At 64.7% G+C, this 51,637-nt stretch carries 42 protein-coding genes and 2 pseudogenes; 26 read left to right on the top strand and 18 right to left on the bottom strand.

Features of this window, described 5'->3' with window-relative positions; genetic code table 11:
* Positions 1–41: 41 nt before the first annotated feature.
* Positions 42–1,544, bottom strand: a complete 1,503-nt coding sequence (gene glpK, locus AC1D34_RS02365) for a glycerol kinase GlpK (RefSeq protein WP_441505943.1) — start codon at positions 1,542–1,544, stop codon at positions 42–44.
* Between the two features lie 206 nt (positions 1,545–1,750).
* Between glpK and AC1D34_RS02360 the strand changes: the two genes are divergently transcribed.
* On the top strand, positions 1,751–2,875 hold the full coding sequence (locus AC1D34_RS02360) for a Ppx/GppA phosphatase family protein (RefSeq protein WP_476823400.1): 1,125 nt from the start codon (positions 1,751–1,753) through the stop codon (positions 2,873–2,875).
* Between the two features lie 65 nt (positions 2,876–2,940).
* A complete protein-coding gene (locus tag AC1D34_RS02355) occupies positions 2,941–3,657 on the top strand; it encodes an RlmE family RNA methyltransferase (RefSeq protein WP_476823399.1) in 717 nt (238 codons plus the stop codon).
* Positions 3,658–3,744: 87 nt separating this feature from the next.
* Here the strand turns inward: AC1D34_RS02355 and AC1D34_RS02350 are convergent, their stop codons facing one another.
* Entirely contained in the window at positions 3,745–5,184 is a 1,440-nt protein-coding gene (locus AC1D34_RS02350; protein ID WP_441505945.1) for an MFS transporter, read from the bottom strand.
* A 275-nt stretch (positions 5,185–5,459) separates the two neighbouring features.
* Here AC1D34_RS02350 and guaB point away from each other — a divergent pair, with 275 nt between their 5' ends.
* The 10 genes from guaB (at position 5,460) to AC1D34_RS02300 (ending at position 19,882) form a co-directional block, all read left to right on the top strand.
* A complete protein-coding gene (guaB, locus tag AC1D34_RS02345) occupies positions 5,460–6,953 on the top strand; it encodes an IMP dehydrogenase (protein WP_441489739.1) in 1,494 nt (497 codons plus the stop codon).
* Positions 6,954–7,187: 234 nt separating this feature from the next.
* The gene (locus tag AC1D34_RS02340; protein ID WP_441505946.1) at positions 7,188–7,598 is read left to right on the top strand and encodes an MAPEG family protein; all 411 of its coding nucleotides are present in this window, start codon (positions 7,188–7,190) and stop codon (positions 7,596–7,598) included.
* 204 nt (positions 7,599–7,802) lie between these two features.
* Complete coding sequence (locus tag AC1D34_RS02335) at positions 7,803–9,056, top strand: efflux RND transporter periplasmic adaptor subunit (protein ID WP_441489737.1); 1,254 nt, start codon at positions 7,803–7,805, stop codon at positions 9,054–9,056.
* Positions 9,056–12,196 carry an efflux RND transporter permease subunit gene (locus tag AC1D34_RS02330; RefSeq protein ID WP_441505947.1) on the top strand — a complete coding sequence of 1,047 codons (3,141 nt, stop codon included), beginning with the start codon at positions 9,056–9,058 and terminating at the stop codon, positions 12,194–12,196. Before AC1D34_RS02335 ends, AC1D34_RS02330 begins: the two co-directional genes overlap by 1 nt.
* 271 nt (positions 12,197–12,467) lie before the next feature.
* Positions 12,468–13,394, top strand: coding sequence for a DUF2865 domain-containing protein (locus tag AC1D34_RS02325; protein ID WP_476823398.1), 927 nt, complete (start codon positions 12,468–12,470; stop codon positions 13,392–13,394).
* 152 nt (positions 13,395–13,546) lie between these two features.
* On the top strand, positions 13,547–14,644 hold the full coding sequence (locus tag AC1D34_RS02320; protein WP_441505949.1) for a DUF2865 domain-containing protein: 1,098 nt from the start codon (positions 13,547–13,549) through the stop codon (positions 14,642–14,644).
* A 218-nt stretch (positions 14,645–14,862) separates the two neighbouring features.
* A complete protein-coding gene (locus AC1D34_RS02315) occupies positions 14,863–15,876 on the top strand; it encodes an extracellular solute-binding protein (protein WP_476823397.1) in 1,014 nt (337 codons plus the stop codon).
* A 23-nt stretch (positions 15,877–15,899) separates the two neighbouring features.
* Positions 15,900–17,552: an ABC transporter permease gene (locus tag AC1D34_RS02310; protein WP_476823396.1), complete on the top strand. Its 1,653-nt coding sequence runs from the start codon at positions 15,900–15,902 to the stop codon at positions 17,550–17,552.
* A 147-nt stretch (positions 17,553–17,699) separates the two neighbouring features.
* Complete coding sequence (locus AC1D34_RS02305; protein WP_476823395.1) at positions 17,700–19,457, top strand: AsmA family protein; 1,758 nt, start codon at positions 17,700–17,702, stop codon at positions 19,455–19,457.
* Between the two features lie 125 nt (positions 19,458–19,582).
* Positions 19,583–19,882 (top strand): hypothetical protein, encoded by a 300-nt coding sequence (locus tag AC1D34_RS02300; RefSeq protein WP_441505953.1) that lies wholly within the window; start codon positions 19,583–19,585, stop codon positions 19,880–19,882.
* An 80-nt stretch (positions 19,883–19,962) separates the two neighbouring features.
* On the opposite strand, the gene gyrA is transcribed toward AC1D34_RS02300, so the two are convergent.
* Positions 19,963–22,677, bottom strand: a complete 2,715-nt coding sequence (gene gyrA, locus AC1D34_RS02295) for a DNA gyrase subunit A (protein ID WP_441506012.1) — start codon at positions 22,675–22,677, stop codon at positions 19,963–19,965.
* A 356-nt stretch (positions 22,678–23,033) separates the two neighbouring features.
* Here gyrA and AC1D34_RS02290 point away from each other — a divergent pair, with 356 nt between their 5' ends.
* A complete protein-coding gene (locus AC1D34_RS02290) occupies positions 23,034–23,666 on the top strand; it encodes a MarC family protein (RefSeq protein ID WP_441505954.1) in 633 nt (210 codons plus the stop codon).
* Between the two features lie 132 nt (positions 23,667–23,798).
* On the opposite strand, the gene AC1D34_RS02285 is transcribed toward AC1D34_RS02290, so the two are convergent.
* On the bottom strand, positions 23,799–24,977 hold the full coding sequence (locus AC1D34_RS02285; protein ID WP_441505955.1) for an E22 family MetX-like putative esterase: 1,179 nt from the start codon (positions 24,975–24,977) through the stop codon (positions 23,799–23,801).
* A gap of 90 nt (positions 24,978–25,067) precedes the next feature.
* On the bottom strand, positions 25,068–26,183 hold the full coding sequence (locus AC1D34_RS02280) for a M20 family metallopeptidase (protein ID WP_476823394.1): 1,116 nt from the start codon (positions 26,181–26,183) through the stop codon (positions 25,068–25,070).
* A gap of 175 nt (positions 26,184–26,358) precedes the next feature.
* Between AC1D34_RS02280 and AC1D34_RS02275 the strand changes: the two genes are divergently transcribed.
* From AC1D34_RS02275 to AC1D34_RS02265, 3 genes are all read left to right on the top strand, one after another.
* A complete protein-coding gene (locus AC1D34_RS02275) occupies positions 26,359–26,712 on the top strand; it encodes an ArsR/SmtB family transcription factor (protein ID WP_441505957.1) in 354 nt (117 codons plus the stop codon).
* A gap of 2 nt (positions 26,713–26,714) precedes the next feature.
* Positions 26,715–27,209: an SRPBCC family protein gene (locus AC1D34_RS02270; RefSeq protein ID WP_441505958.1), complete on the top strand. Its 495-nt coding sequence runs from the start codon at positions 26,715–26,717 to the stop codon at positions 27,207–27,209.
* A 102-nt stretch (positions 27,210–27,311) separates the two neighbouring features.
* Positions 27,312–27,746, top strand: a complete 435-nt coding sequence (locus tag AC1D34_RS02265; protein WP_441505959.1) for a VOC family protein — start codon at positions 27,312–27,314, stop codon at positions 27,744–27,746.
* Positions 27,747–28,228: 482 nt separating this feature from the next.
* On the opposite strand, the gene AC1D34_RS02260 is transcribed toward AC1D34_RS02265, so the two are convergent.
* Positions 28,229–28,765 (bottom strand): single-stranded DNA-binding protein, encoded by a 537-nt coding sequence (locus AC1D34_RS02260; protein WP_441505960.1) that lies wholly within the window; start codon positions 28,763–28,765, stop codon positions 28,229–28,231.
* A 396-nt stretch (positions 28,766–29,161) separates the two neighbouring features.
* Between AC1D34_RS02260 and uvrA the strand changes: the two genes are divergently transcribed.
* Together uvrA and AC1D34_RS02250 are read left to right on the top strand one after the other, a co-directional pair.
* Positions 29,162–32,083, top strand: coding sequence for an excinuclease ABC subunit UvrA (gene uvrA / locus AC1D34_RS02255; protein WP_476823402.1), 2,922 nt, complete (start codon positions 29,162–29,164; stop codon positions 32,081–32,083).
* Positions 32,084–32,523: 440 nt separating this feature from the next.
* Complete coding sequence (locus AC1D34_RS02250) at positions 32,524–33,018, top strand: invasion associated locus B family protein (RefSeq protein ID WP_476823393.1); 495 nt, start codon at positions 32,524–32,526, stop codon at positions 33,016–33,018.
* 33 nt (positions 33,019–33,051) lie between these two features.
* On the opposite strand, the gene AC1D34_RS02245 is transcribed toward AC1D34_RS02250, so the two are convergent.
* Complete coding sequence (locus AC1D34_RS02245; RefSeq protein ID WP_476769770.1) at positions 33,052–34,131, bottom strand: citrate synthase/methylcitrate synthase; 1,080 nt, start codon at positions 34,129–34,131, stop codon at positions 33,052–33,054.
* Positions 34,132–34,245: 114 nt separating this feature from the next.
* On the opposite strand from AC1D34_RS02245, the gene AC1D34_RS02240 reads away from it, so the two are divergent.
* Complete coding sequence (locus AC1D34_RS02240) at positions 34,246–35,361, top strand: citrate synthase (protein ID WP_476823392.1); 1,116 nt, start codon at positions 34,246–34,248, stop codon at positions 35,359–35,361.
* Between the two features lie 19 nt (positions 35,362–35,380).
* Here AC1D34_RS02240 and AC1D34_RS02235 read toward each other — a convergent pair whose 3' ends face one another.
* Positions 35,381–36,055: an RraA family protein gene (locus AC1D34_RS02235; protein ID WP_441505962.1), complete on the bottom strand. Its 675-nt coding sequence runs from the start codon at positions 36,053–36,055 to the stop codon at positions 35,381–35,383.
* A gap of 116 nt (positions 36,056–36,171) precedes the next feature.
* Positions 36,172–37,725, bottom strand: a complete 1,554-nt coding sequence (locus AC1D34_RS02230) for a phospholipase D family protein (RefSeq protein WP_476823401.1) — start codon at positions 37,723–37,725, stop codon at positions 36,172–36,174.
* Between the two features lie 284 nt (positions 37,726–38,009).
* Here AC1D34_RS02230 and AC1D34_RS02225 point away from each other — a divergent pair, with 284 nt between their 5' ends.
* From AC1D34_RS02225 to AC1D34_RS02215, 3 genes and pseudogenes are all read left to right on the top strand, one after another.
* Complete coding sequence (locus AC1D34_RS02225; protein WP_441505963.1) at positions 38,010–38,867, top strand: endonuclease/exonuclease/phosphatase family protein; 858 nt, start codon at positions 38,010–38,012, stop codon at positions 38,865–38,867.
* A 215-nt stretch (positions 38,868–39,082) separates the two neighbouring features.
* Positions 39,083–39,718 carry a pyridoxamine 5'-phosphate oxidase family protein gene (locus AC1D34_RS02220; RefSeq protein WP_441505964.1) on the top strand — a complete coding sequence of 212 codons (636 nt, stop codon included), beginning with the start codon at positions 39,083–39,085 and terminating at the stop codon, positions 39,716–39,718.
* Positions 39,719–39,733: 15 nt separating this feature from the next.
* Positions 39,734–40,084: pseudogene (locus AC1D34_RS02215) on the top strand (SH3 domain-containing protein); the annotation flags it as partial.
* A gap of 205 nt (positions 40,085–40,289) precedes the next feature.
* On the opposite strand, the gene AC1D34_RS02210 reads toward AC1D34_RS02215, so the two are convergent.
* The 3 genes from AC1D34_RS02210 to AC1D34_RS02200 form a co-directional block, all read right to left on the bottom strand.
* Positions 40,290–40,979: an isochorismatase family protein gene (locus AC1D34_RS02210; RefSeq protein WP_476823391.1), complete on the bottom strand. Its 690-nt coding sequence runs from the start codon at positions 40,977–40,979 to the stop codon at positions 40,290–40,292.
* Between the two features lie 43 nt (positions 40,980–41,022).
* Positions 41,023–41,649: an isochorismate family cysteine hydrolase YcaC gene (gene ycaC / locus AC1D34_RS02205; RefSeq protein WP_476823390.1), complete on the bottom strand. Its 627-nt coding sequence runs from the start codon at positions 41,647–41,649 to the stop codon at positions 41,023–41,025.
* Positions 41,650–41,748: 99 nt separating this feature from the next.
* Positions 41,749–42,630, bottom strand: a complete 882-nt coding sequence (locus AC1D34_RS02200; protein WP_476823389.1) for a pirin family protein — start codon at positions 42,628–42,630, stop codon at positions 41,749–41,751.
* A 125-nt stretch (positions 42,631–42,755) separates the two neighbouring features.
* On the opposite strand from AC1D34_RS02200, the gene AC1D34_RS02195 reads away from it, so the two are divergent.
* Positions 42,756–43,694: a LysR family transcriptional regulator gene (locus AC1D34_RS02195; RefSeq protein ID WP_476823388.1), complete on the top strand. Its 939-nt coding sequence runs from the start codon at positions 42,756–42,758 to the stop codon at positions 43,692–43,694.
* 21 nt (positions 43,695–43,715) lie between these two features.
* Here AC1D34_RS02195 and AC1D34_RS02190 read toward each other — a convergent pair whose 3' ends face one another.
* On the bottom strand, positions 43,716–44,450 hold the full coding sequence (locus AC1D34_RS02190; protein ID WP_476823387.1) for a ceramidase domain-containing protein: 735 nt from the start codon (positions 44,448–44,450) through the stop codon (positions 43,716–43,718).
* A gap of 382 nt (positions 44,451–44,832) precedes the next feature.
* On the opposite strand from AC1D34_RS02190, the gene AC1D34_RS02185 reads away from it, so the two are divergent.
* Both AC1D34_RS02185 and trmFO read left to right on the top strand, forming a co-directional pair.
* Complete coding sequence (locus AC1D34_RS02185; RefSeq protein ID WP_113515780.1) at positions 44,833–44,985, top strand: DUF1127 domain-containing protein; 153 nt, start codon at positions 44,833–44,835, stop codon at positions 44,983–44,985.
* A gap of 170 nt (positions 44,986–45,155) precedes the next feature.
* Entirely contained in the window at positions 45,156–46,568 is a 1,413-nt protein-coding gene (gene trmFO / locus AC1D34_RS02180; RefSeq protein ID WP_476823386.1) for a methylenetetrahydrofolate--tRNA-(uracil(54)-C(5))-methyltransferase (FADH(2)-oxidizing) TrmFO, read from the top strand.
* A 146-nt stretch (positions 46,569–46,714) separates the two neighbouring features.
* On the opposite strand, the gene AC1D34_RS02175 is transcribed toward trmFO, so the two are convergent.
* The 5 genes from AC1D34_RS02175 to yajC all read right to left on the bottom strand — a co-directional run bounded on the left by AC1D34_RS02175 (position 46,715) and on the right by yajC (position 51,045).
* Entirely contained in the window at positions 46,715–47,608 is an 894-nt protein-coding gene (locus AC1D34_RS02175; RefSeq protein ID WP_476823385.1) for a phytoene/squalene synthase family protein, read from the bottom strand.
* Between the two features lie 116 nt (positions 47,609–47,724).
* A complete protein-coding gene (locus tag AC1D34_RS02170) occupies positions 47,725–48,102 on the bottom strand; it encodes an Mth938-like domain-containing protein (protein ID WP_476823384.1) in 378 nt (125 codons plus the stop codon).
* 20 nt (positions 48,103–48,122) lie between these two features.
* Positions 48,123–49,076, bottom strand: a complete 954-nt coding sequence (gene secF / locus AC1D34_RS02165; RefSeq protein WP_441489709.1) for a protein translocase subunit SecF — start codon at positions 49,074–49,076, stop codon at positions 48,123–48,125.
* A 28-nt stretch (positions 49,077–49,104) separates the two neighbouring features.
* A complete protein-coding gene (gene secD / locus AC1D34_RS02160; RefSeq protein ID WP_441505973.1) occupies positions 49,105–50,715 on the bottom strand; it encodes a protein translocase subunit SecD in 1,611 nt (536 codons plus the stop codon).
* A gap of 54 nt (positions 50,716–50,769) precedes the next feature.
* A complete protein-coding gene (gene yajC / locus AC1D34_RS02155) occupies positions 50,770–51,045 on the bottom strand; it encodes a preprotein translocase subunit YajC (protein WP_441490031.1) in 276 nt (91 codons plus the stop codon).
* Positions 51,046–51,428: 383 nt separating this feature from the next.
* Between yajC and AC1D34_RS02150 the strand changes: the two are divergent.
* Positions 51,429–51,637, top strand: a pseudogene (locus AC1D34_RS02150) (AAA family ATPase); the annotation flags it as partial.

Here is a 51,637-nt window from a genome sequence, read left to right as displayed (position 1 = left end):
ATTGTGAGCAATCTTGTGCATGAAGGCGACGGGGCCACCTGTCAGCCTGTACTCAGCGTCCTCCGCACGCTGTCGCGCCAGCCCATGACCAGCTTTTCGCGCTGGCTTTTCGCCATTCCGGGGACAAAGCGCCGTTCAAGCCGCCAGAGATCCGCAAACCGATCCGGCTCCGGCAACAGCCCTGCATCGAGGCCGGCGAGATAGGCGGCTCCCAAAGCCGTCGTCTCCAGCACCTCCGGCCTGTCGACAGGTAATGCKAGAATGTCGGCGAGCCGCTGCATGGTCCAGTCGGACGCGACCATGCCGCCATCGACGCGCAGCACCGCGGCGCCCTGCCCGGCGTCCGGCCAGTCGGCACGCATCGCGTCGAGCAGATCGAGCGTCTGGTAACAGACGCTTTCCAGCGTCGCCCGCGCCAACTCGCGCGGGCCGCTGTTGCGGGTGAGCCCGAAAATAGCGCCACGCGCCTCGGCGTCCCAATGCGGCGCACCGAGCCCGACGAAAGCCGGCACCAGGTAGACCGCCTGGGTCGGATCGGCCGCTTCGGCAAGCGGCCCGGTCTCGCTTGCCGTCTCGATGATTCCGAGCCCGTCGCGGAGCCATTGCACAGCCGCCCCCGCGACGAAGATCGAACCCTCCAGCGCATAGGTGCGCTCGCCGCCGAGCTGATAGGCGATGGTGCTGAGCAGCCGGTTCTGGGATGCCACCGGCGTCGAACCGGTGTTCAGCAGGGCAAAACAGCCGGTGCCATAGGTCGACTTCACCATACCGGGCGTGAAACAGGCCTGGCCGATCGTCGCCGCCTGCTGGTCGCCGGCCATGCCACGTACGGGGATCGCCGCGCCGAAATGGTCGGGCAGCGTCTCGCCGAACAGGCAGGCGCAATCGCGAACCTCCGGCAGCAACGAGCGGGGAATGTCGAACAGCGCGAGCAGGTCCTCGTCCCAGATTCCGCGCCCGATATCGAACAGCATGGTGCGCGCCGCATTGGTCGCGTCGGTTGCGTGGACGGCTCCGCCTGTCAGGCGCCACAGCAGGAAGCAATCGACCGTGCCGAAGGCGAGTTCGCCGGCTTCCGCCCGCCGGCGCGCGCCCGGCACATTGTCGAGCAGCCAGGCGATCTTGGTCGCCGAGAAATAGGGATCGATTCGCAGGCCCGTCCGGCTCGAAACCAGCGAATCATGGCCTCGCTCGCTGAGCTCGGCGCAACGCGGCGCCGTCCGCCGGTCCTGCCAGACGATGGCGCGGTGGATCGCCTGCCCGGTCCTGCGGTCCCAGATCAGCGTCGTCTCGCGCTGGTTGGTGATGCCGATCGCGGCAATGTCCGCGGCTGAGAGCCCGCCCTTGCTGACGGCCTCGCGGCAGGTCGCCAGAACGCTTTCCCACAGATCCTCGGGCTCATGCTCGACCCAGCCCGAGGCCGGAAAATGCTGTGGGAACTCGCGCTGCGCCGATGCCACAGCCCTGAGCGCACCATCGAACAAAATCGCGCGCGACGAGGTCGTCCCCTGATCGATCGCGAGAATATAGCGTGCTCCGGCCATGGCAGCAGTGGTCCTTCCCAGTGGCAGCCCGTCCGATCCGGGCTTGCCCCGAACTTGGCCGAAGCGTGTCGCCGCAGGCAAGCACTCCACCGACAAATGAACAGCGCACAGGTTCCGCTTGGCATCTTCATCAGGCTCTTGTTACGCTTCACCCGAAGCAAGCGGCCGGAGCGTGCAAACCGCGGCCGACGAGGGGTCAAAACACGGTGACGGTCGAGGACCGCCAGGATCGGGATATCGCGCTCGCGGTATCCCCAGGGGTTGATGGCGCCGATCCGCGCCCGATCGGCTCGTCTCCCCTCGGCCCTGCCCCCGTCACGCAAACCTATTACGCGCCCTCGCGCCATCCGGTCGCGACCTATGCCGCGCTCGATCTCGGCACCAATAATTGCCGGCTGCTGATCGCCCGCCCGGCCCAACATGGCTTTCGCGTCGTCGATGCCTTTTCCCGCATCGTTCGCCTGGGCGAAGGGCTTACAGCGAGCGGGCGGCTTGCCGATGCGGCGATGGACCGGGCGGTCGAAGCCCTGAAGATCTGCAAGAGCAAAATGACCCATCGCGGCGTCAGCCGCGCGCGCCTGGTCACGACCGAGGCCTGCCGGGCCGCCACCAACGGGCTCAACTTCGTCCGCCGGGTCGCTGCGGAAGCCGATCTCGAGCTTGAGATCGTCGACCAGCGGACCGAGGCGTCCCTGGCCGTCACCGGTTGCGCTGCGCTGGCCCATCCCACGGCGGAAGGCGTGATCGTCTTCGATATCGGCGGCGGCTCGACCGAGATCGTCTGGATGGGCGGGCGCTCGCAGGCGCGCGACCCGGCGGGTCGCATCCGCGAATGGGCCTCGCTGCCGATGGGCGTCGTCTCTGTCGCCGAGCGCTATGGCGGCGTCGATGTCGGGCGTGAAAAATTCGAGCGCATGGTCGATGATTGCAGCGCTGCCTTGAAGCCATTCGCGACGCGCGCTGCGGCGGCAAAGGACGCCGCCGGTTTCCATCTGCTTGGCACGTCGGGCACCGTCACCACCGTCGCCGGCATCCATCTCGGCCTGCCGCGCTATGACCGGCGTCTGGTCGACGGGCTGTGGATGGACGAGACGGATATCCTCGCCGTCATCGACCGGCTGGTCGATATGGACTATGCCGCCCGCTCGGCCAATGCCTGCATCGGCCGCGAGCGGGCCGATCTCGTGCTTGCCGGCTGTGCGATCTTCGAGGCGATCAGGCGCGCCTTCCCGAGCCGGAAAGTGCGCATCGCCGACCGCGGCCTGCGCGAGGGCATCCTGCTCCGGATGATGCATGAAGATCGCGCCTGGTGGCGCCGCAGGCAGGCATGACGTAAGTCCACGGGAAGGAAGCCCCGTAGCCATGAGCACCACCAAGAGATGAGCACCACCCAGCAATGAGCACCACCAAAGGCGGCACCGGCGCCCGCGATATGCGGGTCAAGGTGAAGAAGGCCGGCAAGCTCAAGCATTCCTCGCAGCTCTGGCTCGAACGCCAGCTCAACGACCCCTATGTCAAGCGGGCGAAGGAGCGCGGTTTTCGTTCGCGCGCGGCGTTCAAGCTCGAGGAGATGGACGACCGCTACAAGTTCCTGAAGACCGGCCAGAAGCTGATCGACCTCGGCTGCGCGCCAGGCGGCTGGTGCCAGGTCGCGGCGCAGCGCATCGGGCTCGAGCGGGGCAAGGGCGCGATCGTCGGCATCGACCTGCTGCACGTCGATCCGATCCCCAGCGTCGATCTCATCGAGATGGATTTCATGGCCGACGAGGCCCCTGCCCTGCTGACCGAGCGGCTCGGCGGCCGGGCCGATGGCGTGATGTCGGACATGGCGGCCAACACCACCGGCCACAAGAAGACCGACCATCTCAAGATCATCGCGCTGGCCGAGGCCGCGCTGGAATTCGCCTATTCGATTCTGGCTCCCGGCGGCTTCTTCCTGGCAAAGCTGTTCCAGGGCGGCGAAAGCGCCGAGCTGCTCGCCATGCTCAAGCGCGACTTCACCACCGTGCGCAACGTCAAGCCGGCAGCGAGCCGGGCGGATTCCTCGGAACTCTACGTGCTGGCGACCGGCTATCGTCGCAAGGAACAGCCGGCAGCGGACACAGAGGGCTGATCTGCCTTCCGAACGCGCCAGGGGGAGGTCTAGACGGCGCCCCCTGCTTACCCCCTCGCCTGCGCGCTGGAGTTGCCGGCCAGCCCTTCAGTCCAGCGGCTTCTGATCCTCGATTGCCTGGGCCGTTGCCTTGCGCGCGCTGAGCGGTGCGTGACCGGAAACCTCGGCGCCGGCATCGGGGGCAAGCCGCGTCATCCAGAGGGCCGACGAGGCCGAAATCAGCCCGACCAGCACGAAGGCCGGCCAGAAATCATGCGCACCCAGCGCCTTGCCGCCGTTCAGCATGTTCGCCGCCTCCAGTGCGAATGCGCCGATCGTGATCCCGAGGCTGAGCGACAATTGCTGCGCCACGCTGGAGAGGCTGGTCGCGCTCGACATGTCCCGGTTCGAGACATCGGCATAGCTCAGCGCATTGATGCCGGTGAATTGCAGCGAGCGGAAGCACCCACCGATCAGCAGCACGCTGAGCATCAGCCATTGCGGTGTCGTCGGCGTGAACAGCCCGGATGCTGACAGGAAGGCCGATCCGATCAGCGCATTGAAGATCAGGACATGGCGGAAGCCGAACCGCGCCAGGATCGTCTTGGCCAGCGTCTTCATGATCATGGCGCCGGCGGCGGACGCAAACGTGATCAGGCCGGAATGCAGCGCGTCATAGCCAAAGCCGAGCTGAAGCATCAGCGGCAGCAGGAAGGGGATCGCCCCGATGCCGACCCGGAAGATCGAGCCGCCGAGCACGCCGATCCGGTAGGTCGGGATCTTGAAGAGCGAGAGATTCAGGACCGGATAGGCCGTTCGGCGCGCATGCCAGAGATAGGTCATCAGCGAGGCCAGGCCCGCGATCACGAAGCCGATCGAGGCTTCGATCGGCACCAGATGCCGGCCGCCGGTCGCAAGCCCCAGCATCAGCGCCGCGAAGCCGAAGGCCGACAGCATGAAGCCCCGGAGATCGAGCGGCGCAACGTCCTCCTCGCGGACATCCTCGAAGAAGCGGCTCGCCAGAACGATGCCGATCAGCCCGATCGGGATATTGATGAAGAAGATCCAGCGCCAGTCGAAATAGGTGGTGATGAAGCCACCCAGCGGCGGCCCGACCACCGGCCCGACCAGGGCCGGCACGGTCAGATAGGCCAGCGCACTGACGAGCTGCGATTTCTCGACGCTGCGCAGGATCACCAGCCGACCGACGGGCACCATCATGGCACCGCCCATGCCCTGAACGAAGCGCGCGCCGACGAAAGCCCCGAGCGAATTCGAGATCGCACACAGGATCGAGCCAAGCATGAAGACGCCGAGCGCCGTGCGGAAAATCGTGCGGGCGCCGTAGCGATCGGCCATCCAGCCCGAGATCGGGATGAAAACCGCGAGGCTGACGAGATAGGAGGTCAGCGCCAGCTTGAGCGCGATCGGGTCCTCGCCCARCGATTGCGCGATCACCGGCAGCGAGGTCGCAATCACGGTGGAGTCGGTGTTCTCCATGAACAGCGCGCAGGCGACGATCAGGGGCAGGAGTTTGGCGCGTTGCACGGATAAGGAACCTTGCGGCCCGGAGCCGGGATCGGAGAGTTTTGTTCTTTGCCACGCCGGWTGTGGCATGAACACGGCCATTTTGCCTGGATCGCGAAGAGACGCTCTGCGCCTGTCGCATGAGTCGCGTTATCGCAGCGCAGCATAATCCGCCTCAATTTCGGCTGAGGCCACTAGCGGCGATGCCGCACGCATGATATCGGGCCTCGTCAACTCGGTAGCGGGCGCATGTTGTCGCCCACCCTGAAATGCCCCGCATGGGCTTGGAGTTGGCGATGGCAAGCATCAGTGACACCCTCATCCGCGACGGCCTGACCTTCGACGACGTCCTGCTCGAGCCGGGGCCGTCCGAAGTGATGCCGGCCGACGTCAATATCTCGACCAAGCTCACCAAGACGATCTCGCTCAACCTGCCGATCATCGCCTCGGCGATGGACACGGTGACCGAGGCCAGGATGGCGATTGCCATGGCGCAGGCCGGCGGCCTCGGCGTCGTCCACCGCAATCTGGAGGCCGACCAGCAGGCCGCGCAGGTGCGGCTCGTCAAGAAATTCGAATCGGGCATGGTCGCCAACCCGATCACGATCTTCCCGGACGAGACACTGGGCGACGCGCTTGCTCTGATGCGGCACCATTCGATCTCGGGCATCCCCGTGGTCGAGCGCGGCCCGCAGGGACACAAGGGCAAGCTCGTCGGCATCCTGACCAACCGCGATGTCCGCTTCGCCGACCGCCCCGAGCAGCCCGTCGCCGAGATCATGACCAAGGATCGCCTGATCACGGTGCGCGAAGGCGTGACCCAGGAGGAGGCACGCCGCCTGCTCCACCAGTTCCGCATCGAGAAGCTGCTGGTCGTCGATGATCATTTCCGCTGCATCGGCCTGATCACCGTCAAGGACATGGAGAAGCAGGTCGCCCACCCGCATGCCGCCAAGGACGCGCAGGGTCGTCTCCTGGTTGCAGCGGCGACTACGACCGGCGATCTCGGCTTCGAGCGCTCCGAGCTGCTGATCGACGCCGGTGTCGACATCATCGTCGTCGACACCGCCCATGGCCATTCCGCCAAGGTGCTGGAAGCGGTCACCCGGGTGAAGAAACTCTCCAATACCGTTCAGATCATTGCCGGCAACGTTGCCACCGCGTCCGGTGCGCAGGCTCTCATCGATGCCGGCGCCGACGCGATCAAGGTCGGCATCGGGCCGGGCTCGATCTGCACCACCCGCATCGTCGCGGGCGTCGGCGTGCCGCAGCTCACCGCGGTGATGGACGCAGCCTCGGCGGCGAGCAAGGCGGGCATTCCGGTCATCGCCGATGGCGGCATCAAATATTCCGGCGACCTCGCCAAGGCGCTGGCCGCCGGCGCCTCCTGCGCCATGGTCGGCTCGCTGCTTGCCGGCACAGACGAAACGCCGGGCGAAACCTTCCTCTACCAGGGGCGCTCCTACAAATCCTATCGCGGCATGGGCTCGGTCGGCGCGATGGCGCGCGGCTCGGCCGACCGCTACTTCCAGCAGGACATCAAGGATGCCCTGAAGCTGGTGCCGGAAGGCATCGAGGGTCAGGTCGCCTATAAGGGGCCGGTCTCCGGCGTGCTGCACCAGCTCGCGGGCGGCTTGCGGGCTGCGATGGGCTATGTCGGCGGGCGCGATCTTGCCGACTACCAGTCCAAGGCCCGGTTTATCCGCATCACCAGTGCCGGCCTGCGCGAGAGCCATGTCCACGATGTCACCATCGTGCGCGAAAGCCCGAACTACCCGACGCGATCCTGAGGCCCAGGCCTCGCCGATACCATCGTGACGCCGATTGGCCCTCATACCGCGAAATTGCCCCAAGAGCATGCTGCGAAAAAGTGGCAACGGTTTTCGCACTGAGCATGCTCTAAACTATGAGAATCGATCACGTTTTCTGCGTTTGGACGATTTCGTCCAAACGCAGCGTGATCTGCCGGCAACCTCCCGGGGTGAGGGTTTTCCTTTGCATGAACAGCGAGAGGCGAGCCGCCCATGACGATCCAATTGGTCTACCCCGCCCTGGCTCAGATCCTGTGGACCTTCGTCGTGCTCGGCATCCTGTTCCAGCGCCGTCGTGTCGCCTTCCGGAACAAGGAGGTCGGGATGGCCGATATCGCGGTCTCGACCGAGCGCTATCCGGAGCGTGCCCGCCTCGCCGCTGCGAACTATGCCAATCAGTTCGAGACGCCGGTCATTTTCTTCGCGCTGATCATGCTCGCCATGGAGGTCGGCGCGACCGGCACGGTGATTGTTGCCCTTGCCTGGGCCTTCGTGCTGACGCGCATCGTGCACACCTTGATCCATACCGGGTCCAACCGGGTCCCAGTGCGCGCGGCTGTGTTTGCTCTGGGCGTCGCCTGCCTGTTCTGCATGACGGTCGGCATTGTCGTTACGGTACTTTGACATGCTCGTGCGGCGTGCAATGTTCGCAGACGCACGTCCGCAAGATATACTCTGTCACATCCTCGCTACATCGTGAGACAAACGCTGTTTCGCGCTTGCGCCCAAAACCACCTGCCGGCATGCTAAATGCTTGCGGCTAGGACGGTTTAGGGACGACCGTTCCAAATGGTACAGAGTCTGTCCCGCTCTGGCGCAAGGTTTCGCATGGCTGTCTTGTCTTTCGGGCGCGTTGTTGTCGTGGCCGCCGTCGGCGCGGTCGCAGCTGGCGCGGGTCTCCATTATTCCGGCCGATCAGTCCCTCCTCCGCTCGATCGCATTCCCTACGGAAAGATCATCCCGCCCTATGCCCAGCCGGCCCAGCAGGCCGCGGCCCCATCATCACGCGCTTCGGGACAACAACGCCCACCCGTGACGATCGTCACGGCCAAGGCTGAACGCCGGCCGATGCCGGTCAGGCTCGACGCGATCGGCACCGTGCAGGCACTCTCGAGCGTTGCGGTGCGCTCGCGCGTCGATACGCAGATCATAGAGGTCGGCTTCCCCGATGGCGGCTATGTGAAGAAGGGCGACATGCTCTTCCGCCTCGACTCCCGCCTCGCGGAAGCGCTGCTGAAACAGGCCGAAGCGGGTGTTGCCCGCGACAAGGCCTCGCTCGCCTCCGCCGAAGCCGATCTGCGCCGGGCGGAAGAACTCGCCAAGCGCGATTTCGCCACCGACCAGCGTCTCGACACCGCCCGCACCCAGGTCGCGACGCTCAAGGCCAGCGTCCGTGGCGGTGAGGCAGCGGTCGACGCCCTCAAGGTCCAGCTGACCTATTACACCATCACCGCCCCGGTTTCGGGCCGGATTGGCGTAGCCGGCCTCAAGGAAGGCAATATCGCCAAGACCGGCGACAATTCGACCACGCTGGTGACGATCAACCAGATCGATCCGATCTATGTCAGCTTCGCCCTGCCGCAGCGCCAGCTGTCCAGCATCCGCGAAGCGATGAATGCCGGCACGGCCGTGGCGGTTGCCACGCAGCAGGGTGCGAGCCGCGGCGTCGAGGGCAAGATCGCGGTCATCGACAATCTCGTCGATGCGACGACCGGCACGATCCAGATGCGCGCGATCTTCAACAATCCTGACGAGACCCTGTGGCCCGGCGCCCTCTGCCAGGTCCGCCTGACCCTGCGTGTCGAGCCCGATGCGCTGACCGTGCCCCGCGAAGCCGTCCAGAACGGCCAGAACGGCACCTTCGTCTTCGTGATCGAGGACGGCGTCGCCCGCGCCCGCCCGGTCACCGTCGACCGCACCATCGATGACCGCGTCGTACTTGCGTCGGGCCTGAAGGGCGACGAGACGGTCGTCATCGACGGCCAGCTCCTGCTGACCGATGGCGCCCGCGCGGTCGAGCGCAACCGGGGCGGCCAGAGGCCGCCGCCCAACCAGACCTCGCAGCGCGGGAGTGCTGGCTGATGAACCTCCCGGAGGCCTGCATCCGTCGTCCGGTGATGACGACACTCCTGATGGCAACCTTTCTGATCTTCGGGTTGTTCGCCTTCAAACAGCTTCCGGTCGCGGCATTGCCGCGGGTCGATTTCCCGACGATCAATGTCAGCGCCCGCCTGCCGGGCGCGAGCCCCGAATCGATGGCCTCCTCGGTCGCCGCACCGCTGGAGCGCGAATTCGCCTCGATCTCGGGCATCACCTCGATGTCCTCGGTCTCGCAGCTCGGCGCGACCTCGATCACGCTGCAATTCGACCTCAACCGCAATATCGACGGCGCAGCGCTCGACGTGCAGGCCGCGCTGAGTGCCACCGCTCGTCGGCTGCCGCCGGAGCTGCCCTCGCCACCCAGCTTCAGGAAGGTCAATCCGGCCGACCAGCCGGTGCTGTTCATGGTGCTGACCTCGGCGACGAAACCGCTCTACGAAGTCCATGAATTCGGCGAGAACATCCTGCAGCAGCAGATCTCGCAATTGCCTGGCGTCGCGCAGGTCAACATCTTCGGCGCGCAGAAATACGCCGTGCGCGTACAGGTCAATCCCGACGCCGTCTCGGCTCGCGGCCTGGCACTGAGCGATGTCCGCAATGCGATCGCCGCCGCCAACTCCAATTCCCCGGTCGGCACGCTCAATGGCGAGAACCAGCGCCTGACGCTCGGCGCCACGGGCCAGATGGAGCGCGCCGCCGAGTACGGCAACCTCATCATCTCGCAGAAGAACGGCGTGCCGATCCGCCTCGAGGACGTGGCACAGGTCTACGACTCCGTCGAGAACAACCAGACCGGCAGCTGGTTCAACGGGCAGCGCTCGATCATGCTGGCGGTCTATCGTCAGTCCGACGCCAACACCGTCGAGGTCGTCGACAGCATCAAGTCCAGGCTCGAGGCCTATCGCGAGCAACTTCCAGCCGCGATGGAACTCAATGTCCTGAACGACCGCTCGATCCCGATCCGGGAGGCGGTGGAGGATGTCGAGGTCTCGCTGATGATCGCGATCGCGCTCGTGATCATGGTGATCTTCCTGTTCCTGAAGAGCCTGGCCGCGACGCTGATTCCGACGCTCGCCCTGCCGATTTCGCTGGTCGGTACCTTCGCGATCATGCACGCGCTCGGCTATTCGCTCGACAACATCTCGCTGCTCGCACTGACGCTCGCGGTCGGCTTCGTCGTCGATGACGCCATCGTCATGCTGGAAAACATCATCCGGCATATCGAGATGGGCAAGAAACCGTTCCAGGCGGCCCTCGACGGCTCGCGCGAGATCGGCTTCACCATTCTCTCGATCACCATTTCGCTCGTTGCCGTCTTCATTCCCGTCTTCTTYATGGGCGGGGTCGTCGGCAAGGTTTTCACGGAGTTTGCCGGCACGATCGCGGCCGCGATCATCGTCTCGGGCTTCGTCTCCCTGACCCTCACCCCGATGCTCTGCGCCCGTTTCCTCAAGGCGCATGATCACCACAAGAAGCCGAACCTGATCGAGCGCGTCTTCGAGGCCGGCTTCCAGGGGATGCTGGGCGCCTACCGCTGGACCCTGGATTGCGTGCTGAAGGCGCGCATCCTGATGCTGATCTTCACGCTGGCGACGGTCTATATCTCGGCGCAGATGTATATCGACATCCCGAAGGGCTTCTTCCCGACCGAGGATACCGGCCTCCTGCGCGCATCGACCGAAGGCCCGCCCGACACGTCATTCGAGGCGATGGCGGCGCGCCAGATCCGCATCGCCGAAATCGTCAAGGCCGATCCGGCAGTCGATTATCTGACGTCGAATATCGGCGGCTTCAACGCCACCAATAACGGCTTCATGTTCATCGCGCTCAAGCCCAAGGATCAGCGCGAGAAGGCCGAGGTGGTGATCTCGCGGTTGAGGCGCGCGACCGGCGACGTGCCGGGTATCACTGCGGTGTTCCAGCAGGTGCAGAACATCAACCTCAACGCCGGCCGGTCGTCACGCGCGCAGTACCTCTATTCGCTGCAAGGACCGGACCTGAATGCGCTCTTCGCCTATGCTCCGCTGATGCAGCAGCGGCTCGCGCGGCTTCCGCAGCTGCGCGATGCCAATATCGATCTGCAGTTGCGCAACCCGCAGCTCTCGATCGACATCGACCGCGAACGCGCCGCGAGCCTGGGCATTTCCAGTGACCAGATCCGGCAGGCACTGGGCAACGCTTTCGGCTCGCGCCAGATCGCGACGATATTCACCCCCTCGACCGATTATCAGGTCATCATGGAGGCCAATCGCGCCTATCAGCAGGATCCCGCTGTGCTCTCGCGGTTGCTGCTCAAGGCTGCGAACGGCCTGAACGTGCCGTTGGAAACGGTGGCGACGATCAAGCCCAGCGTCGGCCCGCTCGCGGTGAACCGCATTTCGCAGCAGCCGGCGGTGACAATCTCGTTCAACACGGCGCCGGGCATCTCGCTTGGCGACGCCGTCAACGCCATCCGCGCGGCCGAGCGCGACGTCAATCTGCCGGCCTCGATCGTGACGAGCTTCGCCGGTTCCGCCCAGCTGTTCCAGGATGCGCTGAAGGGGCAAGGCCTGCTGATCTTCGCCGCAATCCTGGTGATCTACATCATCCTCGGCATTCTCTACGAGAGCTTCATCCACCCGATCACCATCCTCTCCGGCCTCCCCTCTGCCGGCCTCGGAGCGCTGCTCGCCCTGCAGTATTTCAACATGGACCTGTCGGTGATCGCGATCATCGGCATCCTGATGCTGGTCGGCATCGTCAAGAAGAACGCGATCATGATGGTCGATTTCGCGATCGAGCGTCGTAAACAGGGGGACGACGCGTTGACCGCCATCCGCGAGGCGGCGCTTGTCCGCTTCCGTCCGATCATGATGACGAGCTTTGCCGCGATCTTCGGCGTGCTTCCCATCGCACTCGGCGCGGGCGCCGGCGCCGAGCTCCGGCAGCCGCTCGGCATCGCCGTGGTCGGCGGATTGATCGTCTCGCAACTGCTGACGCTCTACATCACGCCGGTGATCTATTTCTACCTCGACAAGGTCGACACCTGGCTCTCCGGCCGCAGTCGCGGCGAGCGCGAGAGCGTGCCCAGCTCCGCTGTGCCCGTAGCCATCCCGCAGGCGGTGCGCGGCCCGGACCTCTGAGGGCGGTCAAAGCCTCCCTCTCAATCGTTCCTGCGCCACGAACTTCGCATCTCCTGCAGTTCGTGGCGTATTTCTGCAGAATGCATCAAAGGCAACCTTGTGCCTTAAAGCGGAGAGAACGGCGGCTTGCATAACGCTGGGTGAGTGATCCCTGCCATAAGCAAAGTCGTCGATGTTCCGCATAAGAAATGCCGTGCCGCTGTCGGGCCATACTCCGCCCGGAATCCATCCGTCTCCTTCCCGAAGGGCCGCTCTGACGCGGTATGCAGCCATGGTGCTGCTCGGATTGGTTCTCGGAGCGAGCGGCACGGCGCTGACCGTCACCCTCGTTCGGGCTGGTGATGACGCCGGCGTTCGTGCCTTCCATCTTCAGGAAGCAGCGAGACGTGCGCCCAGTGCCGCGGCCTTGACCTATGCTCCGGTCAGTTCAGGCTGGAGGCTGCCGCTCTTCGGCTCATACCCGGATGGCCGGATCGAACATCCCCCCGTCCTGCGCGAACGCGGCAAGCCGCGCGATGGAGCGACCGTAAGCACTCTCCGTGCAACGGCCCGTTACGATACCGGATCAGGCGCCTCCCGCACCATTTGCGTACGGATGTGCGACGGCTATCACATGCCGCTTGGCCATTTGCGATCGCAAGCTGACTGGCCGGCGCATGAGGCCCTTTGCACGGCGATGAATCCCGGCATCCCGGTCAAGGTCTTCCGCGTTCCTGCCGGCGCCGCGGATATCGACGGCGCCGTGGCCTCCGACGGCAGGACCTATGGCTCCCTGCCCGTTGCCTATGGTCACGAGACATCGTCCGACCCGGGCTGCAGGCCCACCGTCCCGTCTGCCGGTGATCGCCGTGTCTCTCTTCTGCGGGATTTCACCCTGCGCCCAGGCGACTCGGTGGTGTTTGATGGCAAGGTGACAACCTTTGAGGGCTCTTCCACCTGGCCTTACRACCCGAGGAATTTCCGCGATTTTCGGTCGTCGAACGAACTCAACGCCAATCAACGCCGGATGATCGACGACACGGTCGGCGTTTCCAGCCGTGAAGGCCAGATGCTGGCCCTGCGTCGCGACATGACGGTGCGGGAGGCGAAGATCGGTGATGCCACCACGATCGAGCTGCGCGGCCGTTTCGAGAGCGGCTCAGGTGAAACCGCAACCGCCTCGAACATGCAGCGCATCGTCATYTCGCCGGAAAGCTGAACCCCTCTCCAGGCATTTTGGCCGGGCACGCTGCGTTAAGCATCGCGCCCGTTTTGCATGCGCGAACGCCGACGGGCCGTTGATGATTAACGAAAAGTAAACTACACCCCAAGGGCGGCGGACGAAGCACAAGCGCGAGTGGAGTAGACGCGATGTTTCGTGTCCGTGAGATCCCCGACCGGGAAGACCCACCATTAGGCAGCCCTGTCCCCGTCGTTGCGCTGGAGCGTAATGCTCACGGCAAGAAACGAACGGGCCGCTTCGCGGCGATGACTGCGCTTGGCCTTGTGCTCGGAGCGGGTGGCGCGATCGGCACGATCTCGCTCGTCCAGGCTGGCGACGATGCCGGCGTCCGCGACTTTCAGCTCCAGGAAGCGGCGAACCGCCGTGCTATGCGCGCCCCGCAAGCCGGCGCCTATCATGCCCCCATCGCCTATGCGCCCGCGCGTGGCATCTGGAACCTGCCCCTGACGCGCAGCGTACCGAAYGGGCGCATCGCGCACCCGCCCGTGGTCTTGAACCCTTTCAGGACGGTCGAACCTCCGCGTCAGGCGGCCCGGCGCCCCACGACGCAGCACAGCGTTGCACGCCTCGATACCGTCTCCGGCAGTGGACATGGCGCGCGCACCATCTGCGTGCGGCTCTGCGACGGCTTTCATGCGCCGATCGGCAATCTGAATGCCCAGTCTGACCTAACGGCACACGACGCCCTCTGCCGGGCGATGAACCCCGGCGTCCCGGTCAAGGTCTTCCGCGTTCCCGCCGGTGCCAGCACGATCGACGGCGCCGTTTCGGCAGATGGCAAGACCTATGGCTCGCTCCCCGTTGCCTATGGCCACGAGAAATCCTCTGATCCAGCCTGCCGGCCGGCGATTGTCGCCAGCGGCGAGCGCCGCGTCTCGCTGTTGCGCGATATCACGCTTCGTCCCGGCGACAGCGTCGTTCTGGACGGCAAGGTCACGACCTTCACGGGCTCGTCGCAGTGGCCCTATAGCCGGCGCGATTTCGTCGATTTCAGATCGGCGCGGGAGCTCAGCGCCGGCGATCGGCGCGGCATCGACGAGCGGGTCGGCATTTCACGCGTCGAAGCGCAGATGCAGGCGCTGCGCCGCAAGCTGCGCACGCGCGAAGCCTCGCTCCGTGACGAGACCGTGATGAGCGATGCAATCGAATTGCGCGGCTCGATCGATCCGCCAACGCGCGGGCCGGTCCGCGTGATCGCCGGGCCGGCGTTCCGGCTTTTGCCTTAGTTCCAACAGGCCTGCCGGCCGACTTTCGGCGGCCCGATGTCAGTCTTGGACGCTGGTTCGGAGGCGCATCTTCTTTGAATTAATCTAAAGAGGGTGCAATTTAGAAAACCTATAAGCAATTGATCTATAACGCTTTTCAATTGACCGCCCTAGCGTCAGGCACTACCGCTCCAGCACCACGAACGTGCAGAGGGCATCTACGCCCGAAGGAGCGAACCATGATCGACAAAACTCGCCTGTCCCTCATCGCCCTGGCGTCCTGCCTGCTCGCTACCCCGGTCCTGGCCCAGAGCGTCAATCTCTACACGACGCGCGAGCCGGCCCTGCTCAATCCCGTCGTCGAGGCCTTCACCAAGGACACCGGCATCAAGGTCAACACGGTGTTCCTGAAGGACGGACTCGAGGAGCGCATCAAGGCCGAGGGCGCAAACAGCCCGGCCGATGTCATGATCATGGTCGACGCCGCGCAGATGATCTCGGCCGCCAATGCCGGCGTCACCCAGCCGATCAAGTCGGCGGCTGTCGACAAGATCGTCCCGGCGCAACTGCGCGATCCGCAGGACAACTGGGTCACCCTGACCAAGCGCGCCCGCATCGTCGTCGTCTCGAAGGATCGCGTGCCGCAGGATGCGATCACCTATGAGGACCTCGCCGACCCGAAGTGGAAGGGCAAGTTCTGCATCCGCGGCGGTCAGCACCCCTACAACAACGCTCTCTTTGCCGCCTATCTCGCGCGCAACGGCGCCGAGAAGACCGAGACGTGGCTCAAGGCACTCAAGGCCAACACCGCGCGCAAGCCGGGCGGCGGCGACCGTGAAGTCGCGCGCGACATCCAGTCCGGGCTCTGCGATATCGCAGTGATCAACACCTACTATATCGGCCTGATGAGCATTGCCGCGAACGAGCAGAAGGGCTGGTTCGAGGCGATCAAGCCGCTGAAGACCACCTTCGCCAATGGCGGCACCCATGTGAACATCTCGGGCGCCGCCATCGCCAAACACGCCCCCAATCGTGAAAACGCGGTCAAGCTGATCGAGTACATGCTTGGCGACAAGGCGCAGACCATCTATGCCGACGGCAATTTCGAGTTCCCGGTCAACCCGGACGTCAAGGAAAGCGCCGCTGTGAAGCTGCTGGGCAAGGTCAATGTCGATACCACCCCGCTGACCGAGATCGGCAAGAACCGCAAGGCGGCCGCTGACCTCGTCGACAAGGTCGGCTTCGACAATTGAGCCTGTCTCCCACGGCTGGAGAAATGCGACGGTCGCCACGCCTGTGGCGGCCGTCGAGCCGTTTTGTCTGGGCTTCGGTTGCGGGTGCCGGGCTTGTCGCGCTGCCAGTTCTCGCGCTCGGCCTGACCGCGCTTTCGCCGGCAGCATCGTCGATCTGGCCGCATCTTGTCGCCAATGTCATTCCCGATGCGCTGGCGAACACCGCCATGCTTCTTGCCGGCGTCGGCCTGCTCTGCAGTCTCATCGGCGTCGGCACGGCCTGGCTCGTCACCCAATATGAGTTTCCCGGCCGTCGCGCCTTCGAATGGCTGCTCGTGCTGCCATTGGCGATCCCGACTTATCTGACGGCCTATATCTATGTTGAGTTCCTKGGCTTCCAGGGACCGCTGCAGACGGCCTTGCGTGCGGTGACGGGCTATCGCAGCCTGCGCGACTACTGGTTTCCCGACCCGCGCAATCTGGCGGGCGCGATCTTCGTCATGGGGATCGTGCTCTACCCTTACGTCTATCTCAGCGTCCGGGCGCTGTTCGGCCTGCAGAGCGCGACGATCGTCGAGTYGGCGCGGACGCTCGGAGCCGCGCACGGCACCTTGTTCTGGCGGATTGGCTTGCCCATGGCGCGCCCGGCGCTCGTCGCAGGGTTGACCCTGGCACTGCTCGAAACACTCAACGATATCGGCGCGACCGAATATCTCGGGGTCCGCTCCCTGACCCTGTCGATCTACACGACCTGGCTCAATCGCGGCTCTCTGGCGGGCGCAGCCCAGATCTCCTGCGTGATGCTTCTCCTCGTGGTCGCCCTGATCGCAACCGAGGCGAGACTGCGCGGCGCGCGCCGCTTCACGCTCTCGGTGCGCCAGCCCCGCGCCGTCGGCCGCCGGCTCCTGTCCGGGCGCATTGCGCTCGCAGCCAGCGCCGCCTGCGCCCTGCCCCTGCTGCTTGGCGCGCTTCTGCCGATGGGCTTTCTCCTCCAGGAGGTCCTGACGCGCGGCCTGCTGCATCAGTTCGACATGGCCCTGCTGCGCAATCTCCTGAATGCCCTGCTGCTGTCGGCTGGCGCCGCGCTGATCGTGGTGACGCTTGGCCTTTGCATCGTGGCTGCAGGCCGGCTCGGCCGCGAAACCTGGCTGCCGGCGCTCGCGCGCATCGCCTCGCTTGGCTATGCGCTGCCCGGCACGGTGCTCGCGCTTGGACTGCTCGTCCCGCTTGCCGCCTTCGACAATCTCGTCGCCGACACCGTCTCCGCATTGTTCGGCGTCAGTCCTGGTCTCATCCTGATCGGCTCGGGTGCCGCTCTCGTGATTGCCTATGTCGTACGCTTCCTGTCGATCGCGATCTCCGGCATCCAGAGCGGTCTCGCCCGGATCTCGCCGAGGATCGACGATGCCGCGCGCGCCCTCGGCTCAARCTCGGGCGAGGTGTTGCGGCAGGTGCATTGGCCGCTCGCTCGCCCTGCCATCGCTGCGGCCGCCTTGCTCGTATTCGTCGACTGTCTGAAGGAGCTGCCCGCGACGCTGCTGCTGCGACCGMTGAACGTCGACACGCTCGCAACCATCGTCTACGGACATGCCTCACGCGGCATGTTCGAAGACGGAGCGCTGGCCGCGTTGCTGATCGTGATCGCCGGCCTCTATCCCGCCATCATTCTGGCACGAGCCGGTGGCACGAAGGGGTGACACCGTAAGGCGTTGCGGCTCTCTTTGCCGATCCACAGCTTGTATGCCGGAAATAGGCTCCTCAACTCGACAAGCCGCCCGGCATCGTCATAAACAATTTTAGCTTGACCTCCGGTTCGATTCCGGTTGCAGCCCGGCCGAAGGCCCATGACACGACGCGTTTCCATTCTCGCCTATTCGCTCGCCATCGGCCTGGTGCTGCTTGGCCTGCAATCCTGGGGCGTTGCCGTTGGGCTGGTCGAGCGACATGTCGTTGCCCGCATCGAGGATCGCACCGGCCTCAAGGTGACCAGCCTCGAGCATGCGAGCATCGTCCTTCTGCCTTTGCCGCGGGTCGAGCTCTCGCAAGTCAGCTTCAAGCAACATGACGGCCTGCTCTCCGGCAAGGCGTCGCAGCTCAAGGCCCGCGCCCGCCTGCTGCCGCTTCTGGCAGGGCGCCTCTCCTTCGACCGGATCGATCTGATCTCTCCCCAAATCGATGCCACAGTTTCAGGCAGGGACGATGAGCTCTCGGAATGGCTCGCGCCGCCCCTTGCCTATCTCACCAGCCTCACGAACCAGAGCCGGATCGTGATCATTTCGGGTTCGGTCTTTGCGCGGGCCGAAGGCGCGATCCGCACCATCCTGCGCGATGTCAATCTGATCATCGAGGACCGCGACCCCGAGGAGCCGATCATCGCCTCGGGCTCCGTGACCTGGCGCGGCGTCGCGACCAATCTCAGTGTTGTCTGGCCGGTCGCCGGGGAAAGCRCCAGGCTCTCCTTGTCCGCGACCTCCGAACGGATGAACCTGCGCCTTGACGGCATACGATCCGGCCTGCGCGAGCCGGTCTTCAATGGGCAATTGAGCCTCTCGACGCCGTCGCTCCCGGAACTGTTCGACTGGTTCGGTGAAACGCCCCGCCTCGCGCCTGCCATCGGACAGCTCAGCATCGCCGCTGAAGCCCAGATCAAGGCCAACGAGATCTCGCTCAGCAACGCAAGCGCCATCTTCGACGGGGACCGCCTCGACGGCGCGATCATGCTCGGCGAAGCCGGCCAACGCTGGTCCCTCTCCGGAACACTCGCCGGCGCGACGCTCGATCTTGGCCGCATGACCAATCGGCTCGGCCTGCCCAAACCCGGCACCGGGCTCGCCAACCCGACGCCGCTCGAATTCGAGGCCTGGACGGCGCATGACATCGACCTGCGCGTCTCGGTGGATGCCGCCCGCCTCGGCGGCGCCCGTCTCAGTGATGTCGCGACCCAGTTGCTCGTCAAGAAGGGCCGCTTCGAGGCCGGGCTGCTTCGCGCGACTGCCTATGGCGGCAGCGTCAAGGGCCGCCTGCTTGCGAGTGCGACCCCGAACACCATCGACGTGAAGCTGCAAGGCAATCTCGACCGGATCAATCTCGGGCAAAGCGCAACCGACCTGCCCGAACTGCCGAGACTGAGCGGGCAAGGCAATCTGCAGTTCGCGCTGGATGGCACGGGCACCACGGCCGAGGCCGTTCTCGCCTCCTTGAACGGAAAGGCGAGCCTCAGTCTGCGTCAAGGCGAGCTTGGCGGCTTTGCTTTCATCGACCTGCTGCGTCGTGCCGAGCGCAATCCTGTGGCGGCCCTGCGGGAATGGCGGCAGGGCAAGACGCCATTCGACAGCGCGAGCGCTACGGCGAATGTCGCCGATGGCATCGCGACAATCACTGATGCCCAGATGACGGGCCCGACCTATCGTCTCACACTCGCAGGCCAGGCATTCCTGCAGCAAGGCTGGATCGAGATGGCCGGCCAGCTGGCCCAGCAGAGCGGCTCCCTGACGGTGCCCCTCGTCCTGCAGGGCCCGCTCGAAGGTCCATCGCTGGCGCTCAACTCGGAAGCCACCTTGCGTCCTGCCGGCAGCACCCTGCCAAATCTCCTGACGCGCTGACGGTCGCCCGGCTTAGTCAGCCACCACCCGCGCAGATTTGAGCCGCGGCCTGCCCCCGCAGCCTCGCAATTGACCTGTCCACGGACCGGGTGTTTCCTCATCGCAGTCAGCGCGGAAACCACGCCATGCGTGCACCAACGGGATCGATCGTCGGGCTCTGTTCCGCCTCAGCCACCATGTTTGCAATGGGGATGGCGTTCCTCGGCTACTGGGGTGTGCATGAGCCGGTGCCATGGCGGCGGCTCGACATCGTCATCGTCACCCTGGCCTTTGCCGGCTTTGCCTCACTGGGCTCGGTCACCTGGATCGCAACCACACCCGTATCAGCAGATAGTGACGAGAAGGTCGTACCCGCCCGGCGGGCCTTCGCCCTGGGCGTGTTTGCGATCTGGCTGTCTGTTCTTGTCGCGGTCCTGGCGGCATGACGTCGAGAATGTTCGACATCATGCCTCGGTTGTTCCACAGCCCAAGCTTCAGGTCATTTCAAACCTGAAACAAGCCGGCTTCAGCCTTCCTGAGCAGGCTCGTCCGCAGGCGCAGGGCCTTCGTCCTCGGCCTCGTCGTCCCCTGCATCACCGATGCATTCGACCGAGACGACCTTCTCACCGGCTGCGGTGTTGAACACCGTGACACCCTGGGTCGAGCGGCCGGCAATGCGGATGCGGTTGTCCGGTCCCTTGTCGACCGGCACGCGGATCACCTGCCCGCCATCGGTCACGAGCATGATCTGGTCCGTATCGACCGCCGGGAAGGAGGCGATCAGCTTGCCGTTGCGCTCGTTCACCACCATGGCGACGATGCCCTTGCCCCCGCGTCCGGTGACCCGGTACTCGAAGGACGAGGTGCGCTTGCCGTAGCCCTTCTCGGACACCGTCAGGATGAACTGCTCCGCAGCACCCATCTCGGCATATTTCTCCTGGCCGAGTTCGATATCGCTGGCGGCCTCCTCGCCCTCGCTCGCCTGGACCGGCTCGGAGGTGTCGTCGCCTTCGCCATTCAGGGCCTTGCGGGCAGCAGCAGCGCGCTTGAGATAGGCGGCGCGCTCATCCGGCGTCGCATCGAGATGATGCAGGATGGCAAGCGAGATCACCTCGTCGCCATCGGCGAGGTTGATGCCGCGCACGCCGGTCGAGTCGCGCCCCTTGAAAACGCGCACTTCGGGCACGGCGAAGCGGATGCACTGGCCGGCCGCCGTGGTCAGCAGCACGTCGTCATGCTCCGAGCAGATCTGGACGTCGACGATGGAGTCTCCCTCGTCGAGCTTCATCGCGATCTTGCCGTTGCGATTGACCTGCACGAAGTCCGAGAGCTTGTTGCGGCGGACATTGCCCGTCCGGGTCGCGAACATCACGTCGAGCCGCTCCCAGCTCTCCTCATCCTCCGGCAACGGCATCACCGTGGTGATGCGCTCATCCTTCTCCAGCGGCAGCATGTTGTTGAGGAACTTGCCGCGTGCATTCGGCGCCGCCAGCGGCAACCGCCAGACCTTCTCCTTGTAGGCCTGGCCGCGCGAGGAGAAGAAGATGATCGGCGTATGGGTGTCGGCAACGAAGAGCCGGGTGACGAAATCCTCGTCCCTGGTCGACATGCCCGAACGGCCCTTGCCGCCACGCTTCTGCGCCCGATAGGTCGAGAGCGGCACGCGCTTGATGTAACCGGCATGGGACACGGTCACCACCATGTCCTCGCGCGCGATCAGGTCCTCGTCGTCGAGATCCGAACCCCAGTCCTGGATCACCGTGCGACGCGGCGTGGCGAAGGCAGCCTTCACCTCGGTGAGCTCGGTCTTGATGATCGACTGGATACGGGCGCGTGAGCGCAGGATCTCGAGATAATCCGCGATCTCGGTTGCGAGCTTGGCGAGTTCTTCGCCGATCTCGTCGCGGCCGAGGGCGGTCAGGCGAGCAAGGCGCAATTCGAGGATCGCCTTGGCCTGCGCATCGGACAGGCGATAGGTGCCGTCCGGGTTGAGCGGATGACGCGGATCGTCGACCAGTGCGATCAGCGGCGCGATATCCTCGGCCGGCCAGTTGCGATCCATCAGCGAGGCGTGCGCAGCCGCCGGGGTCGGCGCGGTGCGGATCAGGCGGATGACCTCGTCGATATTGGCGACGGCGGTGGCAAGGCCGCAGAGCACATGGGCGCGTTCGCGCGCCTTGTTGAGCAGGTAGCGTGTGCGCCGGGAGACGACCTCCTCGCGGAACTCGATAAAGGCCGAGATGAAGTCCTTGAGGTTCAACACCTCCGGCCGACCGCCATTGAGCGCGACCATGTTGGCGCCGAACGAAGTCTGCAACGGCGTATAACGGTAGAGCTGGTTCAGCACGACATCGGCCATGGCGTCGCGCTTGACCTCGATGACGACACGCACGCCCTCGCGGCTGGATTCGTCACGCAGATCGGAAATGCCTTCGATCCGCTTCTCGCGAACCAGATCGGCGATCTTCTCGACCATCGAAGCCTTGTTCACCTGGTAGGGAACCTCGGTGACGATGATCGCCTCGCGCTCCTTGCGCAGCTCCTCGATATGCGTCTTGGACCGCATCACGATCGAGCCACGACCGGTGTGATAGGCGGAGTGGATACCGCTCTTGCCCATGATCGAGGCGCCGGTCGGGAAGTCCGGACCAGGTACGATCTCGATCAGGTCGTCGATCGAGAGCTCGGGATCGTCGATAAGCGCGATACAGGCATCGATCACCTCGCCGAGATTATGCGGCGGAATATTGGTCGCCATGCCGACCGCGATGCCGCCCGCGCCGTTGACGAGCAGGTTCGGATAACGCGCCGGCAGAACCCGCGGCTCATGCTCCTTGCCGTCATAGTTCGGCTGGAAATCGACGGTGTCGAGGTCGAGATCCTCGAGCAGCGGCATCGCCGCCTTGTCGAGCCTGGCCTCGGTATAACGATCGGCCGCCGCGGAATCGCCATCCATCGAGCCGAAATTGCCCTGACCGTCGATCAAGGGCAGGCGCAGCGAGAAATCCTGCGCCATGCGGACCAGCGCGTCATAGACCGCCATGTTGCCGTGCGGATGGTACTTACCCATCGTATCGCCGACGATGCGGGCGCATTTGGTATAGGGCCGGTCCGGCAGGTTCTTGTTCTCGTGCATCGAGAACAGGATGCGCCGGTGCACCGGCTTCAGGCCGTCGCGGACGTCGGGAAGAGCGCGGCTGACGATCACGCTCATGGCGTAATCGAGATAGCTCTTCTTCATCTCGTCAGTGATGGCGATCGGCTTGATGTCGCCGCCGAAATGCGCGTCTTCCGGCTGGCCGCCGCGCGTGCCGTTGTCGTCTTCGCTCAAGGGATGAGGTCCCGTTTTCTACGATTTTTCAAGCTTCTGGCTATCCGATTCCGCCCCGCGAAGCCAGCAAAAGACGAATCTCTCCAGAGAAATTAAAACCGTTCCTTGTCAACGCGTTACGAGTCGTTTTTGACTCACTTTCCGAGCCCTCCCACATTGCCGCCATGTTTGACCGGCGCGAGCGCGTGACGGAGCCGGAAAACCGCTCGGCAAATTTCGCTCCTACGCCTAGTGACGCGGGCTCGGCAGCATGCCTAAGCTCCACGATGTTCCTGGAATATCTCACCTCCGCCCTCGTCACACTGCTGGTCACCCTCGATCCGCCGGGTCTCGCACCGATCTTCCTGTCCCTGACGCGCGGCATGTCGGCCGACGAGCGCAGGCAGGTCGCGGTGCGCGCCTGCATCATCGCCTTCGGCATCATGGCCTTCTTCGGACTTGCGGGCGATATCGTGCTGAAGGCGCTCGGCGTCTCGCTGCCGGCCTTCCGCATCGCAGGCGGGCTGCTGCTGTTCTGGATCTCGTTCGAGATGGTGTTCGAGCGCCGCAACGAGCGCAAGCAGGCGACGGCCGAGACCGCAATCACTCTCGACCACATCCGCAACGTTGCCGCCTTCCCGCTCGCCATCCCCCTGATGGCAGGCCCCGGCTCGCTGACCGCGATGATGCTGCTCGCCGGACGCGCCAATGGCGATCTCGCCATGCTCGGCTCGCTGGCGGTCATCTGCGGGCTGGTGATCGCCTCATGCCTCGTGACCTTCCTCATGGCGACGCCGATTGCGCGCCTCCTTGGTGTCACCGGCAATGTCGTTCTGACCCGTCTGCTCGGCGTGATCCTTGCCGCGCTCGCCGTGCAATTCGTCATCGATGGCGTGCGGGCCGTGGTCGGAGGCGGCTAGGACGTGGCCGCCCCCCTTGAAAGGGGCATCACAGTCATGGCCAGGCTTGCCCGTTCATCGGCGCATGTGCCGCTCATCATCGTTCAAAGGCCCATGCCCTGTGCAGGACCGAGCATGAGACGCCGACGCGCCTCACTTCTCCAGGAAGGCCCGGATCGCCCCTTCGGCCTGCTTCATCGAGATGACGCCGTCGAGATGCCCACGCGAGCCCTGGATGGTGATGTGGGAGATGTCGACGCCGCCCTGCTTCATGCCATCGACCGTGCTGGCGATGGTATCCGCAGTGAAGACCAGATCCTTCGGCTGCGTGATCAGCAGCACCGGCGCCTTGATCTTCGACGCGCCATTGGCGAGCGAGGTTCCGCCAGCGGCAAAAAGCTGGTTGGCCTTCACGAGATAGAGGAAATGGTTCGCGTCTGACAGCTTGGCGCGCGCCTCACCGGCATTGTCGAGAATGCTCTGGACCTGGAACCTGTTTCCGAGCGCTTTGGCGGGGTCCTCACCTTCCTTGGCGGGCCTGCGCCCGAAGGTGCCATTGGTCCAGTCACGGTGGTTCGCCTGCAGCGTCACCACTGCCAGCGCCTTGGCGAGGCCGGCATTGGGCGGGGTGCCACCGTAATAGTCGCCCTTGTTCCAGTTGGGATCGACCAGGATCGGCGCCGCCCAGACATCGAGCCAGGCGATRAGCTGCGCATCGGCTTCGGCCGCGCCGATGACCGGCATCGCCTTGGCGACCATCTCCGGATGGCTTGCTGCCCATTCCCAGGTCTGGAGCGCGCCCATGGATGGGCCGGCGACCAGCGCCAGCTTCCTGATACCCAGGCTCTCGACCAGTGCCTTCTGGACATTGACGAAGTCGCCGACCGTGACGATCGGGAAATCGAGCGCGTAGGGCTTCCCGGTATCGGGATTGAGCGAAGCCGGGCCGGTGGTCGTCGTCTTCGGATCGCCGGTGTTGAGGTTCACCAGCGTATCGGAGGACAGGACGAAGTACTTATTGGTGTCGATCGCCTTGCCGGGACCGACAATCGCATCCCAGTAGCCTGGCGCGGCATCCCTTGCGTCGTACTTGCCGGCGGCATGCGAATTGCCCGAGAAGAAATGGCAGATCAGGATCGCATTCGACTTGTCGGCATTGAGCGTGCCGTAGCTCTCCCAGCCGACCTTGACGTTCTTGAGTGTGCGCCCGCCTTGCGTCGTGAAGCTCGGCAGCTCGAACACCTTCTTCTCGACCATCAGGTCCTGTGCCGCTGCCATTCCCGCCACCACCATGCAAGCAGCGCCAAGGGCGCCTGCGATCCAGTTCTTCATGCCGCTTCCCTTCCCAAGGACAGCCGTCACGCGGCCTTGGGAAGCATCAGAGCGGATTTCGGGCAGAAGCGGAAGCGGGAAGCCGAGCGCTCAGACCGTTTCGAGCAGCCCCTTGATCAGGGCTCGACGCGGTGCGATCGAGGAGATCAGGGCGTATTCCTCGAGCGTATGGGCGCCATTGCCGTCGATGCCGAGACCATCCAGCGTCGGCACGCCGAGCGCCGCCGTGAAATTGCCGTCGGAACCACCACCGGTCATCGGGCAGTCCTGAAGATCGAAGCCGACCTTCGCTGCAACGCCACGCGCTGTCTCGAACAACTGCGCGACCGTGCTCGACTTCTCATAGGGCGGCCGATTCATGCCGCCCGTCACCGTGATCTTCACATCGGGATCGCGGGGCGTGAGCCCAAGAATGCGGTTCTCCATCATCTGACCGTCGGCAAGCGTGGTGACGCGCACATCGACGCTGAACCAGGCATGCTGCGGAATCACGTTCGCCGCCGTGCCGCCGCCGATCAAGGCGACCGACGTGGTGATGCCGCGCGCATAGTCCGTCATGCCCTCGATGGCGAGGATCTGATGCGCCGCCTCGCGGATGGCGCTGCGTCCGTCAGCATGGCGTGAGCCTGAATGGGCCGGGCGCCCCTCGAGCCTGACGTCGAAGCGGCCGACACCCTTGCGGGCCGTGACGATGCGGCCACCTTCGCGCGCCGGCTCGGTGACCAGCACCGCCGCCGACTGCCGCCCGATATCCTCGATCACCGAACGGGTGGTCGGCGAGCCGATCTCCTCGTCGGGCGTGAACAGGAAGATCATCGGCCGCTTGGCCGAGCCCGCCTTGGCCACATCCTTGAAGGCTTGCAGGGCGAGCCAGGCACCGCCCTTCATATCATAGACGCCAGGACCATAGAGCCTGTCGCCCTCGATCCGGACAGGCAAATCCTTGGCACTCGTCCCGACCGGGTGGACCGTGTCGAGATGTGACATGACCGAAATGGCCTTCTCGCCATTATCGAGCCCGGCCCTCAGGATCACGCTGTCTCCGAGGCCGTCGCGCCCCGGCAGGCGCTCGACCGCGATCGGCAGGCCTTCGACCTCCTTGGCGACGAGGTCCATCATGCCGTTCACGCCAGGAGCGTGATGGGWGGGGCTTTCCAGCGCGATCCAGACGGACAGGGCTGAGGCGGCGGGATCAGTGTTGCTCATGAGCGCTGCACATACGCCCGTTCCCCCATTGCGCACAAGGATTTCACACGCCGGGGCGGAGATGCCTGCCCCGCATGACAGATCGATCGGAAGGGCCGGGCTGCCCGCCCTCAGCCTTGACAACGGCTGCGCCACGTTAAATAACAACTACGTTATATAACCAATTGGTAATTAAATGACGCCATCCAGCCGGCTCGACACCACCTTCGCCGCCCTGGCCGATCCGACACGGCGGGCGATCCTGGCACGCCTCGCCCTTGGCGAGGCTTCGGTGACCGAGCTGGCCCAGCCCTTCGCTATGAGCCAGCCGGCCATCTCCAAGCATCTCAAGATGCTGGAGCGCGCTGGACTGATTTCGCGCGGACGGGACGCACAACGTCGCCCCTGCCGGCTCGAGCCCCAAGCTCTCGCCGACGCAAATGGCTGGCTCGAAGGCTATCGCCAGTTCTGGGAGACGACCTTCCAGCGCCTCGACCTCCTTCTCGACGAGATGAAGGCCGAGAAAGGCATGAAACCCAAAGGAGAGTGACGATGATGACGACCGCCGATCTGTCCGTCTCGACGCCCAGCGACCGCGAGGTCCTGATGACCCGCCTCTTCAACGCACCGCGCGAGCTGGTCTTCGAGGCCATGAACCGGCCTGAGCTGCTGAAGAGGTGGTTGAGCGGCCCTCCAGGCTGGTCACTGCAGCATTGCGAGGTCGATTTTCGGGTCGGCGGCAGCTTCCGCCACGTCTGGCACGGACCGGACGGCACCGTGATGGGAATGGGCGGGATCTACCGCGAGATCGCGCGCCCTGAGCGTATCGTCCGAACCGAACTGTTCGACCAGGACTGGACCGGGGGCGAGGCCATCGCGACGCTGGTTCTGACGGAGCAGGCGGGCAAGACCGAACTCGCGCTGACCGTACTCTATTCCTCGCGCGAGGCCCGCGACGGCGCGCTCAGGAGCGGCATGAAGGAAGGCGTCGCCGCAAGCTACGGGAAGCTCGACACCCTGTTCGCTGAAAGGCGGCAGGCCGCCTGAGCCATTCCACCTGAGCCGTTTCACCGATCAGTTCCGGAAGCCCTGCACTCGCAGCATTCGGGCGACCGCCCCGCGCTCAGCAAGCAAGAGGAGGAGACGACCATGCAGAAGATCACCCCGTTCCTGTGGTTCGATGGCCAGGCTGAGGAGGCGGCAAAATTCTACACCTCCATCTTCAAGAATTCGAAGCTCGGCGGCGTCTCGCCTATGGCCGCATCCTTCGAGCTCGAAGGCCTGCAATTCACGGCACTCAATGGCGGCCCACGCTTCAAGTTCACGGAAGCGATCTCGCTCTATGTGAACTGCGAAACCCAGGACGAGGTCGATTACTACTGGGACAGGCTCGGAGACGGTGGACAGATCCAGCAATGCGGCTGGCTGAAGGACAGGTTCGGCATCTCCTGGCAGGTCATCCCGTCAGTGCTGCCCAAGCTGTTGAGCAGTCCCGAACAGGAGAAGGCCGGCCGGGCCATGCAGGCGATGATGCAGATGCAGAAGATCGACATCGCCGCGCTTCAGAGGGCCTATGACGGCTAAAGCATCGGCCCGAAAAGTAGATTGCGGTTTTCGGGAAAGCCRATGCAAACACAGAAGCTTAGAACATCGGACCGGATATGATATCCGGTCCGATGTTCTAAGCGGCGCGCAGTCACGGCTAGGCCCGGCGCGCGCGTCAGACGCGCCTGACGTTCTAGAAGGTCGGGAAGCTCCGCGCTCAAGTCCGTTCCTCAGCTTGCGCGACAGCGCAGCTTCAGCCCACTCGTTATTGCGGGTGCCCGATAGACGGTCCTTCGCGCCTGGACGGCGGTCGGGTCTGACTGCTCGAGCGCGAATAAATGCAATCTCGCACCGAGATTCGCGATCTAAGTCATCGAATGCCGCTTGCCGCTCTTGGCAATGATGGAGGGAGAGCCGCCCCGTCCTTCGGATACCAACAAAAAGGCCGCTCCGAACGGTCGGGAGCGACCTTCTGATCCTGAGGAGATTGCGATCCGCAAAGCGGTTCGCCCTCGCTTGCCCTAGAACGGGATATCGTCGTCCAGGTGGGTGCTCGACGAACGCCCGCCGCCGCCGCTGGACATAGCCGGCTGGCGCGAGCCGCCACCGCTGCCCATCGGGCTCGAACGCCCGAAGGAACCGCCGCCGCCCGAACGGTCCTCGACCGAACCGCCGCCCTCGCCATACTCGTCCGATCCGCCCTGCCCGCGGCTGTCGAGAATGGTGAGTTCGCCGCGGAAGCGCTGCAGCACGATTTCGGTCGTGTACTTCTCGACGCCGGACTGATCCTGCCACTTGCGCGTCTGGAGCTGGCCCTCGATGTAAACCTTCGAGCCCTTCTTCAGATACTGCTCCGCGACCTTGGCGAGATTCTCGTTGAAGATCACCACCGAGTGCCACTCGGTCTTTTCCTTGCGCTCACCGGACTGCTTGTCGCGCCAGGTCTCGGACGTGGCGATGCGCAGATTGACGACCGGCTCGCCGCTGCCGAGCCGGCGCACCTCGGGGTCGCGCCCGAGATTACCGACCAGAATGACCTTGTTGACGCTACCAGCCATGAGAGGCTCCATTTCCTGCGCACATCTGCAAATCCGATCGACGACCGGAGCCGGACCCTAGCGCCCGCAGACGTCACTATCAACAATGTTCTTGCTTTGTTCAAGCTCGTTTTGCAGAGTTGTCCCCTGTCTTCATCAGGATTCGCGAGGCAGCCGCCGGAGGTCGGACGAGCCTCGGCGGACGGCGGCACCGATCGCCAAACCGGACGCCCTACTCCTGACGCGAATTGTCAGGAGAAAGACAGCAGCCTATCCCGCTGCATGATATTCATGCCTGCCAGACCGCCGTGAGGCTGGCATGGCCGGGCATTTGCCCTATCTCTACGCCTTACCCGAACGGACGCCCCGATGGCCCGCAAGACCTCTTTGGCTGAACAAGCCGCCACGCTTGAGGACATGTTCGACCGCAACCGCGCGGCCGATCCGAATGCACGCGTGATTTCCGTGCGCGGCGCGCGCGAGCACAATCTCAAGAATGTCGACCTGGCGATTCCGCGCGACAAGCTCGTGGTCTTCACCGGCCTTTCAGGCTCGGGCAAATCCTCGCTCGCCTTCGACACGATCTACGCCGAGGGCCAGCGCCGCTATGTCGAGTCCCTCTCGGCCTATGCCCGCCAGTTCCTCGAGATGATGCAGAAGCCCGATGTCGACCAGATCGACGGGCTCTCGCCGGCCATCTCGATCGAGCAGAAGACGACCTCGAAGAACCCGCGCTCGACAGTCGGCACCGTCACCGAGATCCACGACTACATGCGCCTGCTCTGGGCACGTGCCGGCATCCCCTACTCGCCGGCGACGGGCCTGCCGATCGAGAGCCAGACGGTCAGCCAGATGGTCGACCGGCTGCTGGAGTTGCCGGAGAAGACGCGCGGCTATCTGCTGGCGCCCGTGGTGCGCGGTCGCAAGGGCGAATACCGCAAGGAACTGGCCGACTGGCTGAAGCGCGGCTTCCAGCGCGTCAAGATCGACGGCCAGTTCTACGAGATCCCGGACGCTCCCGCCCTCGACAAGAAGTTCAAGCACGACATCGACGTGGTGGTCGACCGCATCGTCATACGCCCCGACCTCGCCGCACGCCTGTCCGACTCGCTGGAACAGGCTCTGGAGCTCGCCGAGGGTATCGCGGTCTTCGAATATGCCGACGAGAAGGAGGAGAGCGGCGAGGCCAGGCGCATCACCTTCTCCTCGAAATTCGCCTGCCCCGTCTCCGGCTTCACCATCCCCGAGATCGAGCCCAGGCTCTTTTCATTCAACAACCCGTTCGGCGCCTGCCCGACCTGCGATGGTCTCGGCCACGAGATGCGCATCGATGCCAATCTGATCGTGCCCGACAATTCCATCTCACTGAAGAAGGGGGCGATCGCGCCCTGGGCCAAGTCGACCTCGCCCTATTACGGCCAGACAGTGGACGCGCTCGCCAAGCATTTCGGCTTCTCGATGACCAAGCCCTGGTCCGAGCTGCCGAAGCAGGCGCACGATGCCATCCTGTTCGGCACCGGCACCGAGCCGGTGCGGTTCGCCTATAATGACGGCCTGCGCGCCTATGAGGTGAAGAAGCCCTTCGAGGGCGTCATCACAAACATGGAGCGGCGCTGGAAGGAGACGGAGTCCGACTGGGCGCGTGAGGAAATCGGCCGCTTCATGTCCGAGACGCCCTGCGCCGCCTGCAACGGTTTTCGCCTGAAGCCCGAGGCGCTGGCGGTGAAGATCGCCGGTAGTCATATCGGCGAGATTTCCCGCCTCTCGGTTCGCGATGCGCTGGCCTGGGTCTCCGATCTGCCGCGCCATCTCACGCCGAAGCAGACCGAGATCGCGACGCGCATCCTCAAGGAGATCCGCGACCGCCTGACCTTCCTGCTCGACGTCGGGCTGGAATATCTGACGCTGGCGCGCGGCTCCGGCACGCTCTCGGGCGGCGAGAGCCAGCGTATCCGCCTCGCCTCGCAGATCGGCTCGGGCCTCACCGGCGTCCTCTATGTGCTGGACGAGCCCTCGATCGGCCTGCACCAACGCGACAATGAGCGCCTGCTCGGGACGCTGCGGCGCCTGCGCGACCTCGGCAATACCGTGATCGTCGTCGAGCATGACGAGGACGCGATCCTGACCGCCGACTACGTCGTCGATGTCGGCCCCGGAGCCGGCATCCATGGCGGCGAGATCGTCTCGAAGGGCACGCCGGAGCAGATCCTGGCCGACCCGAACTCGCTGACCGGCCGCTACCTCACGGGCGAGCTCTCGGTGCCGGTGCCGGCCAAGCGCCGCAAACCGCAGAAGGGGCGTTCGCTCAAGATCGTCGGCGCCAGGGGCAACAACCTCAAGGACGTCTCCGTCGAGATCCCGCTCGGGCTCTTCACCTGCATCACCGGCGTCTCCGGCGGCGGCAAGTCGACGCTGGTCATCGACACGCTCTACAAGGCCGTCGCCCGCAAGCTCAACGGCTCGATCGAGCATCCCGCCCAGCATGATCGCATCGAGGGCATGGAGCATCTCGACAAGGTCATCGACATCGACCAGTCGCCGATCGGCCGCACCCCGCGCTCCAATCCCGCGACCTATACCGGCGCCTTCACGCCGATGCGCGAATGGTTCGCCGGCCTGCCCGAGGCGAAGGCGCGCGGCTATCAGCCGGGGCGCTTCTCCTTCAACGTCAAGGGCGGGCGCTGCGAAGCCTGCCAGGGCGACGGCGTCATCAAAATCGAGATGCATTTCCTGCCCGACGTCTACGTCACCTGCGATGTCTGCAAGGGCAAGCGTTACGACCGTGAAACGCTCGAGGTGAAATACCGCGAGCGCTCGATCGCGGATGTGCTCGACATGACCGTCGAGGAGGCGAAGGACCTGTTCAAGGCCGTGCCCTCGATCCGCGACAAGATGGAAACGCTCTCCCGCGTCGGCCTCGGCTATGTCCATGTCGGCCAGCAGGCGACCACGCTGTCCGGCGGCGAAGCCCAGCGCGTGAAACTGTCGAAGGAACTCTCGAAGCGTGCCACCGGCCGCACGCTCTACATCCTGGACGAGCCGACGACCGGCCTGCATTTCCACGATGTCGCCAAGCTCATGGAAGTGCTGCATGAGCTGGTCGAGCAGGGCAATACGGTGGTGGTGATCGAGCACAATCTCGAGGTCATCAAGACCTCCGACTGGATCATCGACATGGGTCCGGAAGGTGGCGATGGCGGCGGCGAGGTCGTGGCTCAGGGCACGCCGGAGGATGTCGTCAAGGTCAGCCGCAGCCATACCGCCCGGTTCCTCAAGGAGGTGCTGGAGCGCCGACCGCTGAAGAAGCCCGCCAAGGCCCCCGCACAAGCGGCGGAATAGGTGTCGAGGAAACGCCGGCTGGCGCCTTGATTCGCGTGAAATTGCACGACCGGCCATGTGCCTGCCGGTGAATTCCGGTCGTTCCAATCATCGAGCGCGGATGCGGCCCCTCCGCTCTGCGTACGGCCCGCGGGACGTAAGGCCCGAAGCTGACGCACCGAGGCGCACAGCCACGTCTCGCAGTCAGGTCTCACAGTCAGGGTAGACCGGCGCCAGTGTGTCCGTAGCCTGCGACGGCAACTTCGCGGAGCGCCGCTTCTTCCTCAACGTTACGCATCTCGCGACATTCCGCCGACTTTCGCCCCGCCGGGCGATGCCGAAAGCAGCCGCGGGCGCGTGCCGCTGCGCCGCAAGGTCGCACGCGCTTTCCGCCGCCTTGTTTACGCCTCGTTAGGCTTCAGGTTCCATCCCTTGAGAACACAAAAGGAGATGAAGCAATGATGAGACTGGCGATCCCGGCGACCTTCGTATTCCTCGCGGTTTCGACCGGAGCAATGGCGAATCCGGCCAAGCCGCTCGGTCAGTTCAAGAACTGGAATGCCTCGTCCTATGCGAGCGGTAATAGCCAACGTTGCTATATCTCCAGCAACCCAATCGCTGAGAAACCTGCCGAGCTTCGCCATGGCGACGTGTATTTCTTCGTCCAGAGCGGCGAGAGCGCTGGCCGCACGGAGTCGAGTTTCCAGACCGGGTACGACTTCGCCAAGGATTCGACCGTCGAGGTCACGATCGGCGAGGAGCGCTTCCGCATGCTGACCGCCGGCCGCAATGCCTGGCTCCAGCGCGTCGAACGCGAGGGCGAGCTGTTCGCGGCGATGAAGGCTGGCGACGAGATGGTGCTCGCAGCGCGCTCGGCCCGCGGCAATGAGACCAGCTACACCTTCTCGCTGGACGGCGTGACCGCCGCCTCGCGGCAACTGCAGCAATGCAGCTGATGGCGGCAGCCGACGCTCACGGCAGCGAGCCCATCAGGCAGCGCGTCTCGGCGCCGGACCGACATAGGTTGACTGCGGGCGAATGAGCCGACCGCCGGCAACCTGCTCCTGGGCATGGGCGATCCAGCCGATCGTCCGTCCCATTGCGAAGACGCAGGTGAAACTGTCGGGCGGGAATGCGAGCGCTTCGAGCAGGAGGGCGGTGTAGAATTCGACATTCGTCTGCAATGCGCGGTTCGGCTTCCGCTCACGAAGAATAGCCAAGGCGGCCTGCTCGACCGCCTCCGCGTAAGCGAGGCGGCCGGAATCCGTATCGAGCTGGCGTATCGCGCGCTTCAATGCGTCGGCACGTGGGTCACGCACGCGATAGACGCGGTGACCGAACCCCATCAGGCGATCACCGCGCTGCAACGCGGCTTCCAGCCAGGCTCGTGCGTTGCCCACCTCGCCGATCTGGTCGAGCATGTCGATCACCGGCCCGGGCGCTCCCCCATGCAGCGGGCCCTTCAGCGCACTCAGCCCGGCCAGCACGGCCGACCCCAGTCCTGCCTGCGTCGACGCGACGACACGGGCGGCGAAGGTCGAGGCATTCAGCCCATGATCGCAAACCGTGACGAGATAAGTATCCAATGCCGCGGCCTGCGCCGGGCTGGCTGCCTCGCCGCGCATCATCCGCAGGATATCGGCCGAGTGGCCCAACCGCCCATCGGGCATGATCGGTGCGAGCCCGCGCTGCAGCCGTATGATCGCCGGCGTGAAGACGGCCGGTGCCGCCAGGAGGCGCAAGGCGGTCGCAGCATCATCGCCATCGGCCAACCGCGCCATCAGCGCGCGAAGCGCTTCGACCGGAGCTCGCCGGACAAGCGTCTCATCGAGACTGGCCACCTCGCCGAACACATCCACCCTGCCCTGGCCGAGCGCAGCTTCGAAGGCATCACCGGGCGGCAATGCGTCGAAGAAGCCAGTCAGCATCAACTGCGCCGCCTCGGCGAACGTCACGCGGCCGGCAAGGTCGTCGAGACGATGCCCCCGGATGACCAGCTGGCCAGCTGCCCCGTCCACATCCGACAGGACCGTCTGTGCTGCAACGACATTTTCCAACCCATCCGACATCAGGCACTCCCTTGAAGAACTGCCTTGAGGATCGGTTCGGACCGAACTAGAATCAATCTTGAACAATAAAATCAATATATGGCAATGAGCGACTGGTTGACCGCGCAGGAGGTGATGACGCGTCTGCAGCTGAAGCCGCAGACGCTCTATGCCTATGTGAGCCGGGGGCGGATCGAAGCACGGGCGGATACCGGCGACCCGCGGCGCAGCCTCTACCGCGCTGCCGATGTCGCGCGGCTGGAATACCGGAAGTCACGAGGGCGACGAAACGCGGCGATTGCCGAGGACGCCATCGCCTGGGGCGAGCCGGTGCTGGCATCGAGCATCACGACGATCGCGCATGGGCGGCTGTGGTATCGCGGCCAGGATGCCGAAGCGCTGGCCCGGGCCGCCCGTCTCGAGGATATCGCCCGCCTGCTCTGGGCCTGCGGCGACGCGCGCTTTCCGCCCCAGTTCAATATCGTCGGCCCGGGAACCGGCAATCAGCGGATGTTCGCGATGATCGCGGCACGCGCCGCAGCAGACCCGGTAATCGGCAGCCGGACCCCGAAGGCCTTGTATTTCGAAGCAGCCTCGGTGCTGGACGCACTCGTCGATGCGGTTGCCGGCCGTCCCGGCGAAGGCCCCATTCATGACCGCATCGCGCGCGCCTGGGGTTGCGACCCGACGGGTGCCGATTTCATTCGTACCTGCCTCGTCCTGCTGGCGGACCATGAGCTGAACGCATCGACCTTCGCGGTCCGCGTCACCGCCTCGACACGGGCCTCGCTGGCTGCCTGCGTCCTGGCAGGGCTGTCCGCGCTGTCAGGCCCCTTGCACGGCGGCATGTCGGCCCGGGTTCGCGCCTTCTTCGGCGAAGCGCGGCGGGAGGGTGTCGAGGCCGCGGTCCAATCGCGGCTGGCGCTCGGGACGCCGGTACCGGGGTTCGGGCACCCGCTCTATCCCGAAGGGGATCCCCGGGCGCGGGGGCTGCTGTCGGCCTTCGCTCTTCCCGCCGAATACCAGGAGATTCGTCGCGTCACGGAAGCGATCACCGGCGACGTTCCGAACATAGACTTTGCCTTGACGGCCCTGGCTTCCACACTGGGCCTGCCGCAGGACGCCCCCTTTCAGATTTTCGCTGCGGCACGGTGCACCGGCTGGATCGCCCATGCCCTGGAGCAATTTCAGACTGGCCGCCTCATCCGGCCGCGAGCGCGCTATGTCGGGGTGGCGCCGGGCTCGGCGTGACCCGAAACGGAGGTGCCCGCTAGAGCACACCGTGCCGTTCGAAAACCGAGCGCAAGCTCGCGCCGGCGAGAAGCTCCTCGCGCGTCGTGTCCTCCGCCTCGATCTTGGCAAGGGCGAGCTTCACCACCTCCTCGGCAATGCGCTGCGGCACGACCACCACGCCATCGGCATCACCGAAGATAAAGTCGCCCGGCTCGACCCTTGCTCCGCCGACTTCGACGGCCTCGTCGACCGCCATCATCTCAGCCCGCCCCCTGGTGTCGAGCGGGCCGATGCCGCCATGGAAGAGCGGGAAGCCGAGCTCGCGGATGCGGCGCACGTCGCGAACCAGCCCGTCGGTCAGGCAGCCGGCGGCGCCGCGCACCATCGAGGCCGTGGTCAGGAGCTCGCCCCAGGGCGCGATCCGGTCGGTCGGCCCGTCGCAGGCCAGCACGGCAATCTCGCCGGGTTTCAGGCTGTCGATCAGATCCATCTCGAGCGCGTAGGGATTATGGCCCTCGGCAAGGTGATAGCGCTTCATGTAGAGCCCCGTCCGGGCGAAGCCGCAGAGCATCGTCGCGTCGTCGAGCGGCCGCACGAACGGCTTCACCGCCTGGTTGGGAAAGCCGAGCTGATCGAGCACATCGGAAAGGACAGCGGAGTAGAGCCTGCCCTTCAAGGTTTCCAGATCAGGCAGGGCGGTCAAGGCTGACATCGCGATCTCCTCATGCGGTGCCAGCTTCCGTCCGCCATTCCGGTGCGTCAAGCCGCTCGGAGTTCTGCTCGTGGAACAGGGCGGGTTCCATTCGACAGAAAATCGCTCTGGCGGATCTATAGCTGCGACTGGATCGGCAAGAGGCCRACGATGAACGCCAGCGCGCGGCGGGACGGGCTTGCATCCGGCTCATGTCCGAGACGCCGCGGCTTGCCGTCGCGCTTGCCGTTCCAGTGCAGGCCGCCATCCTCGAGCGAGAGCTCGTAACTGACTTCAGGCGCCGTATCAGCCCTGAAGAGCTGCCGCATCTCGGCCACCAGTGCGGGTTGTTCGAACAGCACCCCCATCTCGGTGTTCAGCGAGGCCGAGCGCGGGTCAAAATTGAACGAGCCGATGAAGCCGGTCTTCCGATCGACCGTGAATGCCTTTGTGTGGAGGCTGGCGCCGCTCGAGCCGAATACGGAGATCTGCTGCCGGCTCGCATAGCGCTRCAGCTCGTAGAGACGCACGCCTCCTTTCAACAGACGCTCGCGGTACTGGGCATAGGCCCCGTGGACTGCAGCGACATCCGTCGCCGCCAGCGAGTTGGTCAGGATCGCGACATCGACCCCCCTTGCGACCAGACCGCTCAACTGCGCCGTCCCGTCGCTGCCGGGAATGAAATAGGGAGACGTGATCTCGAGCACATCCCGGCTGGCGGCGATGCTGGGCATGAGCGCGCCCAGCAACCAGTTCTCCCGCTTGCCGCCGAAAGCCTTCTCGGGTGGATCCGAAATGATCTTGGCCTCGCGTGCCCAGTGGATCTTCTCGGAGAGATTGAGCGTGTCCGTCAGCGACATGCGCTCGCGSACACGCTCGATATAGGGACGCGCGCGAGCGCTCTTGAGCAGCTTCGCGAGTGCGTTGCGCAAGCGCGCCAGCTTCGGTTGCCGCCAGGTCACCAGGGCATCGATCGGGATCACCACGTCGCTGTTCCAGAAGGCGTCGAAGACAGCTTCCGTCTGCTTCACCGCGGCTCCGACGAGCAGAACGTCGAGGTCTTGGAAGTTGGAGGATTTGGCAGCGGCGAAATATTCATTGCCGATGTTGCGGCCACCGACGATTGCCAGCCGACCATCGCTGATCCAGGCCTTGTTGTGCATCCGCCGCGTCACGGAGACCGCGCGCAGCACCATCTCGATGCCGCGCCGCAAGCCACCGCGCCGAGCCCGGCTCGGATTGAACAGTCTGACCGAGATGTTGGGATGCCCATCGAGCGAGAGATAGGCACCGTCCAGCCCGCGGGTGTTGATGTCGTCGATCAGCAGCCTCACCCGCACGCCACGATCGGCGGCAGCCAACAATTCGTGGGCGAGAAGCAGTCCGGTCAGATCGTTCTTCCAGACATAGTACATAAGGTCGAGGCTGCGCCCGGCACTGCGGGCCGCAACCGCCCTCGCCGCAAAAGCGTCGAGATTTTCAGAGAGCAGCAGGAGGCCGGTTTCGTTCTCGCGCCCGGCGACGAGCTGCCAGAGGATCCTGTCCAGCAGCGTCTCGTCATCGGCGACGGCCAGGGCGCTGGACGGCGGCCCCTTCGCACGCCGGGCGAAATGGCCATAGGAATAGGTTGCGATGGCCGATGCCAGGGCGAGCAGGCCAGCGAATGCAACGATGATCAGGAGCAAGTGCATCATGGTCGAGGAGAGGCCGGGTCGTCGCAGCGAGGAGCCACTAGGGCACTCGCGGCGAAGGTTGGATCCATCTCTCCTCTGCTAGATCTGGACGACAGATGAACGACCGCTTGCCGGACACAGTATCGAGAACAGCCCGGGACAGGTTGAACAGACTGCATTACGAATCGTTCTGTTACAAACAAACCTCTGCCCATCACCCTTCCGCCTAACGCCTCAGGAAACCGTTGTTCATGTTCCGGAAACGTCGGCTCCCGCGGGGGCTCAAATCCCTCGGACCGCTGATGGCCACGGCTTTGCGGCAACAGCGCAAATCCTATTCCAACGGCGATCACCGCGCGAGCCGCGGCAACACGCTGGTCGCCTCCTATAACATCCACAAATGTGTGGGCCGCGACCGGCGTTTCAATCCTTGGCGCACGATGAACGTCATCAAGGAGATCGATGCGGATGTGATCGCGCTGCAGGAAGTCGATCAACGCTTCGGAGAGCGCCTGGGACTGCTCGACCTTCACGCGCTGGAGCGTGAATGCGGGCTCACGGCCGTGCCGCTCCGGGCCACCCGCAACGGGCATGGCTGGCATGGCAATCTGGTGCTGTTCCGAGACGGCGTGGTCGACAGGGTCGAGCAACTCGTGCTGCCGGGTGCCGAGCCTCGCGGCGGCCTGGTCGTCGACCTGACATTGCGCGCCGGTCCGGTACGGATCATTGCCGTGCATCTTGGCCTGCTGCACCGCTCGCGGACGCGCCAGGTCCGGAGCATCCTCGCAGCCTCGGAGCCTCCCGACGGCCGCCCGGTCGTGGTGATGGGCGATTTCAACGAGTGGCGGATCGGCAGGCACTCGTCCCTGCAGGAGCTTCATCCGGATTTTGGACCGCTCGACGGTGCCGTGGCGAGTTTCCCGACGCGCTTTCCGGTCTGGTCGCTCGATCGCATCATCGCCAACCCGCATGATCTGGTTTCGCTCATCGAGGTTCACGACAGCCCTCTCGCCCAGATCGCCTCCGATCATCTGCCGATCAAGGCCGCGCTCAGCCTCGGACAGGCGGCTCGCCCCGAGCGTTCCCCCTCCCCGGGCGTGGTGACGGCTGGCCGGATAGAGCACGCCGCCCAGAGGCAGGGCGTGAAGAGCCCCGTTTGAAGAACGGCTCCGGGGGCTCGCCCGTGACGCCCCGCCCCCTGGACTGAGCAACCATCATCAGCAAGAATCGCCTGTACCGCTGGGTAAGCACCCCCGCCATGCATCCGGGCGCGCCGCCTGCGGTGGCATCATCCGAGATCTGACGCTAGCTTGCACAACAATCGATCGCTTAGCCCGTCACGCGGTTGGCACCATGCAAGGGGCGAGAGGACTTCATGACTGCGACAGCCACCGAGCCGGCAGCGTTGATCGAGGATGCGGTTGAACTGCGGACGCATATCGGCCCGGTCAACCCGATCGCCGACAGCAAGGTGCTGAAGCATCTTGATCAGTTCTGCCGCGACTTTATCGCGCTCTCGCCCTTCCTTGTCATCGCCAGCGGTGACGGTGCAGGTGGTGCCGATGCCAGCCCGCGCGGCGATGCACCCGGCTTCGTCAGGGTCCTAGACGACAGGACATTGCTGATCCCGGACCGGCGTGGCAACAACCGGGTCGACACCTTTGGCAACATCCTCGCGTCGCCCGGCATCGGCCTGATCTTCATGGTGCCCGGCATCAACGAGACCCTGCGGGTGAACGGCCGTGCCAGAGTCACACGCGAGCAGGGCCTGCTGGAACCCTCGACCGTCCAGGAACGCACCCCGGTCACCGGCATGCTGGTCGAGATCGACGAAGCCTATTTCCATTGCGGCAAGGCGTTGATCCGCTCGAAGCTCTGGGACCCCGCGACGCAGGTTCCGCGGCACAGCTTCCCTTCGCTCGGCCGCATCGTGGCTGAACAGACCAAGGCGATCGGAGTGGCGGAAGCCGAAGCGAATCTCGCGGAGGGTTACAAATCGCGACTTTATTAGAGTTCAAGCTGCAGGATGCTTAGGGACAGGCGCCGCTTGATCGTCAAAGTTCGCTCGGCCCTGTTCGCCTGCCTGGTCGGGATCTGCTCGCCTGTCATTCCGGCGAGGTCCGAAGTCGCTGGCCCAGATTTCTGGGCCGTCACCGGCATTGCCGGACATGATGTCCTCGCCCTGCGCGCGGCGCCGAAGCCGTCAGCCGCCAGAACGGGGGTGGTTCCGTCCGACGGCCGGCGGCTGCAGAATCTTGGCTGCACCGGCGTGCCATCTCTGGCGGAATGCCAGCGAATGAGCCCGAAGCAGCAACGGGTGGCTCGGGCGGGGCGATGGTGCAAAGTCCGGTACAACGGCCGCACGGGTTGGGTCCGGGGGAAATTTCTGCGCGAGGCGGCGGTTAAGGCAACGGCCGGGGCTTGCGGTTTTCGGGAAAGCCGCTGCAAACACAGAAAGTTAGATCATCGGACCGGATACGAGATCCGGCCCGATGATAGGGACCGCTCGGCCACCGCCTTGAATGAAGCGGCCGAAGCTGCCGGGCGGGCGCCAAGGGGCACACCACCCGGCGTAGCCGACGTCAGCTGCGCTGCGAGTCGAGCTGCTCCTGGTACTTCTCAACCTCCTGCGCCTTCGTGTAGCTCTCGATCAGGAGCCGATAGGGCGGGAAGATCCTCGTGTAGACCTCCGCCCATTGCTGGGCGTCGTCGCGATTCCAGGTCTTTTGGAGCTCCGAGGCTACCGCCGCGGTGTCCATCGGCACGACGCCGGCCTGGACGACACGAGCAAGCGTGATCTCCTGCGCCATCTTCGAATAGGTGCCGGACGCGTCGATGACCGCGAAGACCTTGTACCCGTCGGCAACCGCGCTGATGCTCGGGAAGGCCATGCACACGCTGGTGATCGTGCCGGCGATGATCAGCGTCTTGCGCCCGGTCGCTTTCACCGCAGCGACGAAGTCCGGATTGTCCCAGGCATTGATCTCGCCACGACGCGCAACATAGGTCGCATGCGGGGCATTCTGGTGGATCTCCGGTATCAGCGGACCGTTTGGCCCCTGCGGCACCGACGCCGTCGTGATCACCGGCATCTTGCTCAGAGTTGCCATCTTGGCCAACGCGGCTGCATGGGCGCGCAGCGTCGTCATCGGCATGTCTGCGACGGTCTGGAACAGCCCGCTCTGATGGTCGATCAGCAGCATCACGGCATCGTCGGGATCGATGACCGGCCGTTGGCCGTTGAAGTTCGCGATATTCGCAAAGGTGCTCATGGCTATCCTCATGTGATCTGGATTGATGCGGTTGCGAGGCCGGTCACTTCGACGCCTTCACCGCGCTGTAGCTGGAAATCAGATTGCGATAGTCGGGGATGTGGTTGGAGAAGAGCGCCCCCAGGCCTTCGACATCGTTGCGCCAGTCGCGATGCAGCTCGCAGGCGACACCGAACCAGGTCGTCAGCTGCGCCCCGGCTTCCGACATCCGATCCCAGGCCGAGTGCCGGGTGATCTCGTTGAAGGTGCCTGAGGCGTCGGTCACAACGAAGACCTCGTAGCCCTCGGCCAACGCGGAAAGCGCCGGAAATGCCACGCAAACCTCGGTCACCACGCCCGCAATGATCAGTTGCTTGCGCCCGGTCGCCTTGACCGCCTTGACGAAATCCTCGTTGTCCCAGGCGTTGATCTGGCCCGGGCGAGGGATAAAGGGAGCCGAGGGGAAGATCTCCTTCAGCTCCGGAACCAGAGGTCCGTTCGGCCCATCCTCGAAGCTCGTCGTCAGGATGGTGGGCAGCTTGAAGTATTTGGCGAGGTCGGCGAGCGCCAGGACATTGTTCTTGAACTGATCGGGGCCGATATCGCGAACGAGCGACAGCAGGCCGGCCTGATGGTCGACAAGCAACACCGCAGCATTGTCCTTGTCCAGGCGCGTATAGGGCTTGGTCATTGTCATGATCCTTGCTGGTCTTGTGGTTCCGCTATTGGGCGGCGATGGCGCCGCCCCTCCAGGAATGGCCCCGGCGCGGACATCCGGAGCCTCCTGTCCTCAGCGCCCGTCCGCCGCCTGCGGGATGGCGCCGAACCGGCCGCTCTGGAAATCGATCATCGCCTGACGGATCTCCTCGGCCGTGTTCATGACGAAGGGGCCATGCATGACGACCGGCTCGTCGATCGGCGCGCCGCTGACGATCAGCACCGCGGCATCGCTGTCGGCCTCCAGGGTCACCTCGCCGCCCAGACGGTCGAACAGGATGAACTGTGCTTCCCGCGCCTTGTCCGCGCCATTGATCAGGATGTTGCCGCGCAGGACGACGACGCCGAGAGTGTGGCCTTCCGGAAGGACGAGCGAAGTTGCCCCGTCACGCAGCAGCTGCAGGTCCCAGATATTCATGGGCGTGAACGTATGCGCCGGCCCGACATGTCCCTGGTAATTGCCCGCGATCACCCTGAGCGTACCCGCCCCATCGGGCAGCTTGACTGCAGGGATCTCCTTGTCGAGCAGCGTCTGGTAGCCGGGAGCTGCGCTCTTGTCCTTGGCCGGGAGGTTGACCCAGAGCTGAACCATCTCGAGCGTGCCACCCTTGCGGGTGAAGGCTTCCGAGTGGAACTCCTCATGCAGGATTCCTGACGCAGCCGTCATCCACTGCACGTCGCCAGGGCCAATCAGACCGCCCTTGCCGGTTGAATCGCGATGCTCGACCTCCCCCTGATAGACGATGGTCACCGTCTCGAAGCCCCGATGCGGGTGCGTGCCGACACCACGGGGCCGAGCGGTCGGCGCGAACTGTGCCGGCCCTGCATAGTCGAGCAGCAGGAACGGGCTGACATGCTCGCCCTGACCGGCATGCGAGAACATCGAGCGGACGGGAAAGCCATCCCCGATCCAATGGGGATGCGGGCTGCTGAAGACCCCGAGAACCTTTCTCATTGCGTTTCTCCTTGGGAGCGTTGCAAAGGCGTTGCGTTGGCCAGGAGAATATGAATGAGACAAAATAGCCGGTAGACGGCATTATCTCGCCAATGTGTCCTATCAGCAGGACAATGGAGCATCCGATGCAGGACCTGAACGATCTCTATTTCTTCGCTCAGGTCGTCGACCATCAGGGTTTCGCCGCGGCAGCCCGGGCGCTGGGAATGCCGCGTTCGCGGCTGAGCCGCCGGCTGGCGCTGCTTGAGGAGCGACTGGGCGTGCGTCTCGTGCAGCGCTCGACGCGCCGCTTCGCCGTCACCGAGATCGGCCGCGAGTATTATCGCCATTGCGTCGCGATGCTGGTCGAGGTCGACGCAGGCCAGGAAGCGATAGAGCGGGCCCGGGCCGCACCTCAGGGCATCGTGCGCGTCGCCTGCCCGTCAGCCGTGCTCTATTTTCAGATCGGCGGCATGGTCGCCCGCTTCCTCGCCGCCTGGCCCAAGGTCGAGGTGCAACTGGAAAGCACCAATCGGCGCGTCGACGTCATTCGCGAAGGCTTCGACATCGCCATCCGGGTTCGTTTCCCGCCACTGGAGGAAAGCGACCTGGTGATGAAGGTTCTGGCTGAGAGCACCCAGCGGCTGGTCGCCGCGCCCCGCGTGCTGAAAGACCTCGCACGGCCTCTTGTTCCCGCCGACCTTAGCGCATTGCCTAGCCTGTCCTGGGGAGATCCGCATCAAGAGCATGAATGGCGCCTCAGCGGGCCCAGCGGCGCCACGGCGATCATCCGCCACACCCCTCGGCTGGTCACTGAGGACATGGTTGCGCTGCGGCTTGCCGCGCTCGAGGGCGTTGGCGTCGTCCAACTCCCGACCATGGTGGTCCAGGACGACCTGCAAGCGGGAACGTTGGTCGAGGTCCTGCCGCACTGGACGCCGCGGGCCGGCATCATTCACGCCGTTTTTCCGTCGCGACGCGGTCTCCTGCCATCCGTCCGTGCCCTGCTTGATGTCCTGGCCGCCGAATACGCGGTGCTTGACCGGGCCGAGAAGGAGGCCTTCGCCGTCACGGGCCGGCTGTGATCCCGCAACGCCCAGATCGGATCAATTCGCCAAGGGTCGCTCGATCACCGCACGCAGCAACAGATAGAGCACCATTGCGTTCAGCAGGTGCCAGAGCCAATGCGTGCCGAAGGGGACGCTCTGGCACAGAACCTGGTCCAGCGTGCGCAAGCTGAGCGACAGCGCAAAGACCAAACCGGCGAGGCCGAGCAGACGTGCCGCCGCACCGCCGTCACCGCGCATCCGCACCGCGAACGCGACCCCAAACAGCGCCAGCACGAAGGAGGCATATCCGCCGGAGCCGCGCATGCCGGGCGGCAGCAGCGCGCCGAGCCCCGACACGAGCAGGAAGGACGCAAGCAGGAAGAACAGTGTACCGCCGGCCGCGACCGCTGGCCGCGCCCCCATGAAACGGACGAGAGCCAACCCGAAATAGGAGAACGCGAAGAACTGGATCGGAAGCACATCGGCCAGCAGCGTCCAGCGTTGCGGCATGGTGTGGAACAGGAACGAGCCGATACCGATCATGACGACGAGAGCAATCAGCGCGGCAGCTGGCCAGTCGCGCCGACCCGAGCGCCGATAGAGCAGAAGGCCCGCGATCGCGGCCAGGATGAAGGCGCCATTGCTGAGCGCGTTCATCGGCTCTGCCCAGAAGGCCTGGCTGGCGCGTTCGCAGTAGCCAAAGGACATGATCGCTTCTGACGGCAACAGCAGCTTCTCCAGCGTCAGCCCAGCTTGCCACAGCGCCCCGCGACGGCGACGCAAGCGCGACATTGCGGCGCAACATAAACCTTGACGCAAAAGCGTGACGACCGCGGAAAACCGGCCCGTTCCGGGCTTTTCCGATTCGAGTCAGGCGCGCATGGCAAACCACTGCATATCGCCCAATTGCGCGCCACACCGGAATCGACTCGTCGGTGGCGAACCGAAACGGCCTACAATTTAGGCATTCGACGGTGCTTGGTTAATAGTTTCCTACGCAACAGACGCGGGGCGTGGCAAAAATGTAAAGGGCTGGTTAAATCGCCATGCGCCAATCGCATAACGGAACTGATATCCTGCCCCTCCAATTAGCAGCCAGCCTCCCTTATATGCAGTGCACAACGAATTCATCGTTGTCGGGCCAGAAATGACCCGGCACCCAGGAGCCAAACCAATGTTCGTCACCATGATTGCTGCTAAAATCCGCGCCTATCTTCGCTATCGCGAAACCGTCCGTGAACTCTCGCGTCTGACCGACCGTGAGCTGGACGATCTCGGCCTGTCCCGTTCGGAAATCCAGTACGTCGCCCGTTCGCACGCTGCCTGATTACTGTCCGCGCCTACCGAGATCATAGTTTCTCCTGGACCTGCGTCCTCCCCGCGGTCCGGTCGAAGAGCGAATGCCCGCCTCCTCCCAGGCGGGCATTTTGCGTTTCAGGGCTGCGTCACTGACGCCTCTCTCTTGACCTTCGGCCCGCCTGCGGACACATCGCAGGCATGAGCACGAAACCAGTCCATGTCATCGGCGGCGGCCTCGCCGGTTCTGAAGCCACCTGGCAGATCGCGGAAGCCGGAGTCCCGGTCGTCCTGCACGAGATGCGCCCTGTTCGCGGTACCGACGCGCACAAGACCGAGGGGTTGGCGGAGCTCGTCTGCTCCAACTCCTTCCGCTCGGACGATTCCTCGTCCAACGCCGTCGGCCAATTGCATTGGGAGATGCGCCGGCTCAGCTCGCTGATCATGGCCAAGGGCGATGCCCATCAGGTCCCGGCCGGCGGAGCCCTCGCGGTCGACCGCGACGGCTTCTCGCAGGCGGTCACCGCCGCATTGGAAGCCCACCCGCTCGTCACCATCGAACGTGGCGAAATCGCCGGTCTGCCACCGGCAGACTGGGACAATGTCATCATCGCGACCGGCCCCCTCACCTCGCCGGCGCTCGCTGACGGGATCAAGTCCCTGACCGGCGAGACCGAACTCGCCTTCTTCGACGCCATCGCCCCGATCGTCCATTTCGACTCGATCGACATGGACCAGGCCTGGTTCCAGTCGCGCTACGACAAGGCCGGCCCCGGCGGCACCGGCGCCGACTACATCAACTGCCCGCTCGACCGCGACCAGTACGAGGCCTTCATCGACGCGCTGCTGGCGGCCGAGAAGACCGAGTTCAAGGAATGGGAGGGCACGCCCTATTTCGATGGCTGCCTGCCGATCGAGGTCATGGCTGAGCGCGGGCGCGAGACGCTGCGCTGGGGGCCCATGAAACCGGTCGGCCTGACCAACAAGCACAACCCGACAGTGAAGGCCCATGCGGTCGTGCAGCTGCGCCAGGACAATGCGCTCGGCACACTGTTCAACATGACAGGCTTCCAGACCAAGCTGAAATACGGCGAGCAGGCTGCGATCTTCCGGATGATCCCCGGGCTGCAGAATGCCGAATTTGCTCGCCTGGGCGGCATCCACCGCAACACGTATCTCAACTCGCCGAAGCTGCTTTCTCCGTCCCTGCAGCTCAAGGCCGATACGCGCCTTCGCTTCGCCGGACAGATCACTGGCTGCGAAGGCTATGTCGAGAGCGCCGCCATTGGCCTGCTGACCGGACGCATGGCCGCGGCCGAGCGGCTCGGGCGTCCGCTCGAACTGCCCCCTGCGACGACGGCGCTTGGCGCATTGGTCAACCACATCACCGGCGGGCACATCGTCACCATCGACGAGGGGCCGCGCTCCTTCCAGCCGATGAACATCAATTTCGGCCTGTTCCCGCATATCGAGGACGCACCCAAGACGGGGCCGGACGGCAAGCGCCTGAAGGGCCCTGCCAAGAGCGTGGCCCGCAAGCAGGCGCTGACGGCACGCGCGAAGGAGCATCTCGATGTGTGGGCCGGCGCCGCTGCGGTTGAGGCGGCAGAGTAAAGAGCCTTCGGCGTGGGGCAATCCATTCCAACCCTCTCCTTCCGGGAGAGGGTTTTTTCTCGGCCGGCGCGGCGTCCTGCGAATTATTGCTTCGGCCCGAAACGTGGATTGCGATTTTCGGGAACGCCGATGCAAACGCGCGCGATCTAACTCCGCATTGCCTTTCGGGCTGCGCGCCAGAGAATCCATTGCCGCTGCCAGGCTGGCAGCGTGATGATGCTCCGAAACGGGTCGTAGCCGGTGCGCTCCATCTTCCTCAGATAGGACTCGACCAGCGCGACCGGCAGGAAGGCCGGTACGAGCGTAGGCGGAATCGTCTCACGCAGCTCCCGCAGCTTGGCGAGGTGCTTGCGAGCGATCGCCCGGAGTTCCTTCAGACTGTAGAGCACGCCGGGCCCGCCGCGCCCCCGCACGATGTCGTCGCGGATTACACCGTTGCGGGCGAGAATCTCCGCCGGCACGTAGACCTGGCCAGCCGCCGCATGCCAGGGGAAAGCGCGCAACAATCCGGTCAGTGCATAGGCGACGCCGGCATGGCCGCAAGCCGCCGCGCCACCCGGATCACGCCCCTCGGCCAGGATGATCGACGCAAGCCGGAAGAGCGCGCTTGCCGTTTCGCCGGCATAGCCCTCGAGATCGCCGAGAGAGGGCATCGGATCGTCATAGAGATCGAAGATGCGCGCCTCGATCAGCCCGGTCAGCGGTGCGATCGGCAAACGGTAATGCAGAATGGTGTCGAGCAACGCGGCGGCAACAGGATGCGAATGCACCTCGCCCTTGGCGTCGCCCTCCAGCAGGTCGCGCCACCATTGCAGCCTGACCTCGCCGGGCAGCGGCTCGCTCACCGCGGCGCGAACCCTCGCGATCTCGTGGCTGAAGGCATAGAGCGCGAAAAGACCGGGCCGCACGGCCTCCGGCGCGTACAGACTGGCGATATAGCGATCGTGATCGGCCTCGCGCACCAGTGCGGCACAATGAGCATAAGCCTCCGGCAGGGCCTCGGGCAGCGTCTCGCGGCGATCGTCAGTTCTGGTCGTCATGCGGATCGTCCCGCCCAGGCAGTCGCCTCACAGGCGCGGCCTTGGATCAAGTGTCAGTCTAGGCCAGGCAAGGCCGGGCTGGCTACGCCCCACGAGCATGATCGCCGCGCGCTCTGCTACTCAACCGCGATCAGAGCCGCCGCTACACGCCGGTCCTCGCCGACGAGAACATTGTAGGTCCGCGCCGCAGCCCCCGTCGCCATACCYTCGATGGTGATGCCGGCCTCGCGAAAGCGCTCGCGCAAGGCTGCGGGCACGAAGGCGATGTCGTGTCCCGTACCGATCAGCAGGAAGTCGATCGCATCTGCAGCATCGAGAACTGGCTGGAGGCTCTCGATCGTCACCTCCGCGAAAGACGAGACCGGCCAGATATGGACTCCAGCCGGCAAGGCCAGGATCGAGCCGCGATGGCTCATATCGGCAAACCGGAACCCGCCCGCGCCGAAGGCATCGATCTGATGCCGCCCGGGAACGAAGCCTTCAAAGCGTGGCATGATCAGGGCGCTCCGCCCGCTCAGCTCGCCTTCGGCTTGGCTCCGGCCGGAACCTTCTCTTCGACATCCGCATCAAGGCGCCCGGCGCGCACATCGAGATAGAGCAGCACGGGTGTCGAGATGAACATCGCCGAATAGGTGCAGACCACCACGCCGAAGAGCATGACGAGCGCAAAGCCTTCAATCGCCGTGCCGCCGAAGAGCACCAGCGCGATCAGCGAAAGAACGGTCGTCGTGGCTGTCATCGCGGTGCGCGACAGCGTCGAGTTGACCGAGAGGTCGAGCAGTTCCTGGACCGGCATGGTCTTGTAGCGGCGCAGCAATTCGCGCGTGCGGTCGAACACCACCACGGTCTCGTTCAGCGAGTACCCGACGATCGTCAGAATCGCCGCGATCGAGGTCAGGTTGAATTCGAGCTGCGTGATCAGGAAGAAGCCGACGGTCAGCACGATATCGTGCAGGGTGCCGACGATCGCGCCGATCGCAAGCTGCATCTCGAAGCGGAACCAGAGATAGATCAGCACGCCGACAATGGCGAGCACGACGCCGAGCGTACCGGCCTGGACTAGCTCGCCCGAGACGCGCGGACCGACGGTCTCGACCCGACGGAAATCATGCGTACCCGCGAAAGCCTCGCGTGCCTTCGCGACCACGGCCTGCTGGGCCGTTTCGCCGCCGGGCTGCAGCGCAAAGCGCATCGAGATGTCGCCGGCGCTGCCGAATTCCTGGACCTCGACTTCGCCGAAGCCGAAACCATTGGCCGTATGGCGGACCGAGGCGATCTCGGCCTTGCCGGCCTTGGACTGCATCTCGATCAGCGTACCGCCGCGGAAGTCGATGCCGAAATTCAGCCCCACCGTGAGGAAGAGCACCAGGACGAGAATCGAATAGGCCGCCGAGAACGGATAGCTGAAGCGCCGGAAGCGGACGATCTTGAAACGGGTATTGTCGGGAACGATGCGAAGCAGACGCATGCGCGTATCTCCTGTCGGGTCGGCAGCGTCAGAACGGAAGGGCCTTGGGCCGAGCCCAGCGATACCACAGCGCGATCAGCATCCTGGTCAGCGTCACGGCCGTGATCACGGTCGTCAGAATGCCCAGGATGAAGACCACGGCGAAACCGCGCACCGGTCCCGAACCCAGTGAGAACAGCGCAACCGCTGCGATCAGCATGGTGACGTTCGAGTCGATGATCGTCGCAAAGGCTCGTTGGAACCCAGCTTCGAGCGCCGAGACCAATGAGCGGCCCATATGCGATTCCTCGCGCATTCGCTCATAGATCAGCACGTTGGAATCGACCGCCGTGCCAATGGTGAGCACGATGCCGGCGATGCCCGGCAAGGTCATGGTTGCCCCGAGCAACGACATCAGTCCGAAGATCAGGCAGACATGGACGAGCAGCGCCACGCTCGCGATGACCCCGAAGACCCCATAGGTCAGGACCATGTAGAGGATCACGAGCGCGGTCGCGATCAGCGTCGCCATCTTGCCCGCCTGGATCGAGTCCTGACCAAGGCCCGGGCCGACGGTGCGCTCCTCGACGATCGTCATCTTGGCCGGCAGGGCGCCGGCGCGCAGCAGGATCGCCAGGTTGTTCACGGACTCAACCGTGAAATTGCCAGAGATCTGGCCAGAGCCGCCGGTAATCGGCGACTGGATGACCGGGGCCGAGATCACCTTGTTGTCGAGCACGATTGCCAGCGCCCGCCCGAGATTCTCGGTCGTCGCCTGGCCAAAGCGCTGGGCGCCACGGATATTGAAGCGGAAATTGACGATTGGCTGGCTAGTGCGCTGGTCGAAGGCAGGCTGCGCGTCGATCAGGTCTTCGCCCTCCACGATGACCTGACGGCTCACCGGCACAAGCTGACCGCCGGCGTCCTGCGAGGGCAGCATGTCGACATCACCGCTGTTCTGGTCGGCGACCATGCGGAACTGCAGTTTGGCGGTGTCGCCAAGGATGTGCTTCAGCCGTTGCGGGTCCTGCAGGCCCGGTACCTGGACAAGAATGCGATCAAGTCCCTGGCGCTGGATATTTGGTTCGGTGGTGCCGAGCGCGTCGACGCGTCGGCGTAACACTTCCATGGCCTGCTCGACGGCACGACGCACGCGCTCATTGGCCCCCGCCTCTGTCAGCTGGAGCTGAACGAGGCCGTCAGGCTGCTCGGAGACCTCGATCGACTGGGTGCCCGAAGGACCGAAGGCGCCGAGCGTACCGACCGGTTGCGCCAGCTCGCGAAGCTTCGGCATCAGCTTGGCACGGTCGCTTGCCTCCGGCACACGCACCTGCACGCCACGCGCGGTCAGGCCGATACCGCCCTGAAAGGCGATGCGCTCCTCGCGCAGGATGCGCCGCATATCGTCGCGAAGCTGCGTCACCTGCGTCTTGATCAGGTCCGCCCTGTCGATTTCAAGCAGAACATGCGAGCCGCCCTGCAGATCGAGGCCAAGCGTCACGGCATGGATCGGCAGCAGGAACCGCGGAATCCAGGACGGGGCGCCCTGCTCGATCGCCTTTCGGGTCTCGGGCGAAAACAGGTTCGGCAAAGCCAGCCCGCAACCGAAGAGCAGGACGAGGAGAACCGCGATGACCTTGCGGGCCTGGAAACGAAGCATCTGCGTGAACAGCCTTGTTGTCGCGCGCCGACCCCGTCAGGGCCGGGACGCCATTCAGCTCTTGACCGGCTCGCTCTTGGAGCGGACGTCCTGGATCATGCCCTTGACCAGCCGGACGCGAACGCCATCGGCAATCTCGGCCTCGATCTCGCCGTCGTCGATCACCTTCGAGACCTTGGCCACGATACCGCCCGAGGTCACGACCGTGTCACCACGCCGCACGTTCTTGATCATTTCCTGATGCGTCTTCACCCGCTTCTGCTGCGGGCGGATGATCAGGAACCACATGATCACGAAGATCAGCACGAACGGAACGAAGCTCATCAGCATTTCGGGCGTTCCGCCGCCGATACCTTGGGCAAATGCAGGGGTAATCACAAAAAGGCTCCTTCACAGCGGCGGCGCGGGCGCGCCTGCCGTCGATGCGGTTGCGGCTTCGTCAGGTCAAAAATCGCGCGGACTATAGCCAGAGACGCCGTTAAATCAATTGTTGGCGCGGCGACGAACCGACCGCGTCGCTTCACCTATGAGCTTGCCGGCATGCGCGCAATGGCCTTGTCCGATTCAGCTTGGCATATTCCATAGAGTTCGTTCCGAAGAATGGCTGTCATGGCTCTCTGACAGGAAACCCCGAACATTGAGCCGCGCCTCCCCTGGGTCGCCTGGCTCGACGTCTCAGCTTGAACACCGCTCGCGCGATAGGCTTTGTCCCGATGACCACCGGCTCTCCCGATCTGAACCTCGAAACTCTCCTCCGCATCGCCTCGGCGCTGGAGCGCCTCGCGCCGCCGGCGCGAAGGGCAGCGGACCTGACGGCCGCCGACGCCTTCGTCTGGCATCCGGCGGCGGCGGACCTGGCTCCCGTCGCGAGGGTCAACCGGGTCGAACTCTCGCTGCTGCGTGGCGTCGACCGGGTCCGAGA

It is taken from the genome of Allobosea sp. P1_A7 (assembly GCF_056406775.1).
Note: the sequence above shows the minus strand (reverse complement) of the source record. Positions and strands in the feature narration are given on the sequence as shown.

Coding starts and splice junctions, on each gene's coding strand:
- AC1D34_RS02355 (WP_476823399.1), top strand. CDS start 2,941: ATGAGCACCACCAAAGGCGGCACCGGCGCCCGCGATATGCGGGTCAAG.
- guaB (WP_441489739.1), top strand. CDS start 5,460: ATGGCAAGCATCAGTGACACCCTCATCCGCGACGGCCTGACCTTCGAC.
- AC1D34_RS02340 (WP_441505946.1), top strand. CDS start 7,188: ATGACGATCCAATTGGTCTACCCCGCCCTGGCTCAGATCCTGTGGACC.
- AC1D34_RS02335 (WP_441489737.1), top strand. CDS start 7,803: ATGGCTGTCTTGTCTTTCGGGCGCGTTGTTGTCGTGGCCGCCGTCGGC.
- AC1D34_RS02315 (WP_476823397.1), top strand. CDS start 14,863: ATGATCGACAAAACTCGCCTGTCCCTCATCGCCCTGGCGTCCTGCCTG.
- AC1D34_RS02300 (WP_441505953.1), top strand. CDS start 19,583: ATGCGTGCACCAACGGGATCGATCGTCGGGCTCTGTTCCGCCTCAGCC.
- gyrA (WP_441506012.1), bottom strand. CDS start 22,677: ATGAAGAAGAGCTATCTCGATTACGCCATGAGCGTGATCGTCAGCCGC.
- AC1D34_RS02290 (WP_441505954.1), top strand. CDS start 23,034: ATGTTCCTGGAATATCTCACCTCCGCCCTCGTCACACTGCTGGTCACC.
- AC1D34_RS02275 (WP_441505957.1), top strand. CDS start 26,359: ATGACGCCATCCAGCCGGCTCGACACCACCTTCGCCGCCCTGGCCGAT.
- AC1D34_RS02270 (WP_441505958.1), top strand. CDS start 26,715: ATGATGACGACCGCCGATCTGTCCGTCTCGACGCCCAGCGACCGCGAG.
- AC1D34_RS02265 (WP_441505959.1), top strand. CDS start 27,312: ATGCAGAAGATCACCCCGTTCCTGTGGTTCGATGGCCAGGCTGAGGAG.
- AC1D34_RS02260 (WP_441505960.1), bottom strand. CDS start 28,765: ATGGCTGGTAGCGTCAACAAGGTCATTCTGGTCGGTAATCTCGGGCGC.
- uvrA (WP_476823402.1), top strand. CDS start 29,162: ATGTTCGACCGCAACCGCGCGGCCGATCCGAATGCACGCGTGATTTCC.
- AC1D34_RS02250 (WP_476823393.1), top strand. CDS start 32,524: ATGAGACTGGCGATCCCGGCGACCTTCGTATTCCTCGCGGTTTCGACC.
- AC1D34_RS02245 (WP_476769770.1), bottom strand. CDS start 34,131: ATGTCGGATGGGTTGGAAAATGTCGTTGCAGCACAGACGGTCCTGTCG.
- AC1D34_RS02240 (WP_476823392.1), top strand. CDS start 34,246: ATGACGCGTCTGCAGCTGAAGCCGCAGACGCTCTATGCCTATGTGAGC.
- AC1D34_RS02235 (WP_441505962.1), bottom strand. CDS start 36,055: ATGTCAGCCTTGACCGCCCTGCCTGATCTGGAAACCTTGAAGGGCAGG.
- AC1D34_RS02225 (WP_441505963.1), top strand. CDS start 38,010: ATGGCCACGGCTTTGCGGCAACAGCGCAAATCCTATTCCAACGGCGAT.
- AC1D34_RS02220 (WP_441505964.1), top strand. CDS start 39,083: ATGACTGCGACAGCCACCGAGCCGGCAGCGTTGATCGAGGATGCGGTT.
- AC1D34_RS02210 (WP_476823391.1), bottom strand. CDS start 40,979: ATGAGCACCTTTGCGAATATCGCGAACTTCAACGGCCAACGGCCGGTC.
- ycaC (WP_476823390.1), bottom strand. CDS start 41,649: ATGACCAAGCCCTATACGCGCCTGGACAAGGACAATGCTGCGGTGTTG.
- AC1D34_RS02200 (WP_476823389.1), bottom strand. CDS start 42,630: ATGAGAAAGGTTCTCGGGGTCTTCAGCAGCCCGCATCCCCATTGGATC.
- AC1D34_RS02195 (WP_476823388.1), top strand. CDS start 42,756: ATGCAGGACCTGAACGATCTCTATTTCTTCGCTCAGGTCGTCGACCAT.
- AC1D34_RS02190 (WP_476823387.1), bottom strand. CDS start 44,450: ATGTCGCGCTTGCGTCGCCGTCGCGGGGCGCTGTGGCAAGCTGGGCTG.
- AC1D34_RS02185 (WP_113515780.1), top strand. CDS start 44,833: ATGTTCGTCACCATGATTGCTGCTAAAATCCGCGCCTATCTTCGCTAT.
- trmFO (WP_476823386.1), top strand. CDS start 45,156: ATGAGCACGAAACCAGTCCATGTCATCGGCGGCGGCCTCGCCGGTTCT.
- AC1D34_RS02175 (WP_476823385.1), bottom strand. CDS start 47,608: ATGACGACCAGAACTGACGATCGCCGCGAGACGCTGCCCGAGGCCCTG.
- secF (WP_441489709.1), bottom strand. CDS start 49,076: ATGCGTCTGCTTCGCATCGTTCCCGACAATACCCGTTTCAAGATCGTC.
- secD (WP_441505973.1), bottom strand. CDS start 50,715: ATGCTTCGTTTCCAGGCCCGCAAGGTCATCGCGGTTCTCCTCGTCCTG.
- yajC (WP_441490031.1), bottom strand. CDS start 51,045: ATGCTGATGAGCTTCGTTCCGTTCGTGCTGATCTTCGTGATCATGTGG.